Here is a 56,441-nt window from a genome sequence, read left to right as displayed (position 1 = left end):
ATACGCCGCGGGCCAGGCCCTCAGGGACCTGGCCCGCGGCTCCCGGACGTCAGCGGTGAGAGAGCTCGCTGTCATCGACGGCGGTGCCGGCGATACCGTTGACGTTGTTGACGCTGGTCGCGCTGCGACCGGCGACGTTGCTCAGCACGAGGCCGCCGAAGATGTTGCCCGCCTGCACCGCGCTGCGGTTGGAGCTGGAGTTGCTCGCGCGGGTGTCGGCCTGGGCAGGGGCGGAGAGCAGGACGAGACCGGCCGCGGCGGCGACGGCGCCGGTCACGCAGAGCTTCTTGATCATGTGGATGTCCTTCCGATGAGGGTTGCCGATCGGGACGGGGTGCGGTCAGTCGAAGACGTACATCACGACGAAGCTGTCGTCGGTGGCCGTGACGGCGGTGCCGTTCACGTTGTTCACCCCGACGCCGTTCACCACACGGTTGGCGGCGGACACGTCGCCGAAGAGGTTGCCCGACTGGACCGAGTCGCTGTTGCCGCTCCAGTTGTCCGACCAGGAGTCGGCGTGGGCCGGGGCGGCGAGGAGTGCGGCCCCGGCGGCCGCCGCCACCACGGCTCCGGCGGCACACAGCCTTCTGATCACTTCTGCTCCTTCGTGGCGGTGACGGGGCAGCGGGGCGCGCCGCTGCCCCCTTGAACCTTCTGTGACCTCAGGGGAACCAGGTCATGGGGGAGCATATAACCGAGGGTTGCCATCCGGTGGCTGTCCGTGAACAGAAGATGATTCCAGCATGGATTCTTGACAGGAGATGACAGGGATCGGGCCGTAGCGTGCCGCTCATGATCTACGAGTTGCGGCGGTACACCCTCTTCCCCGGGGCGCGCGAGACCCTCATCGAGCTGTTCGAGCGGGAGTTCGTCGAGACGCAGGAGGAGACGGGCATCCGGGTGGTGGGCACGTTCCGCGACCAGGACAGCCCCGACGTGTTCCCCTGGATCAGGGCGTTCCCGGACATGGAGTCGCGCCGGGCGTCGCTCACCGCGTTCTACACCGGCCCCGCCTGGCTGGCGCACCGCGACGCGGCCAACGCCACCATGGCCGACTCCGACGACGTCCTGCTGCTGCGGCCCGTACCCGGCTCCCCGGCCCCGACCGCCGGCGAGCGGCCCCCCGCCGGCTCGGGAGCGCCCCCTTCCTCCCTGTACGTGGCCACGGTCCACCACGTCGAACCCGGCGGGTCAGGACGGTTCGCCGAGCTGTTCGCCCGCGAGGCGGCGCCCGCCCTGGCCGCCGGGGGCGTCACGCCCGTCGCGTGGCTGGAGTCGGAGCACGCCGAGAACACCTTCCCTCGGCTCCCCGTGCGGGAGGACGCGAACGTGTTCGTATGGTTCGCCCGCTTCGAGCGGCCCGAGGACGAGCGCGAGGTGGCGCTGCCGATGCTGGACGCGCTCGCGACGGCCGCCCCCGACCGGTTCCGCCTCCGCCCCACCACCCGCTCCGCCCTCCGCTGACCGCCGACTGCAGGGGGAGGCCGCGGCCCCCGAGGCGCCCCGTGCGCTCTTTCTTGTGGCCGCCGGGCCGGTGGGTCAGTGGGCGCCGGTGGGTCAGTGGGCGCCGGTGAGGATCTCGGCGGCGGCCAGGCCGCAGACGGCGGCGGAACCGTACGTCGCGATGTGCACCGCGCCGACGTCGAAGCGCTGCGGCAGGCCCATCTCCACCACGACCGCGTCGGGCCTGGCGCTGACCAGGTGCCGCAGCGCCTCGCCCTGCCAGGGGTGGCGGTGCGCGTCGCGTACGACGACCACCAGGGGCCGGTGTCCCGCCTCGCCGAGCAGCCGCTCCAGCCGCGGGCCCGACGCCTCGCCGGCCGCCAGCCTGACGGTCTCGGTGCCTGGCAGCAGCCCGGCCAGCGGGCCCCCGACGCCCCACGGCGTGTTCCTGTCGATGGCCAGGTTCATCTCGGGGGCCAGCTCCACCACGTACGCGGGCGAGGCCAGCGGCAGCACCGGCGCGGACGAGCGGCGGGTCACCCGCACGGCGCGCCTGGCGGCGGCGAGCCCGAGCGCGGCGCCGCCGGCGGGCCCGAACGCGGCACCGTCGGCGGCGCTGCCCGAGGAGGCGACCCAGGCGGCCAGCTCGCGGACCCTTCGAGCGGCGTCGGCCAGGCGCTCCTCGGGCAGCAGTCCTCGGGCGACGGCCTCGGCGAGGGCGTCGCGGATCGCGGTGGCCGTCGCCTCGTCGGCCCGCTCGCCGCCCACGCAGATCGCGTCGGCCCCGGCGGCGATGGCGCGGGCGGAGGCCCCGCCCACGCCGTACGCGCCGGAGACGGCGGTCATCTCGATGCCGTCGGTGACGATGACCCCCTGGAAGCCGATCTCCTCCCTGAGCAGCCCGGTCAGCACCTTGGGGCTGAGCGTGGCGGGCAGCTCGGGGTCGTACGACGGCACCAGCAGGTGCCCGGTCATGACGGCCTTGACGCCCTCGGCGACGGCGGCGCGGAACGGGCGCAGGGCGTCGTCCACGCTCCCGGCGGCGACGACGGGCACGCCGTGGTGGGAGTCCACGGAGGTGTCGCCGTGGCCGGGGAAGTGCTTGGCGCAGGCGGCCACCCCGGCGGACTGCAGGCCGCGGACGAACGCCCTGGTGTGCCGCGCGACCAGGTCGGGGTCGGCGCCGAAGGCCCGCAGCCCGATGACCGGGTTGTCGGGGTTGGAGTTGACGTCGGCGGGGGGCGCGAAGTCGATGCCGATGCCGGCGGCGGCCAGCTCGCCGCCGAGGTGCCCGGCCAGCGCCTCGGTCAGCGCGACGTCGTCCACGACGCCGAGCGCGTACGCGCCGGGGCGGCTGCTGCCCGGACCCACCTCCAGCCGGGTGACCTCGCCGGTCTCCTCGTCGGTGCCGACGAGCACGGCCGGGTTCTCGGCGCGCAGGGCGGCGGTGAGCGCGGCCACCTGGGCGGGTCCGGCGATGTTCCTGGAGAACAGCACGACGCCGGCCAGCCCCTCGCCGAGCCGGCGGCGGAGCCAGTCGGGGGGCGTCGTCCCCTCGAAGCCCGGGAGGAGGACGGCGTCGGCCAGGCGGAGCAGGTCAGCGCTGTGCGGCATGATCCGCAATCTAATAGGAAAGTTTCCTATTTGCTAGAGCCATTTTCTCAGGTGGCCTCCCACCCCCCTCCGCGAGCCCGCTCCGGCGGGGCCTCGCCGGAGCGGAGGGGCGAATCCGCCACGAGGGCTCGAACCAAGTGCTTGCTCGCCGCCGGAACGCCGTATGAGCAGGGTCTGTCCGGTGAACAAGCGATTGTCTGAGGGCTCATAATGGTGGGCGTGACAACGCGAAAGAACTCCGGCACGGCCACGCCGGCCAAGCGCCAGCGCGCCTCATCGGGGCCGGCCTCCGAGCGCCGCGACCACCTCGTCAAGCTCGCCGCGGAGCTCTTCGCGCGCAAAGGCTTCCAGGCCACGACCGTACGTGAGATCGCCGACGAGGCGGGAATCCTCTCGGGAAGTCTCTACCACCACTTCGACTCGAAGGAGACCATCGTCGACGAGGTGCTCTCCACCTTCCTCGACGACCTCATCGCCCGCTACCGCGCCGCCCTCGACTCGGGCAAGGACGCCCGCGACGTGCTGACGGACATGGTCCGCATCGGCTTCGGCACGCTGGAGCCGCACCGCGCCGCGATCACCGTCATGCAGAACGACTGGAACTACCTGCGCCAGTTCGAGCGCTTCAACTACCTCGTCAAGGCCGAGGAGGAGGTCGAGCAGATCTGGGTCACCCAGATCAAGGCGGGCCAGGCGGCCGGGCTGTTCCGCCCCGACGTCGACCCGAAGCTCACCTACCGGATGATCCGCGACACGATCTGGGTCGCCGTCCGCTGGTTCCGGCCGAACGGCAGGCTCAACACCAACGCCCTCGCCGACCACTACATCACGGTGCTCTTCGACGGTCTGGCCACGGGCGAGCGCACCACCCAGCAGGCATGAGCCTCGGCAAGGCGGTACGCGAGGCGCTGCGCGAGGCGGCCGAGCCGGGCAAGGCCGCCGCGATGCAGGCGTACATGAAGTCGGAGATGCCCTTCCTCGGCGTGCAGGCCGGGCCGCGGCGGGCGGCGCTGCGGCAGGTGTTCGCCGACAACCGGCTGCCCGGCGCGCCGGAGTGGCGGCGGGCCGTGCTGACGCTGTGGCGCGAGGCGGAGTACCGCGAGGAGCGTTACGCCGCGGTCGAGCTGACCGGCCACCGCTACTACCGCGAGTTCCAGACGCTCTACACCGTCCCGATGTACGAGGAGATGATCGTCACGGGCGCGTGGTGGGACCTCGTGGACGAGCTCGCCACGCACCGCGTCGGCCACCTGCTGGCCGCCTACCCCGACTCGATGCGGCCGCTCATGCTGGAGTGGGCCCACGACCGCGACCTGTGGAAGCGGCGCACCGCGATCCTGTGCCAGAACCGGTTCAAGGAGCGCACCGACACCGCGCTCCTGTACGCCTGCATCGAACCGAGCCTGTCGGACAACGACTTCTTCGCCCGCAAGGCCATCGGCTGGGCGCTGCGCGAGTACGCGAAGACCAACCCGGCCGAGGTGGTCAGGTACGTACGGGCCAAGGGCATCTCCGGCCTGAGCAGGCGCGAGGCGCTGAAGAACCTCCCCATGGCGTGACCCCGGGCCGTCACCTCGTCCAGAGCGCGTCCTGCACGGCCTGCACCAGCGCCATCAGCTCGGGCGTCGCCTGCTCCCTCGACCAGGCCAGCGCGTACGTGATGCGCAGGTCCCCGGCGTCGAGCGGGACGAAGCGGACGTCCTCGCGCCTGATGGTGCGGGCGAGGAGCTGCGGGAGAGGCAGCACGCCCGCGCCCGCGGCGACCAGGTCGAGCGCGGCGGCGAAGTCGTCGTCGGCGAACGTCCTGGCGCGTCCCGGCAGCCCCTGCCACGGCCGGCCGGCGGGCGTGAGCAGCGCCTCGCCGCCGAGGTCCGCCGCCGCCACGCCGCCACGCTGATCCAGCCGGTGCCCCGGGGGGACGGCCAGGTGGTCCACGGTCACATGGAACCTGGCCGCCGTCACGAACGCCGCGGGCGCCGGCGTGGCGATGATCGCAGCGGAGACCTCGCCCGCGGCCAGCGCGCGTGCGGCGGCGGCGCGCCCGGCCGGCCGGAGCTCCACGCCGAGCGCGGGGGTGCGCCCGGCGAGCCGCCTGGCGATGCGCGCGGCGAGCGTGCCGACCAGCGGTGGATAAGCGAGGTGAATGGTCGGCCGGGCGAGCCTGGCGGCCTCGCCGGTGAAGGCGCGGGCCGCCTCCAGCACCTGCTCGGCCTGCGGCAGCAGCGCCTTGCCGGCGGCGGTGAGCCGCACCTCCCTGGCGTTCCGCTCGAAGAGCCGGACTCCCGTAGCGCGTTCGAGCCTGGTGATGGCCTGGCTGACCGCGGGCTGCGACAGGCCCAGGTCGGCCGCCGCCGCGGAGAAGCCCAGCCGCGCGGCCACGGCGGCGAAGCACTGGATCTCCCTGAGCATAAGCAGCACCAATAGATGATGCACGACGCGGACGGCGCGCTGCACGATGCGAGCGACCTGCGGTGATCCACCGATCTCCCAGGGCAGCACATCCGCCCGACGTGAGGAGTCACGATGTCGCCTACCCCGCCGCCCTTCCCCGCGTCCACCGTCCTCGGCTATCCGAGGATCGGGCCGCGCAGGGAGCTGAAGCGGGCGCTGGAGTCGTACTGGGAGGGCCGCTCGACGCGGGCCGAGCTGGAGCGCGTGGGCGCCGGGCTGCGCGAGGCCACCTGGCGCAGGCTGGCCGAGCTGAGTCTCGAGGGCCTGCCGTCGAACACGTTCTCCCTGTACGACCAGGTGCTCGACACGGCGGTGCTGCTCGGCGCCGTGCCCGAGCGCTACCTGGCGGCCGGCGACCCGTACTTCGCGATGGCCAGGGGCACCGAGGGGCTGGCCCCGCTGCGCATGACGAAGTGGTTCGACACGAACTACCACTACATCGTGCCGGAGATCGGCCCCGAGACGGTGTTCAAGCTGGACGCCTCCAAGCCGCTCGCCGAGGTGCGCGAGGCGCGGGCGCTGGGGTACGGGACGCGGCCCGTGGTGCTGGGCCCGGTGACGTTCCTGCTGCTCGCCGACCCGTCGGGGGCGGCGCTCGACCGGCTCGACGAGGTCCTCGCCTGCTACGAGGAGCTGCTCGCGGCCCTGGCCGCGGAGGGGGTCGCCTGGGTGCAGCTCGACGAGCCCGCGCTGGTCGCCGACAGGACGCCGCGCGAGCTGGCCACGGCGGGAGCGGCCTACGACCGGCTCGGCTCGGCGGCGGCGCGGCCCGGCCTGTTCGTGGCGACGTACTTCGGCGACCCGGGCGAGGCGCTGCCGGTGCTGGCCGCCACGCCGGTCGAGGCGATCGGGGTGGATCTGGTGCGCGGCGGCGCCGCCGCGCTGCCCGAGCTGCCCGGCAAGACCGTCGTGGCGGGCGTGGTCTCGGGCCGCGACGTGTGGCGGACGCCGCCGGGGCGGGCCCTCGCCGCCCTGGCGGGGGTGCGCGCGGACCGGGTCACGGTGAGCACGTCCTGTTCGCTGTTGCACGTGCCGTACGACGTGGAGGCCGAGCGCGACCTCGACCCGGGGCTGCGGGGCAGGCTGGCGTTCGCCGAGCAGAAGGTGGCCGAGGTGGTGGCCCTCTCATCGGCCCTGCCTTCGGTGCCTGCAGGGGAAGGGCCGCGGGGGGCCGCCGTGCCGTCGGCGCCGCTGACGGCTCCCGTGCCGCGCGAGGGGCGCTCCCCCTACCCGGTGCGGGCGGCGGCGCAGGCGGAGCACCTGCGGCTGCCGGTGCTGCCGACGACCACGATCGGGTCGTTCCCGCAGACGGGCGAGCTGCGGGCGGCGCGCGCCGCCGTCGCGGCGGGCGCCCTCGAACCCGACGCCTACGAGCGCCTGGTCGAAGCCGAGATCGAGCGGGTGATCCGGCTGCAGGAGCGGCTCGGGCTGGACGTGCTGGTGCACGGCGAGCCCGAGCGCAACGACATGGTGCAGTACTTCGCCGAGCACCTCGACGGCTTCGCCGTCACGCGGAACGGCTGGGTCCAGTCGTACGGGTCGCGCTGCACCCGCCCGCCGATCCTGCACGGCGACGTGTCCCGTCCCGGGCCGATCACGGTCAGGTGGGCCTCCTACGCCCAGTCGCTCACGTCCAGGCCGGTCAAGGGCATGCTGACTGGTCCTGTGACGATCGTGGCGTGGTCGTTCGTACGTGACGACCTGCCGCTGCGTGACGTGGTGCTGCAGGTGGCGGACGCGGTGCGCGAGGAGGTGCGCGACCTGGAGGCGGCGGGTGTGTCGATCATCCAGGTGGACGAGCCCGCGCTGCGCGAGCTGCTGCCGCTGCGCCGCGCCTCGCAGCCGGAGTACCTGGAGTGGTCGGTGTCGGCGTACCGGCGGGCGACGTCGGGGGCGGGCGACCGCACCCAGATCCACACGCACCTGTGCTACTCGGACGCCGGTGAGATCCTGGCGGCCATCGACGGTCTCGACGCGGACGTGACGACGATCGAGTCCGCCCGCTCGGGCGCCCGCATCCTGGGCGCGGTGGGCGGGTTCGGGCGCGGGCTCGGTCCCGGCGTGTACGACATCCACTCGCCCCGGGTGCCGGACGCGGGCGAGGTGGAGGACCTGCTGCGGGCGACGCTGCGGGCCCTGCCCGCCGAGCGGGTGTGGGTGAACCCCGACTGCGGGCTGAAGACCCGCGCGTACGAGGAGGTGGAGGCGTCGCTGGGGAACGTGGTCGAGGCGGCGCGCCGGCTGCGGGCGGAGCTCACCGACGCCGGCCGCTGACGCCGGCGGGCCGTCGCCGCAGGCCGTCGCCGCGGGCGGTCCCCCGCGACGGCGGCCTCGGCCCTTGGCAGGCGGGCAGGCCGCCGGGCGGCGGCTCCCTTCCCGGTGGTCAGGCGAAGGTGCGGGGCAGGGCGGCCAGGGCGGCGTCGGCGTACTGGCGCGGGCCGGTGCTCAGGCCGTAGGCGAGGTCCTCGATGAGGGCGCAGCGGGCGTGGAAGGCGACCCTGGTGCGGTCCTCCTCGCCGAGGGGGCCGTCGTAGTGGGACAGGACGAGGTCGAAGACGTCCGGGCCGAGGTCGCGGTAGATCCTGGCGAAGTCGTGCGCGGGGTCGGTGACGGCGGCGTCGCTCCAGTCGAGCACGCCGGTGATCTCGCCGGTGGCGGGGTCGACGAGGAGGTGCTCGCTGCCCAGGTCGTTGTGGCAGAAGGTGAGCACGGGCGGGTCGGCGGGCGCGCTCCCGGCGAGGAAGCGCTCGACCAGGGGCCGCTGCGCGGCAGGCACGTACGACTCGACGTCGCGGTAGTCGAGTTCGGCGTCGCGCAGGAGGGTCGCCGACGGGTACAGGTCGGGCGGCGCGAGCTCGCGCATCTCGTCCACGGGGGCGGCGTGCAGGACGCTGAGGAAGCGGCCCAGCGGCTCGGCCAGCCTGGACGGGTCGGGGACGGGGTTGCCGTGCAGCGGGACGCCGGGGAGCTTGCGGTAGACGAGCACCCCCGACTCCGCGTCGGCGAACAGCACCTCGGGAACCGGCAGGGTGGACAGTTCGCGGACGGCTGCGAGCAGCGCCGTCTCCCGCTGGACCGTCTGGGGGTCGGCCGCCTTGCGCAGCCGCACCATGATGTCGCCGTTGACCTCGTACGCCGCGTTGTCGAGCCCCTCGCCGGACAGGGTGACGGTTTCCACCCGGTACCCGGGGAGGTGACGGGCCAGCAACGCGCGGATGTCGCCTGTCACACGCGCAGCCTAAGCCCGACACCCCCGGCATGCGAGCCATTTCTTGCTATTTCAACCTTTTTACGGTTTGGGCTATTTGAGCGCTCCCGACGTCAGGCCCGACTGGATCTGCCGCTGGAAGACCGTGTACACGACCAGCATCGGCAGGATGGCCAGGGTCAGCGCGGCGAACAGCGCCGACCAGTCCTGGTCGTACCCGGCGGCGGTGGAGATGTCGGCGATGCCCTGCGTGAGCACCCATTTGTCGCGCTCCTGCAGCAGCACCAGCGGGAGCTGGTACTGGTTCCACTGGCCGAGCACGTTGAAGATGGTGATGCTGACGATCCCCGGCCTGGCCATCGGCAGCATGATCTGGAAGAACACCCTGGTGTGCGAGGCGCCGTCCACCATGGCGGCCTCCCCCACCGCCGTGGGCAGCGTGCGGAAGAAGGCCGACAGGAAGAACACCGTGAACGGCAGCGAGTACGCGATGTAGACCAGCACCAGCCCGGCGTGCGTGTTCAGCCCGATGAACGGGCCGACCAGCGGGACGTTTCCCATGTTCTGCACCACGAAGAACAGCGGCGTCAGCGCCAGGTACACGGGGAACGCCAGTCCCGACACGAACAGCAGGTAGATCGCCCGGTTGCCGCGGAACGGATACCTGGCGAGGACGTACGCCGCCATCGAGCCGACGAGCATCGTGCCGAACGTGCCGAACGCGACAACGATGGCGCTGTTCAGCATGTACTGCCCGATGTGCGCCTGCTCCCAGGCGCGGGCGAAGTTGTCCCAGTGCGGGGTGGCGGGCAGCGACCAGGCGTCGCCGAAGATCTCGTCCTCGCTCTTGACCGACGCCAGGAACGTCCACAGGATCGGCACCACCACGAGCACCGTCCACACCAGCAGCGCGACGTGGGTGAGCACGCCGAGCGGGCCGAGCCGCCGCCTGCGCTCCCGCCGGGCGAGCCTGCGCGAGTTCGCCGCCGTCCAGGTGGTCGTCGTTGTCATCAGTACTCGATTCGTTCGCGCCGCGAGAAACGCAGCGAGAGGATCGCGAAGCCGACGGTGAAGAAGAACATGACGACGCCCAGCGCCGAGGCGTAGCCGAAGCGGAAGTACTGGAACGCGTTGCGGTAGATCTCGGCCGCCATGACCGTGGTGGACCAGTCGGGGCCGCCGTGCTGGTCCGTCATCACCCACACGATCGCGAACACGTCGAGCGCGAGGATGCCGAGGTACACCCAGGCCACCTGGACGGTGTCCCACAGCAGCGGCAGCGTGACGCGGAAGAACAGGCTGACCCGTCCCGCGCCGTCGATCTGGGCCGCCTCGAACATCTCACGCGGGATGGAGGCCAGGCCCGCCGAGAACAGCACCACGTAGAAGCCGACCGCCTGCCACACCATGACGCCGAGCACCGACCAGAACGCCACGCCGGGGTCCGACAGGAAGCCGACGGGCCCGAGGCCGAGCGCCATGAGCGGGCCGTTCAGCATGCCGCTGCCGTCGGGCCTGAACACCTGCTGGAACAGCACCGCGACGACGGCGACCGCGAGCACCTGCGGGAAGAAGAACACCACGCGGTAGACCTTCGACCCGCGCACGCCCGTGACGCCCTGGCCGCCCTGCCCGCCGCCCACGTTGAGGAGGAAGGCGAAGAACAGGGCGATGACGATGGTGACGAGCGGCAGCAGCACGAGCAGCGCCGCGTTGTGGGTGACCGCCTTCCAGAAGACGCCGTCGCCGAGCAGCCTGCCGAAGTTGTCGAGCCCGACGAACGACGGCGTCGCGGTGACGCCGCGCCAGTCCGTCATCGCGATGTAGAACGCCTGCAGGTAAGGCGAGATGACGTAGACCAGGTAGAGGGTCACCGGCGCGGCCAGGAACGCGGTGATGAACAGCCCGCGCCGGTACCTGTGGAAGGCCGTCAACGCTTGAACTTCTTGATCGAGGAGTCGTTCTTGATCTCGTCGGCCTTCTTCTGCAGGCGCTCCAGGTACTTCTCGGGCGTCAGGCCGCCGGTCATGAGCTCGCCGGTGGCGGCCACGGCCTCGTCCTTGAGCTGCGCGTACCAGCTCTGCCAGCGGTAGTAGACCGTGTTGGACCCGGCGTCGGCGAACGCCTTGCTCGCGCTCGCCGCGCCCGGCGACAGCGCGCGGCCCTCGCCCGCGCCCTTGACGACCGAGACCGTGCGCACCAGCTCGCTGAAGTCGCCCGCCGCCTTCTTCGACAGCATCGCCCGCAGGTACTCCATGCCGCCCTGCGGGTTGCCGCCCTTGGACGGGACGATGAAGTTCTCGCCGGGCTGGGTGTGCAGGGTGCCGTACGGCAGCTTGTCGGACGACCCCATGTCGGGAATGGGGAACATGCCGTACTCGAAGTCGGCCGGGGTGGTCGTCTTCTGCTCGTTCTCCAGCCACGAGCCCGACGGCAGCATCGCGACCTTGTACTTGTTCTGCGCGGTCTGCGTCTGCACGTGGTCGAGCCCCGCGGTGCCCTCCATGAGGTACTTCGCGCCGACCTCGGCCCACGCCGCGGCCGCCGTCCTCATCGGCTCGCTGGTCCAGGCGCCGTCCTCCAGGTTGTCGATGTGGACGAGCACCTCGCCGCCGCCGATCTTGGCGGCCGTGGTGAGCAGCGGCTCGTACAGGTACTGGGGGAACTTGCCGGCGTACGTGAAGGGCGCCATCGTGCCGGACTTCTTGATGGCGTCGCACAGCTTGAGGAAGGCGTCCCACGTCTTCGGCACCTCCCAGCCGTTGTCGCGGAACGCCTTCTGCGAGTACCAGACGCCGTAGATGTAGTTGACGTAGCCGAGCACGCTGAACGCGCCGTCGTAGGTGCCGATGTCGATGACGGACTGGTCGATCGTGTCCCTGACCTTGACGGCGGGGTCGTCCCAGGAGGGCGCGTCGAGCAGCGGCGTGAGGTCCTGGAGCTGGCCGTCCTGGGCGAGCGCGCCGAAGTCCATGGCGTTGGCGCCCGAGTTGTCGATCACGTCGGGCGGGTTGCCCCCGGCGAACCTCGGCTGCAGGACCTTGGTGATCTCCTTGGTCGCGTTGTGCTTGATCTCGGCCTTGGGGTACTTCTGCTTGAACAGCGGTTCGTGGATCTTGGTGGCGTACTCGGTGCCGAAGCCGCCGTCGAAGATCCAGATCTCCAGCGGCCTGGTCTCGGCGACCCCGAACGGGTTGGCCGCGCTCGTCGCGGCCGGTGCGGCCGAGGCGGACGCCGAAGGCTTCGCGGCGGGGGTGGCGCAGGCGGCCAGCGCGCCCGCGACGGGGACCAGCGCGGCGCCCCTGAGGAGTTCGCGCCGGGTGATGCGGGGGGTGTTCGGCATGGAATGGGACTCCCTTGGCTAGTCGTCAGTACAGCTAGGTCTCCTCGTCCGGCGCGCCCTGTGTGCCCTGGTCGGTCACGTCGCTCAGGCTCTCTCCACCCGGTGGCTCTCCACCGCCCTGATCGTGCGCTCGAACGCCTCGTTCGTACGCTCGTAGGTGCGCTGGGCGACCGCGACGTACACGGCGTCCAGCACGAACAGCTGCGAGTGGACGGCCGCCAGGCCGCCGAGCCTGAACGTCGTCTCCCTGCTGGCGGTGGTCAGCACCAGGTCGGCCAGCTCGGCGAGCGGCGAGCGGGCGAAGGAGGTGACGGCGACGGTGAGCGCGCCGTGGCTGCCCGCCTCGGCCAGCGCCTCCATCACCTCCCGGGTGCGGCCCCTGTGGCTGATGCCGATCGCGACGTCGCCCTCGGCCACGAGGGCCGCCTCCGACAGCGCGACGTGCGCGTCGCCCGCGCTCCAGCCGGGGATGCCGATGCGGCGCAGCCGCCCCTCCAGCATCGTGGCGACGTTCCCGCTGGTGGAGACGCCGACGAGGAGCACGCGCCGCGCCGCGACGACGGCGTCGGCCACGCGGGCGACGACGTCCAGGTCGAGCTGGGCGGCGGTGTCCTGGATGAGCCGCGCGTCGGCGGCGGCCATCACCTCGATCGCGGTGTCGAGCGGGTCGTCGGGGCCGATCTCGTGGCCGACGCCCGCGCCCCAGCCGGCCTGCGCGGCCCTGCCCGTCTCGGTGGCCAGCGCGACCCGCAGCTCGGCGTAGCCGGAGAAGCCGAAGGCCCGGCAGAACCGGGTCACGGTGGCGGGTGAGCTCCCCGCGCGCTCGGCGAGGGCGATGATCGTGGAGCGGGCGGCCTCGGCGGGATCGCCGAGGATCACCTCGCCGACCCTGCGCAACGCCTCCGGCAGACCGGGTAGTTCCGTCTCTACGCGCCCGAGAGCACCTGAAGTCACGAATATTCCTTCCGAATACCCGGCGTTCCCGCGAAAATTATTCTTGCTTCTCGGTCGCGTCAAGACCCAAAATCTGAGCGTGTCTAAAACGTTGGTGATCGGCGTCGACGCCGGAGCCACCTCCACGAGGGTCGCCGTCCACACGCTCGACGGCACCCGGGTCGGCTACGCCCGCGCCGGGGCGGGCAACCCCAGCGCGCACGGGCCGGCCAAGGCCGTCGCGGCCATCGCCACCGCCCTCGACCGGGCGCTCGACCAGGCGGGCCAGGCGCTCGGCGGGCACGACGGCGCCGCCGTCGCCGCCTCGCTCGCCGGCGTCGCCGGGCAGTCGGACGCGCTCGTGCCGGAACTCGCGAAGGTCTGGGCCGAACGCGGCATCCCGGACGGGCCGCGCGTCATCAGGGACGTGCCCATCGCGTACGCGGCGGGCTCGCCGGAGCCGTCAGGCTCGCTGCTGCTGTCCGGCACCGGCGCGGTCGCCGCCCGCATCGTCGAGCACGAGCACGTCGACGCCATCGCCGACGGGCTGGGCTGGCTGCTCGGCGACGCGGGCTCCGGCTTCTGGATCGGCCGCGCCGCCGCCCAGGCCGTGATCGAGGCACTCGACCGCGCCGCCCCCGGCACCGGCGGCGCCTACGGGCTCGGAGCGCTCGGCGAACTGGTCGTGGAGCACTTCCTCGGGCAGGAGCGGCCCCCGACGCCGCGGGCGGCGGCCGACCGGATCGTCCGGCTCGCGCAGGCCGACCACATGCGGCTGGCCGCGCTGTCGGTGCTCGTCAGCGGTGCCGCGACGGCGGGCGACCCGACGGCCGCCGCCATCGTCGAGCAGGCCGCCGCGCACCTGACCGCCACCCTGGCCCGGATCCACCTGACGGGCCCCGTCGTGCTCGCGGGCAGCGTGCTCACCAGCGAGGGCCCCGTGCGGACGGCCGTCCTGGAGCGGCTGGCCGGCAGGGACACGGCCGTCGCGGGCGACGCCGCGGGCGCCGCCGCCTGGCTCGCCGCCCGCCCCCACCTCACCGCCTCCGCCGCGAGGAGCCTGCACGCCGCCTTCACCGCGCGCGCCTGAGCCCTGCTTCCCGGAGGCGGGGGCGGTGGCTCGCCGTCCGCCTGCGGCCAGATCCTTGACGGACGGTGAACGGCGCTTCACGATCGTTGTCAGATCGCGTAACACGCAGGTGCGCTCAGCCGACAGCCCATCACCATCACCCCGAGGTGAGCGATGGATCTACGCTACGTCCGGTACGCGCTGGCGATCGCCCGTGCGGGCAGTCTGCGCAGGGCGGCCGCCGCGCTGCGCATCGCCCAGCCCACGCTGTCCGAGCAGCTCAGGGCGCTGGAGAAGGAGGTCGGCGCGGAGCTGTTCACCCGTTCGTCGACCGGGGTGCAGCTCACGGCGGAGGGCGAGGCGTTCCTGGCACAGGCGACGGCGGCGGTGGACGCGTTCGAGCGCGCCGTCGCCGCCGCACGAGAGTCGGGCGGGACGACCGCCGCGCGGCTCGGCGTCGCCGACGGCCTGGCGGACGTCGCCGCCCGGCTGCTGGCCCCGCTGAGGGACGTCCGGCTGCGCCTGGCGCCCATGGGCACGGCCGAGCAGATCGTCTCGATCGCCGACGGCGCGCTGCAGGCCGGGCTGGGTTACGCCCCGGGTTCGCTGCCGAGGGGTGTGGCCAGGATGCTGCTCCGCCGCTGCCCGGTGCGGGCGCTCCTCCCCCGCGGGCACCACCTGGCGGAGCAGGAGGCGCTGTCGCTCGCCGATCTCGCCGCGGAGCCGCTCGTGATGCCGGAGTCGGACGCGGTGGCGGGGTCGCGGCGCTTCCTCGAAGGGTTCGTCCGGCACGGGCTGCACCCGCGGCTCGGGCCGTCGGCGGCCACGCACGACCTGGCGATCGCGATGGTGCGCTCCGGCGCGGGCTACGCTCTGTCCGTGCGCGAGGAGACCACGGTGCCCGCCGACCTCGCGTTCCTCCCGATCAAGGAGGAGGTGCCGCCCCTGGAGGTGGTCTTCCTCTGGAACCGGCAGGCCGACATCGCCGACCTCGTCGGCGGGGCGCGGCAGCTCGCCAGGTCCGGGTGGTCGAACGCTGGATAGCGCTATTATCCAATAATGCGCATTTCGGAGCTGAGCGCCGAGTCCGGCGTGGCCATTCCCACGATCAAGTACTACCTGCGTGAGGGACTGCTGCACCAGGGCGAGCAGACGGCCGCCACCCGCGCCGAGTACGACGACTCCCACCTGCGCAGGCTCCGCCTCATCAGGGCGCTGCTGGAGGTCGGCAGGCTGCCGGTGGCGTCCATCAAGAAGGTCATCGCCGCGGTCGAGGACGAGGACCTGCCGATCCACGAGATGCTCGGCATCGCGCACTACGCGCTCGGCCCCGCCGTCGAGCCGGAGCCCGGCGAGGACTGGCGGCAGGCCAGGGCCGAGGTGGACCGCCTGCTCGACGGGCTCGGCTGGGACGTCAGCGCGCACGCGCCCACCCGCGACGAGCTCGCGCAGACGCTGCTCAAGATGCGCCAGCTCGGCATGACCGTGGATCTGGCCCCGTACGTGGAGGCGGCGCGCACGCTCGTGGCGGAGGTGGAGATGGACACCGTCCCGTTCCATGGCCCGCGCGACGCCGCCGTCGAGGCCCTGGTCCTCGGCACCGTCCTGTACGGCAAGGCGCTCGACGTCCTGCGGCGCATGGCCCAGGAGTCGGAGTCGGCCCGCCGCCTCGCCTGACCCGCCCCCGCCTCACGTGAGCCGCCCCCGGCCGCCTCGCCTGACCCGCCGCGGCCGCCGGGGGCGGCGCGTCACAGGGCCCCGTTGGCCCGCAGCACGCGCAGCGCCCGCACGGTGGCCGCGCCCCGCCACTCCAGCGCGCCCGCAGGGGAGATCACCGCGTAGTCCACGGTCCAGCCGCCGTCGTCCGCCTGGAGCGCGGCGAGCCTCGCCAGGTCGGCCCGCACCGCCTCCGGGTCGAGCAGGTCGCGCACCGGGCGTCCCGGGGCGGGCGCGACGTCCAGCGGGCGCAGCCGCTCGTCCTCGGTGCCGCCCTCGACGCGCAGCTCGCCGTTCCTCGGCAGGTACGCGCCCATCCGCCGCATCAGCCCCGCCGCCCTGGGCTCGGTCTCGTGGACGGCGTCGAGGAAGTGCAGCGCGAACGACAACGCGTACGCGTGGGGCGCTCCGTCGAGCGCCTCGACGGCGTCGAGGCAGTACCGGGTGGCCCGCCGCAGCCAGGGGTGCGCGGCCACGGCCGGGTCGGAGGCGGCGACGCGGTGGGCGGCCGCGGCCGACACCGCGGTGATCTGCAGGGCGGAGACCCCCGGGTCGGCCCCTCGCCACCAGGGCGCGGTGCCGTCCGCGACGGTGAGCGGCAGCGCGAACGGCAGGCCGCCGTCGGGCAGCGTCACCGACTCCAGCCAGTCGCACAGGGCGGCCGCCTGCGGCGCGGTGGCCGGGGCGATCTCCTCGAACACCTCGAACGCGTGCAGGGCCGCGCCCGGCTGGCTCTCCGGCGAGCGCAGGTCGGGCTCCAGGCCCCAGCCGTACCCGCCGTCGGGGTTGCGGTAGGCGTCCAGCGCGGCGAGCACGCCCTCGCGGGCGGCCCCGGCGTCGGCCGGGCTCGCGGTCAGCAGGTGGAAGCGGCGGCGGTCGAGCAGGCGCGCGTGGGTGGCCATGAAGCCGGCCGCCGCGGTGAGGTTCACGGTCATGACGGCATCGTGCCCGCCGCCCCCGCCCACGGTCTTGCAGGTTCCGGACGCGTCGCGGGAATCACCCCGGCGAGGCCCGCCGGGCGGACGGGTTCCGGACGGTTCGTGGGATCACCCCGGCGAGGCCCGCCGGGCGGGTTCTGGACGGGTCGCGGAGATCCCGGGTAGGGGGCCGGGATGTTCGAAGGCTTCAGCGCCGAGAGGATCGACGTCGGGGAGACCGAGCTGTTCGTCAGGCACGGCGGCTCGGGCTCCCCCGTGCTGCTCCTCCACGGCCACCCCCGTACCCACGCCACCTGGCACCGGGTGGCTCCCCTGCTCGCCTCCTCCCACACCGTGATCTGTCCCGACCTGCGCGGCTACGGCCGCTCGGGCAAGCCGCCCACGACGCCCGACCACGCGCCGTACTCCAAGCGGGCCATGGCGCGCGACCTGGTGGCGCTCGCGCGGGCGCTCGGCCACGAGCGGTTCGCCGTCGCCGGGCACGACCGGGGCGCGTACGTCGCCCACCGCCTGGCGGCCGACCACCCGGACGCCGTGACGCGCCTGGCCGTGCTCGACGCCGTGCCCATCGGGGAGGCGCTCGCCCGCTGCGACGCGGGCTTCGCCGCGCGCTGGTGGCACTGGTTCTTCCTGGGGCAGACGGACAAGCCGGCCGAGCGGGTGATCAGCGCCGACCCGGACGCCTGGTACCGGGCGGGCCCCGAGGTGATGGGCCAGGAGGCGTACGAGGACTACCGCAGGGCGATCCACGACCCTCTGACCGTCCACGCGATGTGCGAGGACTACCGGGCCGGGCTGGGCGTGGACCGCGCCGCCGACGACGCCGACCGGGCGGCCGGGCGGCGGCCGGCGTGCCCCACCCTGTGCCTGTGGTCGGCGAAGGACGACCTGGAGGACCTGTACGGCGACCCGCTGGAGGTGTGGCGCGGCTGGGCGGCGGACGTGCGCGGCGGCCCGCTGGACTGCGGGCACCACATGGCCGAGGAGGCTCCCGGGGAGCTGGCGGAGGCGCTCCTCGGCTTCCTCGGCGACGACCGGCGGTGACCCACGAGCGACCCGCGCCTGCCCGCGTCAGTCGTTCACCGTGACGGGGCGTCTCAGCAGCCAGAGCGCCGCCCGCTGGAGCAGCGTCCTGTGCACCTCGTTGTCGTACGAGCGGGTGTCGTGCCCCAGCGCGTCGTAGAGCACGCGGCCCCTGCGCACCGGCCGGGCCCACACGAGCGGCTGGCCGCCCGCGGAGGCGAGGGGCCGCACGTCGGGCAGCACGTCCAGGTCGCTGTAGACCTCGTCCACGACGTCGAAGTCGCGCAGCCCCTCCACGACCGGGTGCGAGCCGTGCACGCGCACGCCGGTCCAGCCGAGCGGCGGGTGGTGCGACCTGGGCCAGGTCCAGCAGCCGCCGAGCACGCGCGGCCAGCCCTGCCAGTCGTCGAAGCAGATGGCCGCGGCGTGCATGCACAGCAGGCCGCCGCCGCGGTCGAGGTGGTCGAGCAGGGTGGTGCGGGCCTGCGCGGGCAGGGTGAAGCTCCACCGGTCGCGCAGGCCGGCGAAGCGTTCCTGCGGCATCCGCCAGCGCAGCGCGTTGACGGTGATGAGCTGGACCTCGGACGGCTCGCTCAGCGCGCCCTCGATGTCCTCGGTGATCTCCGAGTCGACGCCGACCCCCGCGAGGACCTCGGCGAGCGCCGCCGAGGTGGCGTCGAAGTCGTGGAAGGGCCCTCCTGACAGGATGAGATTTCGCGCCATCACCCAAGCTCATCACGGCGCCCGCGGGTTTTCCAGGCCGGCGCTCCCGCCCCCGGCGCGCCCCGCGCGTGACGGGGGCGGCATGATGCGTGACGTGGACTTCGAGGAGTACAGGCCCGTGCTGCTGGGGCTGGCGTACCGGCTGCTCGGGAGCATGTGGGACGCCGAGGACGTCGTGCAGGAGGCGTGGCTGCGCTGGGAGGGCGCCGACCGGTCGGACGTCAGGGACCCGAAGGCGTTCCTCATGACGGTCGTCTCGCGGCTGGCGCTCGACCAGCTCCGCTCGGCGAGGGTGAAGCGGGAGGCGTACACGGGGCCGTGGCTGCCCGAGCCGGTCGCCACGGCGCAGGCGGGCCCGCTCGACACGGCGGAGCTGCGCGACACCGTCTCGTACGCGACGCTGCACATGATGGAGCGGCTGTCGCCGCCGGAACGGGCGGTGTTCGTGCTGCGGGAGGCGTTCGAGCTGCCGTACGACCGGATCGCGGAGATCGTCGGCTCGTCGGTGGCGAACGCCAGGCAGCTGCACCACCGGGCGTCGGTGCGGATGGCGCAGGGCCGCGACAGGTTCAGGCCGTCGAGCGAGGACCACGCGAGGCTGCTGCTGCGGTTCATGGAGGCGGCGGGCGGCGGCGACCTGGCGGCCCTGGCCGAGCTGTTCCACGAGGACGTCGTCGCCTGGAACGACGGCGGCGGCCGGGTCAGGGCGGCGCTGCGGCCGATCCTGGGGCGGCGCAAGGTGGTGGCGTTCATCGGCGGCCTGCTGACCCGCTACCCGTACGGCGGGATGCGGCTCGTCGAGGTCAACGGCCATCCGGCGATCCTGGCGCGGATCGGCTCCGCCGACCAGCTCATCACGGTGGAGGTGCGCGACGGGGCGATCGGCGCGCTGTTCGGCGTGCTCAACCCGGACAAGCTCACGCGGGTGCCCGCGGGCTGACACGCCAGGTGTTCTCGGCCGCGGGGCGGCCGCCCGACCCTATAGTCGCCCCTATGGATCTCGGTATCTCGGGCAGGGTGGCGCTGGTCACGGGGGGCAGCTCGGGCATCGGTCTGGCCGCCGCGAGGAGCCTGGCGCAAGAGGGCTGCGACGTGTGCGTGTGCGCCCGCAGCCCGGAACGGCTCGCCGACGCGGTGGTGGAGCTGCAGGGGTACGGCCAGGTCGTGCACGCCGTGCTGGCGGACCTGGAGGACCCGGCGGCGGCGCGGCGCGTGGTGGAGGAGACCGGCGACGTGATCGGGCCGGTCGACATCCTGGTGGCCAACGCGGGCGGCCCGCCCGCGGGCCGCTTCGACGAGGTGGGCCTCGACGACTGGGACGTGGCGGTGCAGCGCAACCTGCTCGGCACGGTGCGTCTGATCCGTGAGGTGCTGCCGGGGATGCGCTCGCGCGGGTGGGGCCGGATCGTCACGATCACCAGCAGGTCGGCGCGCGAGGCGCTCGACGGCCTGGCGCTGTCCAACGCGACCCGCTCGGCCGTCGCGGGGATCGTCCGCACGGTGGCCAGGGAGGCGGCGGCCGACGGCGTGCTCGTGAACAACGTCATGCCGGGCCCGATCGACACCGAGCGGCTGCGCGAGCTGGCGGGCGGCGAGGAGGGCCTGGCGGAGCGGGCCGCGACGGTGCCGCTGGGGCGGGTAGGGCGGCCCGAGGAGGTGGGCGACGTGGTGGCGTTCCTGGCCAGCGAGCGGGCCTCGTTCGTGAACGGCGTGTCGATGCTGGTGGACGGCGGCGCGTGCCGCGTCATCGCCTGAGCAGGGTGGCCACGAGGGTTTCCGCCCACTCCCCGGTCTCGCCCGGCAGGTCCACGAAGGACGACATGGAGGCGCGGTGGAAGCAGGCCCCGAGCAGCATCGAGGCGGCCGCGACGGCGTCGAGGCCGGCGTCGATGCGGCCGGCCCGCTGCTCGTCCCGCAGCAGCTCGGCCAGGGCGAGCACCGGCAGGTGCGGGCCTGAGCGGCGCTCGGCGAGCATCGCCCTGAACCCGGCCATCAGCGACGGGTCGGCCATCATGCCGGAGGCGACGGGCGCGACGCTGGTGTAGAAGTCGACGGCGGTGACGGCGAAGGCGGTGAGGTCCGCGGCGACGTCGCCCTGCCCGGCGCGGTCGCGCAGCAGGGCCAGCGCGGGGGCGAGCGCGGGCATCCGTTCGAGCAGCACGGCGAGGAACAGCGTCTCCTTGCTGGAGAAGTGCTTGTAGAGCAGCGCCTCCGAGCAGCCGGCCCGCTGGGCGATGCGCTTGGTCGTCGCCCCCGCGATGCCGTGCTCGTGGATCGACTGCTCGGCGGCGTCGATGATCCGTTCGCGTGTGCCCATGGCGGCCATGGTATGAGTGAGCGCTTACTAACCTGGGCGAACATGACATGCTGCAAGGTAGGACCAACTGGGCGAGAGGCATGAGGAATGGACAAGCCGGTCATTGTGACGGTCGACGACGACCCGGGCGTGTCGCGGGCGGTGGCCCGCGATCTGAGGCGTCGGTACGGCCAGCAGTACCGGGTCGTCCGCGCCGAGACGGCCCGCGACGGCATCGAGGCGGTCAAGGAGATGCGGCTGCGCGGCGACGAGGTCGCGGCGATCCTCGCCGACTACCGCATGCCGCAGATGAACGGGGTGCAGTTCCTGGAGGCCGCCATGGACCTGTACCCGTACGCGCGCAGGGTGCTGCTGACCGCGTACGCCGACACCGACGCCGCCATCCAGGCGATCAACGTGGTGGACCTCGACCACTACCTGCTCAAGCCGTGGGACCCGCCGGAGGAGAAGTTCTACCCGGTGATCGACGGCCAGCTCGACGCCTGGCAGCGCACCGACAAGGTCGAGCGGGCCGAGCTGCGCGTCGTGGGCGACCGCTGGTCGGCGCCGTCGTACCAGGTGCGCGACTTCCTGTCGCGCAACCACGTCCCGTACCGGTGGATGCTGGCCGAGGACCCCGAGGGCGCGCAGCTCGTCAAGGCCGCCGGCGACGGCTGCCACCTGCCGCTCGTCGTCACCGCCGACGGCGAGACGCTGGAGTCGCCCGACCAGGCCACGCTGGCCGCGGCGGTCGGGCTGTCCACGACCCCTGCCACCGACTTCTACGACCTGATCGTGATCGGCGGCGGCCCCGCCGGGCTGGGCGCGGCCGTGTACGGCGCGTCGGAGGGCCTGAACACCGTGCTGGTCGAGGCGCACGCCTCGGGCGGCCAGGCGGGCCAGAGCTCCAGGATCGAGAACTACCTCGGCTTCCCCGACGGCGTCTCCGGGCAGCAGCTCGCCGAGCGGGCGCGCAGGCAGGCGCTGAAGTTCGGGGCCGAGCTGCTGACCGCGCGCGAGGTCACCCGCCTGGAGCCGCGCGGCCAGGCCCGCGTGATCGGCTTCAGCGACGGCGCCGAGATCGCCGCGCACGCCGTCATCCTGGCGACCGGCGTCAGCTACCGCCGCCTGACCGCGCCCGGCCTGGACGACTTCGTCGGCCGCGGCGTCTTCTACGGCGCCGCGCTCACCGAGGCCCCCGCCTGCCAGGACAGCGAGGTCTACGTCGTGGGCGCGGCCAACTCGGCCGGGCAGGCCGCCGTCTACCTGTCGGGATTCGCGAGCAAGGTCCATCTGTTGGTGAGAGGTGACGGTTTGGAGAAGTCCATGTCGCACTACCTCATCGAGCAGATCGCCGCGATCCCCTCCATCGAGGTGCACGTCCAGACGGAGGTCGTGGGCGGCGCCGGCGACGGCCACCTGGAGAGCCTGACGCTCTCCACCAAGGGCGAGGAGCGCGCGGTGGACGCGCAGTGGCTGTTCGTGTTCATCGGCGCGGAGCCGTTCACGGGCTGGCTGGGCGACACGGTCGAGCGGGACGCCAAGGGGTTCGTGCTGACCGGGCCCGACCTGGTGCAGGGCGGGCGGCGGCCGCGCAACTGGCCCCTGCGCCGCGAGCCGTACTTCCTGGAGACGAACCTCCCGGGCGTGTTCGCGGCGGGCGACGTGCGCGCCGAGTCGATCAAGAGGGTGGCCTCCGCCGTCGGGGAGGGCGCGATGGCCGTCGCGCTCGTGCACCGCTACCTGGAGAAGCAATGACCACCGACACCGGACCGGGCACCACCATCGACATCGACGAGCTGCGCAAACTGTTCCTGTTCGAGCGGCTCACCGACGCGCAGCTCGCCAAGCTCGCCGCGAGCGGCGAGGTCAGGACGTACGGGCAGGACGAGGACATCGTCCGCCAGGGCGACCCGGCCGACTGCTTCGCCGTGCTCATCGAGGGCGAGGTGCAGATGATCAGCGAGACGGTGAGCGCCGGGACCGTCGCCATGCCCCGCACCTCGCAGCCCGGCGTGTACGGCGGCGCCACCAGCGCCTACCTCGGCGACCGCGCCCCCGAGACCTACCAGCACACGCTGCGCGCCACCGCGCCGTCCCGCATGTTCATGCTGCCGGCCAGGAAGTTCGCCTACATCGTGGCCGAATGGTTCCCGATGGCCATGCACCTGCTCGACGGCCTGCTGTCGGGCGGCAGGATGCAGCGGGAGATCATCGACAGGCGCCAGCGCCTGGCCGCGCTCGGCACGATCACGGCCGGGCTCACCCACGAGCTCAACAACCCCGCCGCGGCCGCCGTACGGGCCGTGGACGAGCTGCGCTCCCTGATCAGGCGCTCGCGCGTGCAGCTCGCCCAGCTCGCCGAGGACGGCATCCCGCCGGACAAGCTGCGCGCCCTCATCGAGGCGCAGGAGGCCTGCACGTCCAACCTGGGCAGGAAGGAGCAGCGCTCGCCGCTGGAGATCTCCGACGCCGAGGACGAGCTGGGCGAGGCGCTGGAGGAGGTCGGCGTGGACGACGCCTGGGAGCTGGCCCCCGCCCTCGTCGGCGCCGGGTTCTCCACCGGCGACCTGGAGAAGATCCGCGGCAAGGTGGGCGAGGAGCACACGCCCGCCGCCCTGCACTGGCTGGCCGAGGCCGTCGAGATCTCACAGATGCTCAGCGAGGTGACCGAGGCGACCGAGCGGATCACCACGCTCATCCGCTCGGCCAAGCAGTACTCCCAGATGGACCGCGCGCCGTTCCAGATGTCGGACGTGCACGAGCTCCTCGACAGCACCGTCACCATCTTCCGCGGCAAGATCCCGCCGGGCGTCAGCATCGTCACCGACTACGACCGGACGCTGCCGCCCATCCCCTGCTACGCCGGCGAGCTCAACCAGGTGTGGACGAACCTCGTCCACAACGCCCTGGACGCCATGGGCGAGGAGGGCACGCTGACCATCCGCACCGCCCACGACGAGGACGAGGCCATCGTCGAGATCGGCGACACCGGCCCCGGCGTGCCCGACGCCATCAAGGAACGCATCTTCGAGCCGTTCTTCACCACGAAGAGCGTGGGCAAGGGCACCGGGCTCGGGCTGGACATCTCGTACCGGATCGTGGCCGGACGGCACGGCGGCGAGATCAAGGTGCGGTCGGTGCCCGGCGACACCTGGTTCGAGGTGCGGCTGCCGCTGCGCGAGGCTACAGCGGCTCCGACGCCAGGCGCATGAGCCTCGGGATCACCCGGTCGGGGGCGACCCGGTACCCGTCGTGCTCGAACTCGTTCGTCACCCACAGGCGCACCCCGCCGACCCGCTCGGCGGTCTCCAGCGACAGCCCGAGGTCCACGTACATGTCGTCGTGGTAGGCGACGGCGGCGACCGGCACCCGGTTCGCCGCCAGCCGCCCGGCGTCGTAGAGCGGCGGCCAGTCGTCCGCGGCGGCGAGCAGCTCCGCGGCGCCCTTGAACGGGCGCAGCGCCCGGATGTCGTCGAACATCCACGGGTAGATCATCTCTCCGGTGAACATGTCGGGCGCGTCGAACGCGGCCGGACGGGTCCGCTGCGCCGCCCACGCCGTCGGGCCGCCCTGCGCGTAGATCGCCTCGTGCAGGACGGCGTAGAGCGGCGAGCCGACGAAACCGGTCTCCGCCATGACCGTGTACAGGAACTCGTCGGTGAGCCTGCCGCCCGCCCACGCCTCCTCGACCAGCCAGTGCAGGCTCTCCATCCCGTCGCCCCTGCCCAGCCGCAGGCCCAGCGACTTGAACCGCTCGACCGTGAGCCGGTCGCCGTCGGGCAGCGTCACCTCGTGCCCGGCCAGGTGCTCCTGAATGCGCCGCACCTTGTCGCGGTCGGCCGGGTAGCGGCGGTAGTAGCGGGCCACCTTCGCGGCCACCCGCTCGTACGTGCGGCGGTAGACCTCGTCGGCGGTCGCCTCCAGCCCGGGCGTGCCGCCGGTGACGTAGCACGCCCTGAGCGCCTCCGGCGCGAGCGACAAATACGTGTAGGTGACGAACCCGCCGAAGCTCTGCCCCCACGTCTCCCACTGCCCGACCCCCAGCGACCGCCGGACGACCTCGCAGTCGCGCACGATGGAGTCGGCCCTGAAGTGCCGCAGGTAGGCGGCGAGCTCCGCGTCGGAACCCTCGGCCGTCTGCGCGGTCACCGGGGTGCTGCGCCCGGTGCCGCGCTGGTCGAGCAGCAGCACGCGATGGGTCTTCAGCACGTGCGCCCAGTGGGCGGGGCCGGTCAGGCGCGGCGACTTGCCGCCGGGGCCGCCCTGGAGGAAGAGCATCCACGGCAGGTCCTCGGCCTTCCTGGCGGGGTCGCGGATCTCCCTGGCGAACACGGTGATGGCGCGCCCGGCGGGGTCGGCGTGGTCGAGCGGGACCTCGAAGGCGTGGTCCACGACGGTGAGCCCCGGCATGGTGACGGCCTGAGGGGCGGCCTCGGCGGGAACCTGGGTGATGGCGGTGTCAGTCACGCCCAGCACCCTACGACCGCGCGCCCCTGCCCCAGCGCCCGAGGCGTCCGGCGGGGCGGGGCCGGACGGCCACTCGCCGTGGTTCGTCCGAATCACGGTGGTCGTGACAACCCGAACCCCGGGTGAGACCGTCGAACACGGAGACGGCTGCGACTGGGGGGTTGGACTTGGTCCCGGGTTACCGCGAAGTTCGCCAGCTCGGCGCGGGCCGCACCGGCCGCGTCTTCCTCGCCACCTACCAGGCCACCGGCGCGTACGTCGCCATCAAGTACCTGAGCGCGACCCTGCGCAGGGACGCCGAGTTCATGGACCGCTTCAGGACCGCCACCCACACCCTCGTCGAGATCGACGACCCGCGCGTCGTCAGGTGCTACGAGTACGTCGAGACGCGCTCCAGGGCCGCCGTCGTCATGGAACTCGTCGACGGCGTGCCGCTGCGCGCCCTCCTCGACGAGCACGGCCGCACCAGCCCCGAGGCGGCGCTCGCGCTGCTCAAGGACGCCCTGCTCGCCCTCGCCGCGGCCCACGGCAAGGGGGTCGCGCACCGCGACGTGACCCCGGGCAACCTCCTCGTCCAGGCCGACGGCGCCGCCAAGCTGGCCGACTTCGGCGTGGCCGTCCACCCCGAGGAGCCGGGGGCGCCCGCGGGCAGCCCCCCGTACATGGCGCCCGAGCTGTGGACGCGGGGGCTCGCCGGCCCGCCCGCCGACCTCTACGCGGCGGCGTGCGTGCTGTTCGAGTCCGTGCGGGGACGGCCGCCGTACCGGGCGGACGACCTGCCCGCGCTGCGTGACGGGCACCTGGCCGAACCGGTGCCGCTGGAGGTGGTCCCCGACGCGCTGCGCGACCTGCTGCGCCGCGGCCTGGCCAAGGACCCCGCCTCCCGGTACGCCTCCGCCGAGGAGTTCGCCGCCGAACTGGAGGAGGACGCCGCCGCCGGCTACGGCGAGGACTGGGAGAAACGCGGGCGCAGGCACCTCGCCGAGCAGGCCACCGCGCTCGCCCTGCGCTTCCCCCTGGCCGCCACCGGCCAGGACGGGCCCGGCGCGGGCAGGCGCGCGGCCAGGACCCGCGAGCGCGTGCTGGCCCTGCCCCGGCTGCCGCCCCACCTGTGGATCGCCGCGGCGACCGTCGTCGCGGCGGCCGTCGCGCTCGTCGCGTCGGGCGGCCGGCTGCCGCCCGGTCCGGGCACGATCCTGCTGCCGCAGCCAGAACCGTCCTCCCAGCGCGAACCGGGAACGGGCGACGAGGCCGGGGCCCGCCCGCCCGGCAGCCGGGACACCGCCTCCGCACGCCCGCCCGGCAGGCAGGACCCGGATCCGGCACGCCCACCCGGCACGCGGGACACGGCTCCCGCACGCCCGCCCGGGGCGTGGGACACGGCCCCTGCACGCCCGCCCGGCACTCAGGACACCGCGCCATCGCGGCCGGACGCCACCGAGGCGCCGACCCGGCGGCCCGGCGCGTCCCCCTCCGCGACCGGGCCCGCGCACCCCTCCCCCACCTCGCCCGTCCCGGGCACACCGCGGCCCTCCTCGACGCCGCCCGGAAGCGGCGGCGCCGTGCCGCCCCCGGCCGTGCGCTCGGCGGGCATCCTGCGGTGGAGCGGATCGGCGGGGACCGTGCGCGTCGTGGCCGACGGGCCGGGGCCGGTGCGGGTACGGGTGGCGTACACGCGGAGGGAGGGCGACGCCCCTGCCACGACGGTGCGGCGCGAGGAACTCACGCTGCACGGCGACACCGCGTACACGGCCGACGTCCGGTACGAGCCTGGCGACGTGCCGTGCGGGACGGTGGCGTACGCGGGGATCGTCGTCATGACCGAACCCGCCGCCGCCAACGGCCCCCAGGTGAGCGAGGCGCCGCTGACCACCCCCACCTGCCCCCCGCCCACGACCGCCGCCCCCGCCACGTCCCCGCAAGCGGCTCCGGCTTCGCCCCAGGCCACCCCGGCCGAGACCCCGTCCGCCTCAAGCGGCCCTGACGCCGGGACATCGTGGTGGGGGCAGCAGGATGCCGGCACATGGCGTAGGCACCCAAACCACCTAAACGTAGGTTTTTTCGGCTAAATCAGGCTTTCCCGCACGCCGCCTGACCTGCGGAGACATCTCGCCATCTGCCTTGACCATTCCTTGACGGAGGCTTGGCCTGCACTTTTGGCAAGGTAGCCTCGCTCATCACGGAAGACTACAGGCCACCGGTTTCATCACAGCTGTGCTGAAACCGGTCTTGCCCGGAAGGGTTCCCCCGCACCACCCATGACGCCAGAGCTTCAGAAGTACATCGACCTGCTGGAGAGCCAGCTCGGATACACCGAGAAGACCGGCGCGTACACCAAGTTCGGCGACTGGTACGGCAAGAACGTCGAGTTCGACGCCGACTACAGCGGCGCCCCCTGGTGCGACATGTACCTCTCCTGGGCGGCCCACAAGCTGGGGTACGAGGAGTGGATCGGGCAGTTCGCCTGGACCGTGGCGCACGCCAAGTGGTTCAAGGCGCAGGGCGCGTGGGGCCACACGCCCAAGCCCGGCGCCCTGGTCTTCTTCGACTGGAGCGGCTCCCGCGACATCGACAAGATCGACCACGTCGGCATCGTGACCCGGGTCGAAGGCGACACCATCTACACGATCGAGGGCAACATCGACGGCGGTGTCGCCAAGCGCAAGGAGCGCGACACCGGCAAGGTCGTCGGCTACGGCTACCCGGAACGGATCAAGGCCCGCCTCGACCGGGAGGCGGCGCAGAAGCGGGCCGACGAGCAGGCGGCCGTGCAAGCCAAGGCCGGCACCGGACACCCCGGCCGCGGCGACTCCCTCAGCTCCCTCATCCCGCACGTGGAGACCGGCCGGCCCGCGCTCTCCCCGCTGGCCCCCGGCCTCCCCCGCGCGGGCTCCCCGTCGACGGCCACGGGCACGCACGCCTCCCCCGGCTCCTCAGGAACCCAGGCGTCCGGGCCGGGGACGTCGGCGGGTCAGCCGGGCGGGACGGCCCGCCAGGGCGACGGCCACACCTGGTCGGGCCCCGGGACCGACCCGACCACATCCGGGAAGACATCAGGCACGGCATCGAGCACGACATCAGGAACGGCATCAGGAACAACCCCCGGCGGAACCTCCGGGGCGACACCCGGCGGGACCTCCGGGACGGCACCCGGAACCACCTCCGACGCGACGTCCGGAACCGGAACCGGAACCGGTTCGGAGGCGGCGTCCGGAGCGGGCACGGCCGCCAGGAAGGGCAAGCACGCCAAGCCGTCCACCGCCGACACCACGGCGGGCACCGCCGAGCCCCTGCTCTCCGACGCCTCCGCCTCCAGCCCGCTCCCTGCCGCCGGGTCCCCGACGCTGATCGGCTCCGCCCTGGTCGCCGCCGTCGCGGTGCTCGCCCTGACCAAGTCGAGGCAGCGCCGCCTCCGTACGGCCATGGCCGGTGTCGCAGCCGCGCCTGCCCCCAGCCGCCCGTCCACCACGGGCCGCCCCTCCACGCACCGCCGCCGCCGTCGCCCGGCCGTCACGGACCAGCCGCAACCCACCACCCGTCGCCTGGCCGTCGCGGACCAGCCGCAGCTCACCACCGGTCGCCGGACCCTCACGGACCAGCCGCAGCTCACCACCGGTCGCCGGACCCTCACGGACCAGCCGCAGCTCACCGCCGGTCGCCGGACCCTCACGGACCAGCCGCAGCTCGGCACCCGTCGCCCCGCCCTCGGGGACCAGCCGCAGCTCACCGCCCGAAACCCGCAGCTCACCGCCCTGCCCCACGGGAGCGCCGCCGATGCGGACGTGCTCCTTCACACCGCGCCTGGAGCCTCCCCCGCCCTGGCGGCCCCTCTCACCCTCGACGCGGCCGTCACCGGTGGAGCGGCTCCCACCCTCCTGCCGGCCGACGCCGCCGGGACGGACAGGCGTGCCGTCCGCGCCCTCGACCTCAGCCCTGCCGGGACGCACGGCACTCCCGCCACCCCCGGCTCACCAGGTCACCCAGAGGCAGGGGCCGGTTCCCCGGGCCGGGAAGGACTAGAGCCGTTCTCGCGCCCGGAGGGGCTGGAGCCCGTCGGGGGTCCAGCGGCGCTGGAGTCCTTCCCAGGTCCGGACGGGCTGGCGCACGTCGCGGATCCGGCGGGACTGGAGTACTTCCCCGGTTCGGACGGGCTGGGGCGCGTCGCGGATTCGCGGGGGCTGGAGCCGTTCCCCGAGCTTGCTCCGGCGCCCGGGTCGGCGCGGCCGCGGCGGACGCTCGCCACACGCCCGTTCGACCCGGCAGTGGAGCCGTACCTGCGGCCCGGCAGCCCCGGATCGTCCCATCCGTCCCACCTGGTCCCGGCCTCTGCGGTGGAGGTGAGCGGGACGTCCGACGTCGCCGGGCCCACGGCGGTGGAGGTGAGCGGGACGTCCGACGTCACCGGGCCCACGGCGGTCGAGGTGACCGGGCCGTTCGGGGCGATCGTCATTCCCGAGGCGGAGAGCCCGTTCGACGCCTTCGCGCCCGTCCCGCGCCCCTACCGGGGGCGGCGGCGCAGGCACGAGCAGCCCGCGGACGGTCGCGCGGGAGCGCTCACGCCCGATCCGCGCCCGCGCGGGCGGCGTCACCGTTCCTCCGGGTCGCACGGTCCGGAGACGTTCCGGCAGGACGCCCCGCTGCGCGGCCGCAGGCACCGCGCGCCTGACGCCGCAGGGCGGCCGTTCGCCACCTCCACCGGACACCACCGCGCCTGACTCCCGCCACCACCCCGCCCGATCTCCGGGACCGCGACGCCGCTCACGGCCGCCGCCACCCCGCCCCATCTCCCCGCCCCGGCATCGCTCACGCCTGCCACCGGCCCGCCCCGGTCTCCCCGGCCCCGACGCCGCTGACGCCCGCCCCCCGCCCCGGTCTCCCGGGCCGCGGCGCGAACGACGCCCGTCGGTGGCCTGGCGAGTTCCCGGGTGGGCTCAGGGGCCGGGGCGGAGGGCGCCGCCGATCTCCTCGGGTGTGAGGCGGCGGTCGCCGACGTAGTACAGCACCGCCCCCGCGGGAAGCTCGCTCTCCCACGCCGGGTTCACGAGCAGCGCGTCGCCCGACCGGGCGGCGAGGAGGGTCGCGCCGAAGCGGCGCCCCAGCGTGGCGTGGCAGTGGCCGGCCTCCACCGGGCCCAAGGCGTCCGGCAGCCGCACCGAGTACGTCTCCGCGCCCCCGTGGGTCATCAGCTCCGTGTACACCTCGGTCAGCCCGGGATCCTTCAGCTCCTCGGTGATGAGGTGCGTCCCGTGCCACTGGACGCAGCGCAGCGAGTCGCGGACGTACCGCAGGTGCCTGGCCCTTCCGAGGTCGCGCAGCGCGACGACGAGGTGGGCGCCCCGCGCCACGTGGTCGGCGGTGAGCGCGACGGCGAGGGCCTCGTTGTCGTCGCGCGCGTCCACGAGCACGCTGGACGCCCGGTGCACCCCGGCCCTGCGCTGCACGGCCTCGTCGGTGAGGTCGCCGCGCACGAACGCGAGCACCTGCTCGCCGTACGCGGGCATGGGGTGGGTGGCGACGTCGTCCCAGGCGCACAGGACGATCCGGCTGGTGCCGTCGGCGAGTAGTTCCTCCACCATCTGCTCGGTACGTCCAGGGGTGTAGCCGAGAAGCACGATGTGGCCGGAAGAGTCCACGGTGACGGCACCTCGCATCCTTCGTCCTCTGGCGCGCTCCATGGCGCCGGCGAGCCTGGTGAACACCGTGGTGAGTGTGGCGATGCCGCCGACGATGACGTACGCGCCGACGGCGTGCCCGGCCGCCGACTCCGGGTACAGGTCGCCGTAGCCGACGGTGGCGGCGGTGACGACGAAGTACCACCAGTAGTTGGCGGGCTGGACGACGGCGCTGCCGCCGGGTTCGGCGAGCGCCATCAGCGGCCAGCTCGTGGCGAACACCAGGGTGAAGACGATCACGGGCGTCCACCAGGTGCCGAGGGCCGCGATGCGGGCGAGCAGGCGGGCTAAGAAGATCGGCACGCTGCCTCCTGCGGTCACCGCCGATGCCCGACACGATAACCAGACAAACCCCATAAATACACCCCACCGCCTGGCGTCCCACAAGGGGCCGGTCAACGTCAGGCGGGCGTCAGGTCCCCGGTCCTGTGGGCAGGGGGATCGTGAGGACCTTCGTCACGGCGGGCCGATGTCCGCGCCGGACAGCGGCCCGGGGTCCGGGAGCGGCGCCGCGGGCGACGGGGGAAGCACCAGACCGGGGGCGTTCGCGGGTAGATCGGCGGGCGGATGCGACCAGTCCGCTACGGCGTCGAACCGAACAGTGCCGCCGCAGAACTTCGCCCCGCCGAAACCGACCACGCCCGCGGAGAACTCCGCCTTGCCGAAACCGACCGTCCCCCCGGAGAAGCGCGCCCTGTCGAACCCGACCATGCCGCCGCAGAACCGCGCGCTGTAGAAGTAGACGCCTCCGCCGGAGAACTCGGCTCCCCCGAACAACACCGAGCCGCCGGAGAACTCCGCCTGATCGAACCGGATCAGGCCGCCGAGGAACTTCGCGCCGCTGAACCGTACGACGCCGGAGGGGAGGACCGCACCGGCGAAGTTGACGGTGTGATCGATGGTGACGCCCGTGAAGTCCAGGTCGGCGCCGTGCCACGGGATGGAGGCATCGGCCTTGAGATGGGCGGCGATCAGACGCCAGATGGTCAAACGGACCTCGCGCATGCCCCGCCAGGAGGTGTGGGCGGCCGGATCGGCGACGGCATCGGGTTCAGGGGCCGACGGCATCCGCAGACAGGCGCACAGCACGTCGACGCACATCTGCCGGCCTCCCTCCCAATCGTCGGCAAGCGCGGCCAACGCGTGTACGGAGGCCAGGCGGACCGCGGGCGAGTCGTCGCCGAGCCTGCCGGCGGCGGTGGCGAAGCGCTCGTTGAACAGCTTGGCCTGCTCACGGCTTTCCCCTGCCTCACTGATCCGTTGCTTGCGATAGGCCACGACCAGGGCGACCACACCGCCGACGCCGGCCACCACCGCCAGGGCGATCTTGACGATCTCCAGCACCTCGGTCGTGGTGGGCCGGACGGATGCCAGGTTCACCGCGCCGAGCTGGGACAGCGCCAGAGCGATCAGGCCCACCGCCGCCGACGCCGCCAGGACGAGGGCGACGGCCAAGGCCAGACTGACGGGCATCAACCGCACCGGGCGCCCGGCCCGCCGACGACGCCAGCGAGTTGTACGGCGAGCACGAGAGGCGCTGGGAAGTGACGGCAGTCGCATACGGTCCAGGATGCTCCTCCTGCTCGCCCTGAGAGAGGGCCGTTTCACGCCGGGCACGGCCGCCTGTCGCCGTCGGGATCGTCAGCATCGGCGTGACGGCGTTCATGGGGACGTCAGGAGCGACCGGAACCCTGTCACGTCCGGTAGGCGCGTTCGAGCGCCGACAGCCTCGCCTCCCTGGACCTCCTGCTCAGCGCCGCCTCCGGCACGAACATGTCGGAGCCGTGGAACGCCCCCGGGTACAGGTGGAACTCCGTGGACACCCCGGCCTGCGCGAGCCGCAGCGCGTAGTCCACGCACTCGTCCCTGAAGACCTCCAGCTCGCCCACGTCCACGAAGGCGGGCGGCAGCCCGGTGAGGTCGCAGGCCCTGGCGGGCGCGGCGTACGGGGAGACGTCGTCGCCGCCCGCCGCGTCGCCGAGCAGCGCGCGCCAGCCGAAGAGGTTGGCGGACCTGTCCCAGACGATCGCCTCGGCGAAGGCGTGGCTGGACGGCGTGGTGTTGCGGTCGTCCAGCATCGGGCAGACGAGGAGCTGGAGCACCAGGGCGGGGCCGCCCCTGTCGCGGGCGAGCAGCGCGGTGGCCGCGGCCAGCCCGCCTCCCGCGCTCATGCCGCCGAGGGCCAGCCGCGCCGGGTCGATGCCCAGCTCGGCGGCGTTCTTGGCGGTCCAGGCCAGGCCGGCGTAGCAGTCCTCGACGGGGGCCGGGTGCGGGTGCTCGGGCGCCAGCCGGTAGTCCACCGAGACCACCACGGCCCCGAGGCGCTCGGCGTACTCGACCATGAGCGCGTCGTCGGCCTCCGGCGCGCCGAAGATCATGCCTCCGCCGTGGATCCAGTACAGGCCGGGCGCGCCGGGCGCGGCGTCCGCCGGGTGGTAGACGCGTACGCGCACGTCCGGCTGCCCCTCGGGGCCGGGGACGAGGCGGTTCTCGACGGCCACCCGGGAGCCGGGCGGCGCTGCCTCCGCCATCAGCGCGTTGATCTGGGCGCGCTGCGCGGCCAGTTCCTCGTACGTCAGCGAGGCCAGGTCGACGGCGGGCAGTGGCATGCGTTCGAGCGCGGCACGCAACTCCGGGTCGAGGTTGGGGTGGTGGCCCGGATGGCCGGCCGGGAGACCGGCGGGCTGGTCGAGAGGCTGGTCCGGCATGCGGGTTCCTTTCCACGGTGTGCTGCGGCTACCCCCGATCCTCTGAGCCAGGCGCCCGTACGGCAAGATCCGGCGCGGCCCGCCGGTCACGACGGCACTCCGGGCGGGGCCGCCCGTCCGGCTGGGTAGGGGCCCCGGCCTCGGGGCATGGTGAGGGTCATGTGCCACTCCACTGACAGCAGGCCGCCCGCCCCGCCGGTACGGGGCCCGGTGGCCGCGCACGAGCAGACGGTGCTGACGTCCGCCGACGGCAACCGGTTCCTCGCCTACCGCGCGGAGCCCGCCGAGCCGAACGGCCGGGCGGTCGTGATCCTGCCCGACGTCCGCGGCCTGCACCCGTTCTACCGCGATCTCGCGGTCCGGTTCGCCGAGGCCGGCTTCCACGCGCTGGCCATCGACTACTTCGGCCGCACGGCCGGACTCGGCGACCGGGGCGACGACTTCGAGTACCAGCGACACCTGAAGCAGGTCACCAACGACCAGGTCAGGCTGGACGCGCGGGCCGCGACCGAGGCGCTGGCGGGGCGGGGCCCGGTGTTCACCGTGGGCTTCTGCTTCGGCGGGGCCCAGTCGTGGCGGCAGGCCATGGAGGGCAACGGCCTGGCGGGCGGCGTCGGCTTCTACGGGGCGCTGCGCGTCATCGGCGAGCCGGAGTCCGGGCCTGGCGCGCCGCTGCTCCTGCTGCGCGGCGGGGCGGACAGGGTCTCGACGCCGCACGACTTCGACGCGTTCACGGCCGCGCTGGACCGGGTCGGCACCGAGCACGAGACCGTGGTCTACGACGGGGCGCCGCACTCGTTCTTCGACCGCTCGTACGCGGAGTGGGAGGACGCCTGCCAGGACGCCTGGCGCCGCATCCTGTCCTTCACCGAACGCCACGCCCAGCCCCGCTGACCACCGAGGCGGCCGCGCGCGACCGCGCGCGACCGCGCCGGCACGCGGGGCCGCGCCAGCATGCGGGGCCGCGCACCACGGCGGCCCTGGTGCCATGGCCGGCCCCTCCCGCCCCGGCCCTGACCTCCCGAGCGCTCCTAGAACCCTTATTCTAAGGAACCTTGGAATATGAGAGGAGAAGCGCATGTCCTACCCCCAGCCCCGCTATCTCGGCGACACCGGCGAGGCGTCCGGCACGTTCCGCCCGGCCTCCACCCCGCCCGAGCTGACGATGCCGAGCGGCACCCGGGTCCACTACCTCGGCACCGGCGGCTCCACCGGCGGCGCGTACGGCCTGTACCGGTGGGAGATGGGCCCCCGCACGGGCGGCGCGTCGCCGCACTTCCACCGCTCGTTCACCGAGTCGTTCTACGTGCTGTCCGGCACGGTGCGTCTCTACGACGGCAAGCGGTGGGTGGACGGCGTGCCGGGCGACTTCCTGCACGTCCCCGAGGGCGGCATCCACGCCTTCGGCAACGAGTCGTCCGAGCCCGCCTCGATGCTCATCCTGTTCACGCCGGGAGCCCCCCGGGAGGAGTACTTCGAGACGCTGGCGGAGGTCCGGGCGGCGGGGCGGGAGCTCTCGCCGGAGGAGTGGACCGAGCTGTACCGCCGGCACGACCAGTTCATGGTGTGATGCCCAGGTTCGCGGAGGAGCCGGTCTACGAGCAGCTCGCCCGGATCGGCAAGGCTCTGGCCAGCCCGGTGCGGCTGCGCCTGCTCGACGTCCTCGACCAGGGCGAGCGCACGGTCGAGGAGCTGGCCGAGGCGTCGGGGGTGCCGTTGAAGAACACCTCGGCCCAGCTCCAGCAGCTGCGCGCCGCCCACCTGGTGACGTCCAGGAAGGACGGCACCAGGGTCCGCTACCGGCTGGCCGATGAGCAGGTGTCGCGGTTCCTGGGGCTGCTGCAGGGGTTCGCCCACGAGCGGCTGGCGGACCTGCGGGCGGCGGTGCGCGACCGGCTGGGCGCGGCGGAGGGCGTCACGGCCGCCGAGCTGGCCGCCCGCCTGGCCGATCCCGGCACGGTGGTGGTGGACGTCCGCTCGGCCTCCGCGTACGCCGAGGGCCACATCCCGGGCGCGGTGTCGGTTCCGCTGGCCGAGCTGGAGGACCGCCTGGCGGAGCTGCCGCGCGACGCCGAGATCGTGGCGTACTGCGGGGGGCCGTACTGCGCGGTCTCGCCCCGGGCGGTGCGGCTGCTGGCCGGGCACGGGTTCCACGCCCGTTCGCTGGAAGGGGGGCTGACGGGCTGGCGGCGGTCGGGGCACCGGCTTGACGGTTGAGTTGAACTCAACTAACAATGGTGGCCGTGGATTCCCTGTCCGCGCGCGCCGAGGCGACGCGCCACAAGCTGCTCGAGGCCGCCGCCGCCGAGCTGATCGAGACGGGGGACGTCGAGGTCGCCGCCGTCGCGAGGCGGGCCGGTGTGAGCGTCGGGCTGCCGTACCGCTACTTCGAGACCCGCAGCGGGCTGATGAGCGCGCTGCTCGGCGACTTCTACGACCGCCTGGTGGCCGACACCGTGCTGACCGGGTTCGAGGGCGAGACGTGGCTCGACCGCTGGCGGGCGCAGGTCGTCACCTGGGTCGAGCGCGTCTACCGCGACCCGCTCGCGCCGGTGGTGCTCGGCCGCATGGTCGGCGACGCGCAGGTGGCCGCGATGGAGGCCCGCTGCTTCAGCCAGGTCGTCGAGCTGGGGGTCAAGCACGTGGCCGCCGGCCAGGCCGAGGGCGCGCTCGCGCCCGGCCGCGACCCCGAACTGCTGGCGTCGGGCGTCGTCGGCGGCATGCGCGCCATCTTCACCGTCGTGCTGGAGCGCGACCCGCGCCCCGCCCTGGACGAGGTGGTGCGCGAGGTGTGGGCCTTCACCGTGGCCGCCCTCGGCGCCGCGCCGCAGGCGGAGCGGGAGCCCCGGCCGTGACGCCCATGACGGCCCTGCACCGCGACGGCTTCCTCGTGCTGCCCGGCCTGCTGCCCGACCCGGCCAGGCGCGACGTCCGCGACCGGCTCGCGCCGCTGCTCACGACCTTCCCGTCGCACCCGGTCAGGCACGCCTTCGGCGTGCTCAACCACACCCGCGTCCTGGACGACCTCATCGAGCACCCCGCCGTGCTCGCCCTGCTTGACCGCCTCCTCCTGCCCAACTTCCTGCTCTCCCAGGTCGAGGTGGTCGAGACGCGGGGCGGCGCGCCCGCGCGGAAGCCGTACCCGGACGACCGGCACTACCCGCTGCGCCGCCCGCGTCCCGCGCTGTCCGTCGCCGCCCTGTGGACGGTCTCCCCCGGAGCCCCGCTCACCGTCTGGCCGGGCAGCCACCGCTGGCCGGAGGGCCGCACGCCCGACGCGCCGGGGGTGCCGCTGAACCCGCCGCCCGGCTCGTGCGCCGTCCTGCTCGGCACCCTCTGGCACGGCAGGGCCGCCACGCCGGAGCACGGCCCGGCCGGCCTCACCGTCACCGCCCACTACTGCGAGCCGTGGCTGCGCACGCGGGAGGCGTTCACGCTCTCACCCGGGCGTGACGTGGCCCGCATGGTGTCGCCGCGCCTGCGCCGCATGCTGGGCTACAGCGTCCACCCGCCGGACATGGGCCTGGTGGACGGCATGCACCCGCACGTCCTGTTCGCCTGATCCCGGCCGCCCGGTGGAACGCTCCAGCCCTGCGTGCCCGCCCCGGCGGGCCGCCGGTCAGGAGCCCACCGGGGCGACCGGGCGGGCTTCCTCGGCGGCGGGGGCGGGGGCGTCGTCGTCCTCGTGGCCCTCCACCGACAGGTTCGGCAGCACCCGGTCGAGCCAGCGGGGGCACCACCAGTTCCACCGGCCGAGCAGCACCATGGTCGCGGGCACCAGGAAGCCCCTGATGAGGGTGGCGTCCACGGCGATGGCCACCGCGAGCCCCACGCCGAACGTCTTGACGAGCGGGTCCGGGTAGGCGATGAACGCCACGAACACCGCCACCATGATCAACGCGGCCGAGGTGATGACACGGCCGGTCGAGCCCAGCCCCTCCGCCACCGCGCGGGCGTTGTCGCCGTGCCGCTGGAACGCCTGCCGCACCGCCGTCAGCAGGAACACCTCGTAGTCCATCGACAGCCCGAACAGCACCGCGAACAGCATCAGCGGCACGTAGCTCTCGATCGGCACCGAGAAGAAGATCGTCTGCAGGTACGAGGAGTTGACGGGCGGATCCATGCCGACCAGGCGGCTGCCGAGCCCGATGGAGAAGACCAGGGCGAGCGCGCCGAAGGCGGCGCCGAGCGAGACGAGGTTCATCAGCGCGGCCTTGATCGCGACGATGGGCGCCCTGAACGCGAACAGCAGGAGCATGGCGCTCAGCAGCACGACCACGCCGATGACCAGCGGGGTGCGCTCCGACATGCGGCTCGCGGCGTCGGCGAGCGCGGCGACCTCGCCGCCGACGTGCACCCGCACCCCCGGCACGTCGATCTTCCTGATCGCGCGTACCACGTCGAGGGCGCGTGAGTCGCTGGGCGCGTACTCGCTGATCGTCTGGATGAGGACGGCGGTGTGCGAGCCGTTCAGCTTGGCGGCGGCGACGTGCGCGACGCCGTCCACCGCCTCGACCGCGTCGCCGAGCCGCCGTACGGGCTCGGCCTTGGCGTCCTTCACCGGCGCCGGCAGCTCGGCCACCACGAGCATCGGACCGTTGGAGCCGGGGCCGAAGCCGCTCGCCATCAGCTCGTACGCGCGCCGCGACGGCGAGTCCTGCGCCGCGTACCCCTCGTCGAGCGGGCCGAGTTTGAGCGCGAGCGCGGGCGCGGCGAGGGCGCCGAGCACCACGACGCTGCCGATCAGCACCCGCCAGGGACGCCTGGCCACCCACGCGCCGAGCGCGCCCCAGCCGGAGCCGGCGGCGCCGCGCCGGCCGAGCAGCGGCACCCTGAGCGCGTTGATCCGGTGGCCGAGCAGCCCGAGCAGGGCGGGGACGAGGGTGACCGAGGTGAGCACGGCGGTGACGACGGAGATGCCGGTGATCCAGCCGAGGGTCCGCAGCAGGGGGAAGCCGCCCAGCATGAGGGCGCTCAGGGCGATGATCACGGTGCCGCCGGCGAACACCACGGCGCCGCCGGAGCTCGCGACCGTGCGCCGCACCGACTCGTGCACCGGCACGCCGTCGGCCAGGAGCTTGCGGTGGCGCGACAGGAGGAACAGCGCGTAGTCGATGCCGACGCCGAGGCCGATCATCGTGGCCATGATGCCCGCCTGCTTGGGCACGTCCAGGACGTGGCCGAGCAGGCCGATCACGCCGAGGCCGGTCGCGACGCTGACCAGGGCCGTGAAGATCGGCACCAGGGCGGCGGTGAGCGTGCCGAACGCGAACACCAGCACCAGCAGCGCGCACACCACGCCGATGATCTCGCTGGGCCCGGTCTTGATCTCCTTGTCGGCGGGGGTGGAGCTGTCGGCGGCCACGACCTCCAGGCCGGCCGCGCGGGCCGGATCGGCCGCCTTCGACAGCGTCTGCGTGGTCTCGGCGAGCTTCGCGGGGTCCTGGCCCTGCATGCGGACCGTGATGAGCCCGATCTGCAGGTTCGAGGAGATGCCGCCGCGCCGGTACGGGGTGTCCACCCCGACCACGTGCGGCATGGTCCTGAGCCGGTCGATCGCGTCCTCGACGGCCTTCTTGCGCCGTTCCTCGACGAGCAGGCCCTCGGGGGAGTACACGAGGAGCTGCACGGTGCCGCCGGTGTCGTAGCCGGCGCCGAAGCCGCTCTTCATCAGGTCGTGGGCGCGCTGCGCGTCGGTGCCGGGGATCGACACGTCGTTGCTGACGGGGCTGCCGAGGACGAGGCTGCCGCCCATGAGTCCCACGGCCGCGAGCACCCATAACGCCAGGACGAGCCGCCCGCGCCGCGCGCACCAGCCGCCTAGCCGCCCGAGAAACCGCGTCATCGTCCCTGCTCCCACTCGACGGCCGTCCTGTACAGTCGTACAGGACTACGATAAAACGGAATAATCCGGAAGGCTGTAGCGAGCACGGAAATGAGACGATGACCACAGCCGACGACACCCGCAGCCGGATCCTCGCCGCCGCCAGGGAGCTCTTCGCCGAGCGCGGCTACGCCGCCACCTCGCTGTCCGACATCGCCGCCGCCGTCGGCCTCACCAAGACGGCCGTCGCCTACCACTTCCACCCGAAGGACCGCCTGGCCTCGGAGCTGCTGGCCCCCGCGGGCGAGGACATGATCACGTTACTCGGGGCCGACGCGGGCGACCGCGAGGAGCTCGTCACCGCCCTGGTGTCCTTCGCCGCACGGCACCGCGCCGTGATCCGGCTGCTCCTCGAAGACCTCGCCGGCAGCGACGACGCCCCTCCCGGCTCCCCGGGCGAGGCGATCAGGACGTTCCGGAACGAGATCTTCAACCGCCTCGCCGGCCCCGACCCCGACGGCCCGGCCAGAGTCAGGAGCTGGGCCCTGCTCGGCGCCCTGCAGTGGGGCGTCGCCCAGACCATGAACCTCCCCGAGGAGGAGGTCGAAACGGCCCTCCTGGAGGCCGCCCGCGCCATCCTGCCGCCGGCCGGCTAGCCCGCCGCTCCCGAGATCCGCCGGCCGCCGTGCGAGGCTCGCGGCCGGTCAGTCCGCCGAGGGCGGCGTCCGGCCCGGGTCGCCGGGGTCGTCAGGCTCCGGTTCCGACTGCGTCGCGACGCCCACCGTCACCACCACCGTCGTCCCCGGACCTGCGCACGTCCCGGCCCGCACGCTCTGCGCGAGGATCACGTCCACGCGGGAGGCGTCCTCCACCGGCCGGCTGCGCACCCGTACGGTGAAGCCCGCCGCGACCAGCTCCGAACGGCCCTCCGCCAGGGAGCGGCCCGTCACCGGCGGCACGGGAGCGCCGTCGCGCGCCACGACCAGCCCGACCGGCGTCCCGCCCGCGACCCGGGTGCCCGCCCCCGGCTCCGACGACAGCACCCGCCCGTCCTGCCCGGCCGAGCACGACCGCGTCACCGGTCCGGCCGTCAGGCCCGCGGCCGTCAGCGCCGCCTCCGCCTCGTCGCGCGACATCCCGGCGACCGCGGGCACCTCCAGCCCGGCCGAGACCGTCAGCGCCACCGCCGTCCCCTTCGCCGCGGCCGCGCCCGCGGCGGGAGCGCTGTCCAGCACCCGGCCGACCGGCTGCGGCGAGTCCACCTCGGTCACCCCGCCGGACGCCAGACCGGCCCGCTTGATCGCCCGTGCGGCGGCGGCGCGGTCCAGGCCCTCCAGCGGCGGGACCGCCACCGTCACCGGGGCCGCCGGGGTGGCGGTGCCGCCGGGGGCGGGGCGCGTCGCCGGAGGCTTCAGCCCGCTGGCCGGCCTGGTGCCGCCCTGCGTCTCCCCCGCCTTCCGCGTGTCCCCCGTCTTCCTGGGCGGCGCCGACGTCTCCGGCGTCCTGCGCGTACGGGTGCCGCCGTCGGCCGGGGTGACCGTCACCGTGGACCGCGGCGGCGCGGCCACCGCCTGCGACGCCGCGCCGACCCTCCCGAGCGTGGGGGCGATCACGGTGAGCAGGACGACCGCGGTGACCAGCAGCGCCGCCGACACGGCCAGCGCCGCCCGCAGCCACCCGCCGTCCTGGAGCGCTCCAGCCACCCACCCCCGGCCACCGCCGGAGGCCCCCCGCCCGCCGGCCCCAACGGGGAAGGAGTGAGCGCCGGAACCGTCCTGAGCACCGCCCTCCCGGGCGGGATCCGCGGAGACCTGGCCCTCCGGGACGCCGCCGCCTGAGGCACGCCCGTCCTGAGCGCCGCCGTCCGTGGTCCCGGGGTCAGGGGCGGGGCTGGCGAGGTGGTAGGCGTGCGGCGCGCCCGTGGCCTCTGGCTCGGCCAGCGCCATACCCGGCGCGACCGGCCCGGCGGGAACGACCGGCACGTCGTCGTCCCAGGACGACCGCGGCCCGACCGATGCGGACGGGCGTCCCCGCAGCACGGCAGGAACCCCGTCACCGGCGTCGCCCAGCAGGGCGAGCAGCAGCTCGCTGCTGGTCGGCCGGTTCCTGGCGTCCTTGTCCAGGCAGGCCGCCACCAGCTCGCGCAGCCACCCGTCGAGCCGTCCCAGCTCGGGTGGCGCGGTGAGGATGCGGTGCAGCACGGGCGCGACGGAGTCCTGCCCGAACGGCGCGCTCCCGTTCGCCGCGAAACACATCGTGGCACCCCACGAGAAGACGTCGGCGGCCCCAGTGACGGCCAGCGCCGTGATCTGCTCGGGCGCCATGTACGCCGGCGTCCCCACACCCCGCCCGCTGACCGTGGCCGCCGCGTCGAGCGCCCTGGCCAGCCCGAAGTCGATGACGCGCGGCCCGTCGACGCCCAGCAGGACGTTCTGCGGCTTGAAGTCCCTGTGCACGATGCCGGCCCGGTGGATCGCGGCGAGCGCGGTGGCGGTGCTGACGGCCAGCCGTTCCAGCGCGGCGCCGCGCCGCGGCCCGGTCAGCACGACCTCGCGGTGCAGCGACGGCCCGTCGACGTACTCGCTGACGATGTACGGGCGCCCCTCGTCGAACCCCGCCTCGATCACCTGGGCCGTGCAGAACCGCGCGACGTGCTTGGCCAGCTCCACCTCCCGCAGGAACGCCGCCCGTTCGTCGCCCAGCGTCCCGTGCAGCAGCTTGACCGCGTACGCCTCGCCGTCCCTCCACCCGAGGTACACCAGGCCCTGACCGCCCGCGCCGAGGCGCCCGGACAGCGCGTACTCCCCGAGCCGCCGCGGGTCCCCCGTCATGAGCGGCTGCGCCGTTGGCACGGGGCGCCTCCCCTCGCCGCCACCCCTTCCTGCCTTCCACTGAAGGCAACGGGCGGCGCCCCGTCAACGCGTGCGGCGCAATCGCCACCTGACCGTGACACAGCCGGTCAGGGCGTGCGCGAGACCTTCCCCGAGTAGGCGGGCCGGTCGTCGCCGTCGCGGCTCACGGTGAGGGTGAGCTGGTTGTCGCTCTTCGTCCGCGCCAGCCGCAGCGTCCCGGGGTGGCACTGGTCGCCCTTGACGGCGGCGAGTGTGAAGGTGAGGGCGTCGCCGGCCGGGTGGAGCCGGGCGGAGCAGTGCAGGTCGGACCCCCAGCGCATGGTGGACGTCCCTCCGCCCGAGATCCGCAGTTCGAGGGGGAAGACCCGGCCGGCGGAGGGGTGCTCGGCGGCGCCGGTCCAGACGCCTTCGAGGGAGGGGGCGGGCGTGTCGCGCGGCCAGAGGGCGGCCCCGGCGGCGGCCAGCGCGACGACCACGGCGGCCAGCCCGGCCTGCCAGGGCCGCACCCGCCTCCGCCGCCCGCCCGTGGTCGGCCCGGGTGTCATGGTCCGCCCGGCGTCCGCGTTCGGCCCAGCGGTCGGCCCAGCGGTCGGCCCAGCGGTCGGCCCAGCGGTCGGCCCAGCGGTCGGCCCAGCGATCGGCAGGGCGTCCGCCTGCCGGTGCCGCGTGACGTTCTCCGGCCCGGCGGCGTCCGGCCCGGCGGCGGCTTCCGGCCTGGTGACGGGGATGCCGTCCGGCCTGGTGACGGCGATGGCGGCCCTCGCGCCGGACGTCAGCACGTCGCCCCCGGCCTCCTGCCCCAGCAGGCGCCCCAGCACCTCCTCGGCGCCCGGCCGGTCGCCCGGCTCGGGGGCCAGGCAGGCGTCGACGATCTCACGCAGCGTCCCGGACAGCACCCCCAGGTCGGGCTTGCCGTACAGGATCCTCGCCAGGGTCTCCTGGTACGTCTCGGCCGCGTACGCCTGCCTGCCGTTCGCCGTGTACGCCACGGTGAGCGCCCACGCCCACAGGTCGGCCGCGGGCCCGGCGGGCTCGCCCTTGATCCGTTCGGGCGCGAGGTAGGCGGGGGTGCCGACCGGGATCATCCCGGAGGTCGCCGCGGTGTCCACGAGCCTGGACACCCCGAAGTCGATCACCCGGGGGCCGTCGAGGCCGAGCAGCACGTTCGCCGGCTTGAAGTCGCGGTGCACCACCCCGGCCCGGTGGATGGCGCCGAGCGCGGTGGCGGTGCCGATGGCCAGCCGGTCGAGCGAGCCGCCGAGGCGGGGCCCCCTCGCGGCGACGTGCTCACGCAGCGACGGCCCTTCCACGTACTCGCTGACCAGGTACGGACGGTCGCCCTCCAGGTCGGCGTCCAGCAGCTGGGCGGTGCAGAACGGCGCGACCCTGCGCACCGCCTCGACCTCGCCGAGGAACCTGCGCCGCGCCTCGGAGGAGCCGGACAGCCCCGCGTGCAGCAGCTTCACCGCGACCTGCGCGCCATTGGGCGAGCAGCCGAGGAACACGACGCCCTGGCCGCCCTGGCCGAGCCTGCGCAGCAGCCGGTACGGGCCGAGCTGTCGAGGATCGGCGGTTCGCAGATCGGACATGACGCGCCATTATCGCAGGATCACCCGCGACCGGATCTACGAGGCCGACTCCGAGGCAGACTCCGAGGCCGCCTTCGAGGCCGACTCCGACGCCGACTCCGACGCCGCCTTCGTGCAGCCGCTCCGCCCCGCCCGGCCCGCGCGCCGCTGACGGCCGGCCCGGCAGCCCGGCTCCGCGACACCGCTGCCCCCGCGCAGGCGATAGCCTCATGTCGTGCTGGAAAAGATCGCGGCCACCCGCTACGTGACCCCGCTGCGGGAGGGCGGGTCGCTGCCCGGCGTCGTCGAGGCCGACGACCTCGGCACGTACGTCGTGAAGTTCCGCGAGGCCGGCCAGGGCCGCCGGGTGCTCGTCGCCGAGATCATCGCCGCCGAGCTGGGCCGCGCGCTCGGCCTGCGCACGCCGGAGCTCAAGCTCATCGACCTCGACCCGCAGCTCGGCGCCCGCGAGCCCGACGAGGAGGTGCAGGACCTCCTCAAGGCGAGCAGCGGCCTCAACCTCGCCGTCGACTTCCTGCCTGGCGCGCTCGGCTTCGAACCGCTCGCCTGGGTGCCCGACCCGCTGTTCGCGGCCAGGGTGGTGTGGTTCGACGGCCTGATCCACAACATCGACCGCACCTGGCGCAACCCCAACCTGCTCGTCTGGCACCGCGACATCTGGCTCATCGACCACGGCGCCGCGCTCTGGTTCCACCACAACTGGAAGACCGCCGACCCGCAGCGGCCGTTCGACGCCGGCGACCACGTGCTCGCGCCGTACGCGGGCGACCTCGCCGCGGCGGGCGACGAGCTCGCCGGGCGGGTCACCCGCGAGCTGCTGGAGACGGTCACGGCGCAGGTGCCCGACGAGTGGCTCGACGGCGAGCCCGGGTTCGCCGCGGCGGCGGACGTGCGGGAGGCGTACGTCGACCATCTGCTGCGGCGGGCGCACGGGCCGCGCGCCTGGCTGACGAGGGCGGAGCAGGCTCCGCGGCCGGCGGCGGGCCCCGGCTCGGTCGGCGAGTTCTGGCGTGGAGGCGGCAGGTGACCAGGGACGTCTACGAGTACGCGGTGATCCGCGTCGTGCCGAAGGTGGAGCGCGGCGAGCTGATCAACGCGGGTGTGCTGCTCTACTGCCAGCCGCGCGGCTACCTGTGCGCCAGGGTCGAGCTCGACCCGGCCCGCCTGCGCGCCCTCGACCCCACGGCCGACGTGGACGAGGTGCGCAGGGCCCTCGGCGCGTACGAGCTGGCCTGCGGCGACGAGCCGGGCCCGCTGGCGGCCGAGCCGCTCGGCGGCAGGTTCCGCTGGCTCACCGCGCCGCGCAGCACCATCGTGCAGACGGGCCCGGTGCACGCCGGGCTGACCGCCGACCCCGGCACGGAGCTGGCCAGGCTCTTCGACAAGCTCGTCCGCCTGTAGCCGGCCAGGGGCGTTCAGAAGAGCACGGACATGAAGGTGTCGACCTCGCGGAAGCCGACCTTCCTGTAGACCGCGCGGGCCGGCTGGTTGAAGTCGTTGACGTACAGCGAGACCACCGGCGCGAAGCAGGCCAGCGCGGCCTCCACGACCGCCGCCATGCCGCCTGCCGCGTAGCCGCGGCCGCGCAGCTCGGGCGCCACCCAGACGCCCTGGATCTGGCACGCCTGCGGCGTGACCGCGCCGATCTCCGCCTTGAAGACCACCCGGCCGTCCTCGATGCGGGCGTACGACCTGCCGATGCGGATCAGCTCGGCAACCCTGGCCCGGTAGAGCGCGCCCCCGTCGCCGAGGTTGGGCGAGACGCCCACCTCCTCGGTGAACATGGCGACGCAGGCGGGCAGCAGGATGTCGAACTCCTCGGGCCGCACCCTGCGCACCAGCGGGTCGGCCGGGACGGCCGGCTGCTGCGAGGTGGCCATGACCGGCTGCGCCCACCGGATCGCGCGGGCACTGCCCCAGTACGGCTCCAGCCGCTCCCACAGCAGCGAGACCGCGTCGACCGGGCCCACGATGGACGAGCAGCGGCGCCCCTGCTTGCGCGCCCGGTCGGCGAACGCGTGCACGGCCTCCGGGCCGGCGTTGACCGGCACCATGTTGGCGCCGGCGTAGCAGAGCGAGGCGAGCCCGCCGCGCGGCCCGAATCCCCACATCTGCCCCCCGAGCCGGGCCGGGTTGAGTCCGACGGCCCGTACGCGGGAAGACACGAAGACGTTCGCGACCGGGTCGGAGTCCAGCAGGGCGAGGACCTCGTCCCGGTCGCTGTCGTCGAGCACGCGCGACGCCGATGTACGCAGCATCACATGGTCAGACTACGCGAAGGGGCACCGATTAGCTCATCCTGCGAGAACCTCCGTGAGCCTTTCCGCGCCCGTCCTTTTCACGCCTGCCCTTTTCACGCCCGCCCTCTCCGTGCCCGCCCTTTGCGTGCCCGCCCTTTGCGTGCCCGCCCGGCGCACGGCCTTGGGGGCGGCGGCCTTGCGTGCCGCCGCCGCCCTGGGAGCCGCCTGCGCGGCGCACGTCATGTCCCTGGCCGGCAGCGTGCCGTCGGCCAGGTACGCGGCGAGCCTGGCGTCGACGCACCGGTTGCCCGCCAGGGAGACGCCGTGGTTGCCGCCCTCCTCGACCACCATGCGCGCCTTCGGGAAGAGCCTGCGCATGGTGAGCGCGCCCTCGTACGGCGTGGCGGCGTCGCGGCGCGACTGGATCATGAGCGTCGGCGGCAGCGACGGCGCGCCCTGCACCTTGACCGGGGTGCCGCCCGGCGTCGGCCAGAACAGGCACGGCGCGTTGAACCAGGCGTTCGGCCAGGTCATGAACGGCGCCCGGTGGTGCAGCCTGGTCATGTCGGCCCGCCACTTCGGCCACGAGCGCGGCCAGGCCGCGTCGCGGCACTGCACGCCCAGGTAGACGGCGTAGCCGTTCTCGTCCTCGAGATCGGTCTTGCCGTGCTTGTTGAACGCGTCCACGAGCGGCTTGGCGTCGCCCCGCCGCCGGTACGCCGACCAGGCGGCGGCCAGCTCGGGCCAGAGCCTGTCGCTGTAGCCGGCCATGGTGAACGTGTCGTCGAGCTCGCTCGGGCCCACCACGCCGCCCGCCGGACGGGAACGCAGCCGGTCGCGCATCGCGTAGTAGGCCTCCGACGTCTGCCCCGGCGTCGCGCCGAGGTGGTAGACGGCGTTGTTCTTGGCCGTCCAGGCGAGGAAGTCGTGGTGCCTGCGCTCGAACGCGCGGTCCTGGGCCAGGTTGGCGCGGTACCACACGGCCGTGGGATCGACCGTGCTGTCCATGACCATGCGGTCGACCCGGTCCGGGAAGAGCGTGGCGTACACGGCCCCCAGGTAGGTGCCGTACGAGTAGCCCAGGTAGCTGATCTTCTCCTCGCCGAGCGCCTCACGGACGACGTCCAAGTCTCTGGCGGAGTTCTCCGTCGTCAGGTACGGCAGGAACCAGCCCCACTGCTGACCGCAGCGGGTCGCGTAGTGCTTGGCCCTGTCCAGCAGCGTGCGCTCCTCGGCCGCGTCCTGCGGCACCGCGTCGGGCCGCGGCGCCCGGTAGTAGGCGTCGGGGTCGACGCAGTGGAGCGACGGCTGGCTGCCGCCCACGCCGCGCGGGTCGAGCCCGACCACGTCGTACCGCTCCCCCAGGCCGTTCGGCAGCCCCGCCGACACCAGCGCGGCGAGCTTGCGCCCCGACGCGCCCGGTCCGCCCGGGTTCACCACCAGCGTGCCGAGGTGTTCGGGGCCGCTGGCGACCTTGGCCTTCACCCGGTTGATCGCCACGCTGATCGAGCGGCCCCCCGGGTTGCGGTAGTCGAGCGGAACGCGCACGCTCGCGCACTCCACGTCGGCCAGCTGGAGCTGGCCCCCCTCCTTCGGGCAGGGCCCCCACGCCACCTTCTGCCGGCCGGCCTCGGCCGTCACGCTCATGCTCGCGTCGGCCGCCCGGGCGTCCACCGGCGCCAGCCCTCCGGCGAGCACCGCGATCCCGGCCACGACGCCGGCTATCCGCTTCACCAAGCCTCTCCCCCTTGCTCATAGGCTGTGGCGATGCTCCCGGAGCGAGGACGCCGTCACGTTCCGTATGAGCGAATGCTTGCCACCCTGTCATCAACAGATTGCACACCGTAACGACACCCTGCTCACACGGCAAGGCCCGGCCCCCGCGCAGGGGACCGGGCCTGGGTCGCGCAGGCGCGCTCGGGTGGTCAGCCGACGGTGACCTCGGGGCCGTCGCCCTCGGGGTCGACGCCCATCTCCTCGGCCATCCGCAGGGCCTCCTCGATCAGGGTCTCGACGATCTGCGACTCCGGCACGGTCTTGATGACCTCGCCCTTGACGAAGATCTGCCCCTTGCCGTTGCCGGACGCCACGCCGAGGTCGGCCTCGCGGGCCTCGCCGGGGCCGTTCACCACGCAGCCCATGACCGCCACGCGCAGCGGCACCTTCAGCCCCTCCAGGCCGGCCTGGACGCGCTCGGCCAGCGTGTACACGTCGACCTGCGCCCGCCCGCACGACGGGCAGGAGACGATCTCCAGGCCGCGCTCGCGCAGGCCCAGGGACTCCAGGATCTGCGTGCCGACCTTGACCTCCTCGACGGGAGGCGCGGACAGCGACACCCGGATGGTGTCGCCGATGCCCTCGGCCAGCAGCGCGCCGAACGCGACCGCCGACTTGATCGTGCCCTGGAACGCCGGCCCCGCCTCGGTGACACCCAGGTGGAGCGGGTAGTCGCACTGCTCGGCCAGCAGCCGGTACGCGTTGATCATCACGACCGGGTCGTTGTGCTTGACCGAGATCTTGATGTCGCGGAACCCGTGCTCCTCGAACAGCGAGCACTCCCACAGCGCCGACTCGACCAGCGCCTCGGGCGTGGCCTTGCCGTACTTCTGCAGCAGCCGCGGGTCGAGCGAGCCGGCGTTGACGCCGATGCGGATCGGGACGCCGTGGTCGGACGCCGCCTTGGCGATCTCGCCGACCTTGTCGTCGAACTTCTTGATGTTGCCCGGGTTGACCCTGACCGCCGCGCAGCCCGCCTCGATGGCGGCGAAGACGTACTTGGGCTGGAAGTGGATGTCGGCGATGACCGGGATCTGCGACTTCCTGGCGATGATCGGGAGCGCGTCGGCGTCGTCCTGCGACGGCACGGCCACGCGCACGATCTGGCACCCGGACGCGGTCAGCTCGGCGATCTGCTGGAGCGTGGCGTTCACGTCGGCGGTGACCGTGGTGGTCATCGACTGGACGGAGACCGGGGCGTCGCCGCCCACCGGCACGCTGCCGACCATGATCTGGCGGGAACGTCGGCGTTCGGCGAGCGGCCTGGGGCGAACCGTCGGGATGCCAAGTGCTACAGAGGACATTTCAACCCTTAGGTGTGACGACGCTAACCAGTTTAGGTAGCTATCGGGACTGACCGGCTGTGAGTTCGGCCGCACGGGCTCGGGCCCATGTGTCGGCCGCGAGGACCTCCTCGACGCTGGAGGCCGGGGTGACGTCGTGCTCCTCGACCACCTTGGCGACGGTATCGACGATCGACAGGAAGGGCAGCTCGCCGCGCAGGAACGCGTCGAGGCACGCCTCGTTGGCGGCGTTGTAGACGGCCGGCGCGGTGCCGCCCGCGGCGCCGACGTGCCTGGCGAGCGCGACCGCCGGGAACGCCTCGTCGTCGAGCGGCTCGAACGTCCAGGTGTGGGCGGTGGTCCAGTCGATCGCGGGGGCCGCGCCGGGGACGCGGGCCGGGTGGCCGAGCGCGAGCGCGATCGGCAGCCGCATGTCGGGCGGGCTGGCCTGGGCGATGGTGGAGCCGTCGACGTACTCGACCATCGAGTGGACGACCGACTGCGGGTGCACCACGACCTCGATCCTGTCGAAGCCGATGTCGAACAGCAGGTGCGCCTCGATGACCTCCAGCCCCTTGTTGACCAGGGTGGCGGAGTTGACCGTGATGACCGGCCCCATCGACCAGGTGGGGTGCGCGAGCGCCATCCGGGGCGTGACGTCCGCCATCTCCTCGCGCTTCATCCCCCTGAACGGGCCGCCGCTCGCGGTGATGACGAGCTGCTTGACCCGCGCCGGGTCGTGGCCGTCCGGCCCGGCCGCCCACAGGCACTGCTGCACGGCCGAGTGCTCGGAGTCGACCGGGAGGATCTGGCCGGGCGCGGCCAGCCGCTTCACCAGCGGCCCGCCGATGATCAGCGACTCCTTGTTGGCGAGGGCCAGCGACCGGCCCGCCTCCAGGGCGACCAGCGTGGAGGTGAGGCCCAGCGCCCCGGTGATGGCGTTGAGCACGACGTCGCAGCCCCACGCCGCCACCTCGGCGACCCCCTCGGGCCCGCCGAGGACCTTCGGCGCCGCGCCGAGCGCGGCGAGCGCCTCCTTCAGCGCGGGCACGGCGGAGGCGTCGGCGACCGCCACGGCCTCCACGCCGAACTCCGCCGCCTGCCTCGCCAGCAGGTCGATGCGGCCTCCCCCGGCCGCGAGCGCGGTGACGGCGAAGGCGTCGCGGTTGGCGGCGATGACGTCGAGTGCCTGCGTGCCGACCGAGCCGGTGGACCCCAGCACGACGACGGAGCGGTGGATCTCATGCACCCGTCCATTCTCCCCGCTGCGGGAGCGCGATCTGACACGCCCCGCGATACCGCCGAGGGTCCCAGGAGATTCACCGAAAGTAGTCACGAGAACACGGCTCGTGGTGCACACTCGGGGGCCATGACGTTGAGCACCCCCCTGCTTGCGGCCGTGCCGCTCGTCGCGGGCCTTCTGGGGCCCGCCCTCGTCGGCGCGGCCCCCGCGCCGGGGCACGCCGGCCCCGCCGCGTCCGCCGGCCCGGCCCGGCGGTCCGACGTCGTCGAACACGTGGCCGCGCGCAGCTCCGAGGAGGAGCGGCGCGTGCTCGCCTACTGGACTCCCGAGCGCATGGCGGCCGCGCTGCCCATCGGCCTGCTCGCCACCCTGACGAAGGGCGGCCTGCTCGACCGCGTGACCGGCGGCAGAGACACCGTCCTGCCCAGCCTCGGCAGCGGCCACGGGCCTGTCGGCCTCGGCGACGGCGGGCCGAGCGCCTCCGGCGGCGAGCGCGCGCCTTCCGTCCCTGGCGGCGGGCCTGGGCCTGCCGGTCTCGGGGGTGGTGCCTCGCTTCCCGGCCCCGCGGGCCATGGCGGTGCCCGCTACGCCCCGGGCCGCTACACCCCGGGCCGCTCCTCCCCGAGCCGCGGCGACGCGCGGCCGGCCGCCGAGCCGGGCGCGCCGCGCGGGTCCGCCCACGCGGCGCCCTCCGCCAGGACGCCCGGCTCCCCCTGGATGACCGGCGGCGCCGTCGCCAGGACCACCGGCCGGGTGTTCCTCACCGTGGCCGGCGCCGACTTCGTCTGCTCGGCCAGCACGGTCAGGAGCGCCAACAAGGACCTCGTCGTCACCGCCGGTCACTGCGTCAAGGACGGCGCGGGAGCATGGGCCGAGAACTGGACGTTCGTCCCCGGGTACGGGCTCGACGGCGACCGCCCGTACGGCCAGTACGCCGCCAGGCGCATGTTCGTGGCAGGCCCGTGGTCCCGCTCGGCCGACGACAACCACGACGTCGCCATGGTCGTGCTGTCCACCTGGAGCGGCAGGCACGTCACCGACGTGGTCGGCGCCCAGGACATCGGGTTCAACGCCGGGCGCGGCGGCCAGGCGTTCGGCTTCGGCTACCCCGCCGACCCGCCGTACGACGGGGAGCACCTGGTCTACTGCGCGGGGCGGCTGCGCGACGACCCGTACAAGCAGACCCGCGACCAGGGGCTGGGCTGCGACATGACGGCGGGCTCCAGCGGCGGGCCGTGGCTGACCGGCTTCGACCCCGCCACCGGCCAGGGCACGATCACGTCGCTGAGCAGCTTCAAGTACAGCGACGACCACCGCACGATGTACGGCCCCTATCTCGGCGACACCGCCAAGGCCCTCTACCAGGCGGCACAGGACGCCTGACCTCCGTCGCCCGCGCGGAGGCGGGAAGGCAGGAGGCGGGCGCCGTCCCGTTCGGGGGCCGGCGCCCGCCTCCTGCCACCTCGGTGGCTCAACGTGCGGCGCGCGTCAGAGCGTCAGCCCGGTCAGCACCATGACCTTCTCGTACGTGAAGTCCTCCATCGCCGAGCGCAGGCCCTCGCGGCCGATGCCGGAGTCCTTGACGCCGCCGTACGGCATCTGGTCGGCGCGGTAGGACGGCACGTCGCCGATGATCACGCCGCCGACCTCCAGCTCCCGGTTGGCGCGGAAGGCGGCGTCGAGCGAGCGGGTGAACACGCCCGCCTGCAGGCCGTACTTCGAGTCGTTGACCATGGCGTACGCCTCGTCGATCGACGCGGCGGTCTGCAGGATCATGACCGGGCCGAAGACCTCCTCGCAGGCCACCTTGGCGTCGTGCGGGACGTCGGCCAGCACCGTCGGGGCGACGGTGGCGCCCTCGCGGGTGCCGCCCGCGAGCACGCGGGCGCCTCCGGCCACGGCCTCGTTGATCCACTGCTCGACGCGCTCGGCGGCGGCCTCCGACACGAGCGGGCCCACCTGGGTCTTCTCGTCGGCCGGGTCGCCGGTGACGAGCGCGGACACGGCGGGCAGCAGGCGTTCGACGAACGCGTCGTAGACCGGCTCCTCGACGATGACCCGCTGGACGGCGATGCAGCTCTGGCCCGCCTGGTAGTTGGAGAACAGGGCGACGCGCTGCGCGGCCCAGTCGAGGTCGGCGTCGGCCAGCACGACGGCGGCGGCGTTGCCGCCCAGCTCCAGCGTGACGTGCTTGCGCGGCACCTCGTCGGCGATGGCGTACCCCACGGGCGCGGAGCCGGTGAACGACACGATCGGCAGGCGCGGGTCGTGCACGAGCGCGGAGGCGCGCTCGTTCTCGACCGGCAGCACCGAGAACATGCCGGCGGGCAGGTCGGTCTCCGCCAGGATCTCGCCGAGCGCCAGCGCCGACAGCGGCGTGGCGGGCGCAGGCTTGATCACGACGGGCGCGCCGACCGCGATGGCGGGCGCGACCTTGTGGGCGACGAGGTTCAGCGGGAAGTTGAACGGGGTGATCGCGAGCACGGGGCCCTTCGGCACGCGCGAGACGTAGGCCAGGCGACCGGCGGCGGCGGGCTCGGTGTCGAGCCGCTGCACCTCGCCGGACCAGCGCCGGGTCTCCTCGGCGGCGAAGCGGAAGGTCGCCACGGCACGGCCGACCTCGCCGCGGGCCCAGAGGATCGGCTTGCCGTTCTCCGCGCTGATGAGCTGGGCCAGCTCCTCGGCCCGCTCCGACAGGCGGCGCGCGACGTGGGCCAGCGCCTCCGCGCGTACGTGCACGGGCAGCGCGGCCGCCTGCTTGGCCACCCCGTGGGCGGCGGCGACGGCCTCCTCGACCTGAGCGTCGGTCGGCACCGAATACCGGCCGACCTCCCGACCGTCGTGGGGATTGGTCACGGGGAGTTCGGAGTCGCCGGTCGCGGGGCGTCCGGCGAGCCAGAAGGTACGCACGTCCATGCCTAGACGTTATGCGACGTCAGCCACCGGGGATTTACACCAGGGTGCACAACACTCCCACGAGGGCTCACCGATAAGTACAAGCCCCGATGTATACCCATGATGTAACAGAAGTAGACCTAATTCTGGATGTTTACCGTGCGGACTGGTTTGAGCGATCTCCGCTCTGGCTAAGTCATCCGATGCGGGTCTCCAGCGCGGCGGGCCCCCGAGCAGAAAGGCGTGGGCCCCGTGACCGAACGGCGTGAGGTCACAAGGACGCGATGGTCCTTGGCAGCAAGGGAGGTCTCATGACCTCGGTGCCGCTGGGGTTGCAGGGCGCATACCTCCTCGGCGAGCGCGCGAGCCACGACGAGATGCGGTCACGCCTGCTCGACGTGGCCGTGAACCTGCTCCAGAGTGACGGCCCCGACAGCCTCACGATGCGCAGGATCGCGTCCGAGGCCGGATGCACGACCACCGTCATCTACACGATGTTCGGCAGCAGGGAGGGCCTGGCCGAGGCGCTGTACCTGGAGGGGTTCGAGCGGATCCGCCGCTTCCTCGAAGCGGTGCCGCAGCGCAGGGACCCCCTCGAGTACCTCACCGCGCTCGGCCCCGCCTACCGCCAGGCGTGCGTGGCCGAGCCCGGCTACTACAGCCTCATGTTCGAACGCGCCATCCCCGGCTTCGAACCGAGCGAACGCGCCAGGACGCTCGCCCGCGCCGCGCTCAACATCCTCGACCGGGCCATCGCCGACTGCATCTCCTCCGGGCAGCTCATCCCGACCCAGCCGCGCCAGATCGCCGACGCCCTGTGGGCGGCCGCGCAGGGCGCCATCAGCCTGGAACGCGCCGGCCACCTGCGGGACGGGCACACGTACGAGGCGGTCACGACCGCCGTCGTCTGCTGCTACCTCACCGACAGAAGGTAGCGCCGCCCCCGACGCCGCACCCCGGCGGGCCGGGCGTCAGGCGCGGGCGGCCTGGAGGGCGAGCCAGAGTTCGGCCCGCACCCCCGGGTCGTCCAGGTCGCGGCCGAGCAGCTCGGTGACCCGCTTCATCCGGTACCTGAGCGTGTGACGGTGGATGCCGAGCCGCTGCGCCGCCGCGTCCCAGTGTCCGTTGCAGCTCAGGTACGCGTGCAGCGACTCCACCAGGTCGGCCCGGGAGCCGTACGCGGTGAGCGGCGCGAGCAGCGCGGACGAGAACGCCCGCGCGGCGGCCGGGTCGAGCAGCGCCAGCAGCCCCTGCCCGGCCAGGTCGGCGAACCTCACGACCCCGGGGCGGCGGCTCTCCCGCGCGCGGCGCGCCTGGTCGAGCGCGGTACGCAGCCCGTCGTACCCGCAGGGCGCGCTCATCCCGACCGTCCCTGGCACCTGCGCCGCCACCCGCTCCGCCACCGGCTGCGCCACGAGCGCCACCACCACCCGCCCGGCCGCTCCCTCACGCCCCTCGCCCGCCGCCTCCCGCTCCTGACCATGCCGTACGGCTCCTGCGAGACGCGCCTCGGCCCGCTCAGGACGGGGAACCGACTCGACACCACGCACCCCGGACCGCGCAGCCCCGGAAACCGGCTCCACGCCTTTCGGGCCGGACCGCACACCTCCGGAGACCGTCTCCCCGCCGCCAGGACCGGACCGCCCAGACCCCGAGACCGGCTCGCCGCTCGGGCCGGACCGCCCAGACCCCGAGACCGGCTCGCCGCTCGGGCCGGACCGCCCAGACCCCGAGACCGGCTGCACCCCGCCAGGACCGGACCACGCAGGGCCAGGGGTCGGCTCCATGCCGCTCGGGCGGGGCCGCCCAGGGCCAGGGGCCGATTCGGCAACGCCCGGACCGGGCAGCCCAGGGCCGGTCCGGGCAGGGTCGGTCCGGGCAGGGCCGGTCGCCCGCTCCACGCCACCCCGGCCGCGTACAGGGCCTGAGGCCGGCTCCACCGCGCCGGGGGCGGGCGGTGCGGTCTCCTGGACCGGTGGGCGCAGGCGGGCGGCGAAGGCGAGGGGTTCGAGGACGTCGAGCGCGTCCGCGTCGGCCGCCAGGACGACCAGCGGCTCGTGCGGCACCCGCGTGCCGAGCGCCGCGAGCACCGCCCCGGCCCGGGCCTCCTCCCCCGCCAGCAGCAGCTCCAGCGCGGCCGAACGCACCTGGCGCTCCGCCTCCGACTGAGCGCTGCCACGTTCCAGCGCCAGGGTGAGCAGCGAACCGGCGGCGTTGATCACCGTGTGCGCCACCGGCGAGAACGGCCGGGAAGCCCCCACCGCGAAGAACCCCCGCGGCCTGGCCCCGCCGCCCAGCGGCTGCACCACGATGTGCTGCCCGGGAGCCGACAGCGCCAGACTGGCCGGCAACCGATCCCGCCCCGGGCCCGTACCGGCAGAACCCCCGACAGAGGCCGCCCTCCCGGCAGAGGACTGCGTCCCGGCAGAGGCAGGTTTCCCGGCCAAACCCGGCTTCCCAGCGGAGGCCACCTTCCCGACGGAGCCAGGCTTCCCAGCGGAGGCCACCTTCCCGACGGAGCCAGGCTGCCCGACAGAGCCAGGCTTCCCGGTGGGCCCTCCGCCGACAGCGGCAGCGGCAGCGGCCCTCACGCCGTGCAGCCCACCGCCTGCCCGCGCGCCGCCGCCCTCCTGGACACCGCCGCCCTCCCGGGCGCCTTGACCTTCCCGCGCGCCGCCACTCTCCCACAGGCCTTCACCCTCCTGGCGGCCTTCACCTGCGCCCGCGCCGTCGCTCTCCCGCGGGCCTTCACCTTCCCGCGGGCCTTCACCTTCCGGGGGGCCTTCACCTTCCGGGGGGCCTTCGCCTTCCTGCGGGCCGAAGCGCTCCTGTCGGGCCCCCTCTCCTGACAGGCGGGCGCCGTCCGAGGAACAGGCGTCGTCAAGGAGGCGGTCGTCGGGGGCGCGCCACCCCTGCGCGCTGACGACCGCGCGCCCGGAGGGCTCCGCCGGGATGACGCCCGCGCCCGGGACGCCCTGGGACGGCCCGGTGTCACCTGGGGCCCCAGCGCCCCGAGCCGCAGGGCCGCCTCCGGAATCAGGGCCGTCCGCGGCTGCTGGGTTCTCGGGGGGTGCTGGGTTGTGGGGGGGTGCTGGGTTGTGGGGGGGTGCTGGGTTGTGGGGGGGTGCTGGC

General features: G+C 73.8%; 51 protein-coding genes. 26 read left to right on the top strand and 25 right to left on the bottom strand.

Going from position 1 to position 56,441, the window contains the following annotated elements; all coding sequences use genetic code 11:
* Positions 1-49: 49 nt before the first annotated feature.
* On the bottom strand, positions 50-295 hold the full coding sequence (locus tag BMX74_RS14630; protein WP_055503646.1) for a hypothetical protein: 246 nt from the start codon (positions 293-295) through the stop codon (positions 50-52).
* 45 nt (positions 296-340) lie between these two features.
* On the bottom strand, positions 341-595 hold the full coding sequence (locus BMX74_RS14625) for a hypothetical protein (RefSeq protein ID WP_055503647.1): 255 nt from the start codon (positions 593-595) through the stop codon (positions 341-343).
* A gap of 197 nt (positions 596-792) precedes the next feature.
* Between BMX74_RS14625 and BMX74_RS14620 the strand changes: the two genes are divergently transcribed.
* Entirely contained in the window at positions 793-1,464 is a 672-nt protein-coding gene (locus tag BMX74_RS14620) for an NIPSNAP family protein (RefSeq protein ID WP_091101194.1), read from the top strand.
* 93 nt (positions 1,465-1,557) lie between these two features.
* Here the strand turns inward: BMX74_RS14620 and BMX74_RS14615 are convergent, their stop codons facing one another.
* A complete protein-coding gene (locus BMX74_RS14615; protein ID WP_055504112.1) occupies positions 1,558-3,057 on the bottom strand; it encodes a glycoside hydrolase family 3 protein in 1,500 nt (499 codons plus the stop codon).
* Between the two features lie 219 nt (positions 3,058-3,276).
* On the opposite strand from BMX74_RS14615, the gene BMX74_RS14610 reads away from it, so the two are divergent.
* On the top strand, positions 3,277-3,939 hold the full coding sequence (locus BMX74_RS14610; protein WP_082535066.1) for a TetR/AcrR family transcriptional regulator: 663 nt from the start codon (positions 3,277-3,279) through the stop codon (positions 3,937-3,939).
* On the top strand, positions 3,936-4,616 hold the full coding sequence (locus BMX74_RS14605) for a DNA alkylation repair protein (RefSeq protein WP_055503650.1): 681 nt from the start codon (positions 3,936-3,938) through the stop codon (positions 4,614-4,616). The genes BMX74_RS14610 and BMX74_RS14605 overlap by 4 nt, the downstream gene beginning before the upstream one ends.
* Before the next feature lie 10 nt (positions 4,617-4,626).
* Here the strand turns inward: BMX74_RS14605 and BMX74_RS14600 are convergent, their stop codons facing one another.
* Entirely contained in the window at positions 4,627-5,466 is an 840-nt protein-coding gene (locus BMX74_RS14600) for a LysR family transcriptional regulator (protein ID WP_091100849.1), read from the bottom strand.
* A 114-nt stretch (positions 5,467-5,580) separates the two neighbouring features.
* Between BMX74_RS14600 and metE the strand changes: the two genes are divergently transcribed.
* Positions 5,581-7,782 (top strand): 5-methyltetrahydropteroyltriglutamate--homocysteine S-methyltransferase, encoded by a 2,202-nt coding sequence (gene metE / locus BMX74_RS14595; protein ID WP_091100847.1) that lies wholly within the window; start codon positions 5,581-5,583, stop codon positions 7,780-7,782.
* Between the two features lie 109 nt (positions 7,783-7,891).
* On the opposite strand, the gene BMX74_RS14590 is transcribed toward metE, so the two are convergent.
* The 5 genes from BMX74_RS14590 to BMX74_RS14570 all read right to left on the bottom strand — a co-directional run bounded on the left by BMX74_RS14590 (position 7,892) and on the right by BMX74_RS14570 (position 13,013).
* The gene (locus BMX74_RS14590; protein WP_143078662.1) at positions 7,892-8,737 is read right to left on the bottom strand and encodes a phosphotransferase family protein; all 846 of its coding nucleotides are present in this window, start codon (positions 8,735-8,737) and stop codon (positions 7,892-7,894) included.
* Between the two features lie 72 nt (positions 8,738-8,809).
* Positions 8,810-9,727, bottom strand: a complete 918-nt coding sequence (locus BMX74_RS14585; RefSeq protein ID WP_055503653.1) for a carbohydrate ABC transporter permease — start codon at positions 9,725-9,727, stop codon at positions 8,810-8,812.
* The gene (locus tag BMX74_RS14580; RefSeq protein ID WP_055503654.1) at positions 9,727-10,650 is read right to left on the bottom strand and encodes a carbohydrate ABC transporter permease; all 924 of its coding nucleotides are present in this window, start codon (positions 10,648-10,650) and stop codon (positions 9,727-9,729) included. The genes BMX74_RS14585 and BMX74_RS14580 overlap by 1 nt, the downstream gene beginning before the upstream one ends.
* Complete coding sequence (ngcE, locus tag BMX74_RS14575; protein ID WP_055503655.1) at positions 10,647-12,059, bottom strand: N-acetylglucosamine/diacetylchitobiose ABC transporter substrate-binding protein; 1,413 nt, start codon at positions 12,057-12,059, stop codon at positions 10,647-10,649. Before ngcE ends, BMX74_RS14580 begins: the two co-directional genes overlap by 4 nt.
* 84 nt (positions 12,060-12,143) lie before the next feature.
* Positions 12,144-13,013, bottom strand: a complete 870-nt coding sequence (locus BMX74_RS14570; RefSeq protein WP_082534927.1) for a MurR/RpiR family transcriptional regulator — start codon at positions 13,011-13,013, stop codon at positions 12,144-12,146.
* Between the two features lie 79 nt (positions 13,014-13,092).
* Between BMX74_RS14570 and BMX74_RS14565 the strand changes: the two genes are divergently transcribed.
* The 3 genes from BMX74_RS14565 (at position 13,093) to BMX74_RS14555 (ending at position 15,738) form a co-directional block, all read left to right on the top strand.
* Positions 13,093-14,082 (top strand): N-acetylglucosamine kinase, encoded by a 990-nt coding sequence (locus tag BMX74_RS14565; protein ID WP_063792027.1) that lies wholly within the window; start codon positions 13,093-13,095, stop codon positions 14,080-14,082.
* A 153-nt stretch (positions 14,083-14,235) separates the two neighbouring features.
* On the top strand, positions 14,236-15,105 hold the full coding sequence (locus tag BMX74_RS14560) for a LysR family transcriptional regulator (RefSeq protein WP_091100842.1): 870 nt from the start codon (positions 14,236-14,238) through the stop codon (positions 15,103-15,105).
* 15 nt (positions 15,106-15,120) lie between these two features.
* Positions 15,121-15,738, top strand: coding sequence for a MerR family transcriptional regulator (locus tag BMX74_RS14555; RefSeq protein ID WP_055503658.1), 618 nt, complete (start codon positions 15,121-15,123; stop codon positions 15,736-15,738).
* A 71-nt stretch (positions 15,739-15,809) separates the two neighbouring features.
* Here the strand turns inward: BMX74_RS14555 and BMX74_RS14550 are convergent, their stop codons facing one another.
* Complete coding sequence (locus tag BMX74_RS14550) at positions 15,810-16,712, bottom strand: hypothetical protein (protein ID WP_091100840.1); 903 nt, start codon at positions 16,710-16,712, stop codon at positions 15,810-15,812.
* 177 nt (positions 16,713-16,889) lie between these two features.
* Between BMX74_RS14550 and BMX74_RS14545 the strand changes: the two genes are divergently transcribed.
* Complete coding sequence (locus BMX74_RS14545) at positions 16,890-17,759, top strand: alpha/beta fold hydrolase (protein ID WP_055503660.1); 870 nt, start codon at positions 16,890-16,892, stop codon at positions 17,757-17,759.
* Positions 17,760-17,786: 27 nt separating this feature from the next.
* Here the strand turns inward: BMX74_RS14545 and BMX74_RS14540 are convergent, their stop codons facing one another.
* On the bottom strand, positions 17,787-18,461 hold the full coding sequence (locus BMX74_RS14540; protein WP_055503661.1) for a ThuA domain-containing protein: 675 nt from the start codon (positions 18,459-18,461) through the stop codon (positions 17,787-17,789).
* A gap of 82 nt (positions 18,462-18,543) precedes the next feature.
* Between BMX74_RS14540 and BMX74_RS14535 the strand changes: the two genes are divergently transcribed.
* A complete protein-coding gene (locus BMX74_RS14535; protein WP_218153958.1) occupies positions 18,544-19,401 on the top strand; it encodes an RNA polymerase sigma-70 factor in 858 nt (285 codons plus the stop codon).
* Positions 19,402-19,454: 53 nt separating this feature from the next.
* On the top strand, positions 19,455-20,216 hold the full coding sequence (locus BMX74_RS14530) for an SDR family oxidoreductase (protein ID WP_063792028.1): 762 nt from the start codon (positions 19,455-19,457) through the stop codon (positions 20,214-20,216).
* On the opposite strand, the gene BMX74_RS14525 is transcribed toward BMX74_RS14530, so the two are convergent.
* Positions 20,206-20,778 (bottom strand): TetR/AcrR family transcriptional regulator, encoded by a 573-nt coding sequence (locus BMX74_RS14525; protein ID WP_176573351.1) that lies wholly within the window; start codon positions 20,776-20,778, stop codon positions 20,206-20,208. The two genes, BMX74_RS14530 and BMX74_RS14525, sit on opposite strands and share 11 nt — an antisense overlap.
* Positions 20,779-20,865: 87 nt before the next feature.
* Here BMX74_RS14525 and BMX74_RS14520 point away from each other — a divergent pair, with 87 nt between their 5' ends.
* Both BMX74_RS14520 and BMX74_RS14515 read left to right on the top strand, forming a co-directional pair.
* Positions 20,866-22,515 (top strand): NAD(P)/FAD-dependent oxidoreductase, encoded by a 1,650-nt coding sequence (locus BMX74_RS14520; RefSeq protein ID WP_091100835.1) that lies wholly within the window; start codon positions 20,866-20,868, stop codon positions 22,513-22,515.
* On the top strand, positions 22,512-23,972 hold the full coding sequence (locus BMX74_RS14515; RefSeq protein WP_055503666.1) for an ATP-binding protein: 1,461 nt from the start codon (positions 22,512-22,514) through the stop codon (positions 23,970-23,972). Before BMX74_RS14520 ends, BMX74_RS14515 begins: the two co-directional genes overlap by 4 nt.
* Here BMX74_RS14515 and BMX74_RS14510 read toward each other — a convergent pair.
* Entirely contained in the window at positions 23,944-25,227 is a 1,284-nt protein-coding gene (locus tag BMX74_RS14510; protein WP_256256953.1) for an alpha/beta fold hydrolase, read from the bottom strand. The genes BMX74_RS14515 and BMX74_RS14510 overlap by 29 nt on opposite strands.
* A 161-nt stretch (positions 25,228-25,388) precedes the next feature.
* On the opposite strand from BMX74_RS14510, the gene BMX74_RS14505 reads away from it, so the two are divergent.
* On the top strand, positions 25,389-27,296 hold the full coding sequence (locus tag BMX74_RS14505; RefSeq protein WP_177227346.1) for a serine/threonine-protein kinase: 1,908 nt from the start codon (positions 25,389-25,391) through the stop codon (positions 27,294-27,296).
* 189 nt (positions 27,297-27,485) lie between these two features.
* Positions 27,486-29,942, top strand: coding sequence for a CHAP domain-containing protein (locus tag BMX74_RS46280; protein ID WP_091100829.1), 2,457 nt, complete (start codon positions 27,486-27,488; stop codon positions 29,940-29,942).
* A gap of 216 nt (positions 29,943-30,158) precedes the next feature.
* Here BMX74_RS46280 and BMX74_RS14495 read toward each other — a convergent pair whose 3' ends face one another.
* From BMX74_RS14495 to BMX74_RS14485, 3 genes are all read right to left on the bottom strand, one after another.
* Positions 30,159-31,202: an ion channel gene (locus tag BMX74_RS14495; protein ID WP_091100826.1), complete on the bottom strand. Its 1,044-nt coding sequence runs from the start codon at positions 31,200-31,202 to the stop codon at positions 30,159-30,161.
* 153 nt (positions 31,203-31,355) lie between these two features.
* The gene (locus tag BMX74_RS14490; protein ID WP_177227345.1) at positions 31,356-32,354 is read right to left on the bottom strand and encodes a hypothetical protein; all 999 of its coding nucleotides are present in this window, start codon (positions 32,352-32,354) and stop codon (positions 31,356-31,358) included.
* 239 nt (positions 32,355-32,593) lie between these two features.
* The gene (locus tag BMX74_RS14485; protein WP_055503671.1) at positions 32,594-33,607 is read right to left on the bottom strand and encodes an alpha/beta hydrolase; all 1,014 of its coding nucleotides are present in this window, start codon (positions 33,605-33,607) and stop codon (positions 32,594-32,596) included.
* A 159-nt stretch (positions 33,608-33,766) separates the two neighbouring features.
* Here BMX74_RS14485 and BMX74_RS14480 point away from each other — a divergent pair, with 159 nt between their 5' ends.
* From BMX74_RS14480 to BMX74_RS14460, 5 genes are all read left to right on the top strand, one after another.
* Complete coding sequence (locus BMX74_RS14480) at positions 33,767-34,501, top strand: dienelactone hydrolase family protein (RefSeq protein ID WP_055503672.1); 735 nt, start codon at positions 33,767-33,769, stop codon at positions 34,499-34,501.
* A gap of 184 nt (positions 34,502-34,685) precedes the next feature.
* Positions 34,686-35,177 carry a cupin domain-containing protein gene (locus BMX74_RS14475; RefSeq protein WP_055503673.1) on the top strand — a complete coding sequence of 164 codons (492 nt, stop codon included), beginning with the start codon at positions 34,686-34,688 and terminating at the stop codon, positions 35,175-35,177.
* Positions 35,177-35,824 carry an ArsR/SmtB family transcription factor gene (locus BMX74_RS14470; protein ID WP_055504116.1) on the top strand — a complete coding sequence of 216 codons (648 nt, stop codon included), beginning with the start codon at positions 35,177-35,179 and terminating at the stop codon, positions 35,822-35,824. Before BMX74_RS14475 ends, BMX74_RS14470 begins: the two co-directional genes overlap by 1 nt.
* A 26-nt stretch (positions 35,825-35,850) precedes the next feature.
* Complete coding sequence (locus BMX74_RS14465; protein WP_063792132.1) at positions 35,851-36,462, top strand: TetR/AcrR family transcriptional regulator; 612 nt, start codon at positions 35,851-35,853, stop codon at positions 36,460-36,462.
* A complete protein-coding gene (locus BMX74_RS14460) occupies positions 36,459-37,169 on the top strand; it encodes a phytanoyl-CoA dioxygenase family protein (RefSeq protein ID WP_091100824.1) in 711 nt (236 codons plus the stop codon). The genes BMX74_RS14465 and BMX74_RS14460 overlap by 4 nt, the downstream gene beginning before the upstream one ends.
* Before the next feature lie 57 nt (positions 37,170-37,226).
* Here the strand turns inward: BMX74_RS14460 and BMX74_RS14455 are convergent, their stop codons facing one another.
* The gene (locus BMX74_RS14455) at positions 37,227-39,452 is read right to left on the bottom strand and encodes an MMPL family transporter (RefSeq protein WP_091100822.1); all 2,226 of its coding nucleotides are present in this window, start codon (positions 39,450-39,452) and stop codon (positions 37,227-37,229) included.
* Between the two features lie 98 nt (positions 39,453-39,550).
* Between BMX74_RS14455 and BMX74_RS14450 the strand changes: the two genes are divergently transcribed.
* Positions 39,551-40,087 (top strand): TetR/AcrR family transcriptional regulator, encoded by a 537-nt coding sequence (locus BMX74_RS14450; protein ID WP_055503677.1) that lies wholly within the window; start codon positions 39,551-39,553, stop codon positions 40,085-40,087.
* Between the two features lie 48 nt (positions 40,088-40,135).
* On the opposite strand, the gene BMX74_RS14445 is transcribed toward BMX74_RS14450, so the two are convergent.
* Positions 40,136-42,283 (bottom strand): serine/threonine-protein kinase, encoded by a 2,148-nt coding sequence (locus BMX74_RS14445; protein WP_143078660.1) that lies wholly within the window; start codon positions 42,281-42,283, stop codon positions 40,136-40,138.
* Between the two features lie 107 nt (positions 42,284-42,390).
* Positions 42,391-43,872, bottom strand: coding sequence for a protein kinase domain-containing protein (locus tag BMX74_RS44945; RefSeq protein WP_091100818.1), 1,482 nt, complete (start codon positions 43,870-43,872; stop codon positions 42,391-42,393).
* On the opposite strand from BMX74_RS44945, the gene BMX74_RS44065 reads away from it, so the two are divergent.
* From BMX74_RS44065 to BMX74_RS14430, 3 genes are all read left to right on the top strand, one after another.
* Positions 43,871-44,023, top strand: a complete 153-nt coding sequence (locus BMX74_RS44065) for a hypothetical protein (RefSeq protein WP_177227343.1) — start codon at positions 43,871-43,873, stop codon at positions 44,021-44,023. The genes BMX74_RS44945 and BMX74_RS44065 overlap by 2 nt on opposite strands.
* A 63-nt stretch (positions 44,024-44,086) precedes the next feature.
* A complete protein-coding gene (locus tag BMX74_RS14435; RefSeq protein ID WP_055503680.1) occupies positions 44,087-44,899 on the top strand; it encodes a HipA family kinase in 813 nt (270 codons plus the stop codon).
* Positions 44,896-45,273, top strand: a complete 378-nt coding sequence (locus tag BMX74_RS14430; protein WP_055503681.1) for a DUF3037 domain-containing protein — start codon at positions 44,896-44,898, stop codon at positions 45,271-45,273. Before BMX74_RS14435 ends, BMX74_RS14430 begins: the two co-directional genes overlap by 4 nt.
* A gap of 14 nt (positions 45,274-45,287) precedes the next feature.
* Here the strand turns inward: BMX74_RS14430 and BMX74_RS14425 are convergent, their stop codons facing one another.
* The 4 genes from BMX74_RS14425 to dxr all read right to left on the bottom strand — a co-directional run bounded on the left by BMX74_RS14425 (position 45,288) and on the right by dxr (position 50,420).
* Positions 45,288-46,130, bottom strand: a complete 843-nt coding sequence (locus tag BMX74_RS14425; protein WP_091101182.1) for a GNAT family N-acetyltransferase — start codon at positions 46,128-46,130, stop codon at positions 45,288-45,290.
* A gap of 36 nt (positions 46,131-46,166) precedes the next feature.
* Entirely contained in the window at positions 46,167-47,846 is a 1,680-nt protein-coding gene (locus tag BMX74_RS14420) for an alpha/beta hydrolase (protein WP_091100815.1), read from the bottom strand.
* Between the two features lie 191 nt (positions 47,847-48,037).
* On the bottom strand, positions 48,038-49,192 hold the full coding sequence (gene ispG / locus BMX74_RS14415) for a flavodoxin-dependent (E)-4-hydroxy-3-methylbut-2-enyl-diphosphate synthase (protein WP_055503683.1): 1,155 nt from the start codon (positions 49,190-49,192) through the stop codon (positions 48,038-48,040).
* 40 nt (positions 49,193-49,232) lie between these two features.
* The gene (gene dxr, locus BMX74_RS14410; protein WP_420538130.1) at positions 49,233-50,420 is read right to left on the bottom strand and encodes a 1-deoxy-D-xylulose-5-phosphate reductoisomerase; all 1,188 of its coding nucleotides are present in this window, start codon (positions 50,418-50,420) and stop codon (positions 49,233-49,235) included.
* Positions 50,421-50,540: 120 nt separating this feature from the next.
* Between dxr and BMX74_RS45575 the strand changes: the two genes are divergently transcribed.
* Positions 50,541-51,797: a trypsin-like serine peptidase gene (locus BMX74_RS45575; RefSeq protein ID WP_256256952.1), complete on the top strand. Its 1,257-nt coding sequence runs from the start codon at positions 50,541-50,543 to the stop codon at positions 51,795-51,797.
* A 105-nt stretch (positions 51,798-51,902) separates the two neighbouring features.
* On the opposite strand, the gene BMX74_RS14400 is transcribed toward BMX74_RS45575, so the two are convergent.
* The gene (locus BMX74_RS14400; protein ID WP_055503684.1) at positions 51,903-53,330 is read right to left on the bottom strand and encodes an aldehyde dehydrogenase family protein; all 1,428 of its coding nucleotides are present in this window, start codon (positions 53,328-53,330) and stop codon (positions 51,903-51,905) included.
* 290 nt (positions 53,331-53,620) lie between these two features.
* Here BMX74_RS14400 and BMX74_RS14395 point away from each other — a divergent pair, with 290 nt between their 5' ends.
* Complete coding sequence (locus BMX74_RS14395) at positions 53,621-54,244, top strand: TetR/AcrR family transcriptional regulator (protein WP_055503685.1); 624 nt, start codon at positions 53,621-53,623, stop codon at positions 54,242-54,244.
* A 36-nt stretch (positions 54,245-54,280) separates the two neighbouring features.
* Here BMX74_RS14395 and BMX74_RS45570 read toward each other — a convergent pair whose 3' ends face one another.
* Entirely contained in the window at positions 54,281-55,660 is a 1,380-nt protein-coding gene (locus tag BMX74_RS45570; protein ID WP_256256951.1) for a helix-turn-helix domain-containing protein, read from the bottom strand.
* A gap of 243 nt (positions 55,661-55,903) precedes the next feature.
* Here BMX74_RS45570 and BMX74_RS14385 point away from each other — a divergent pair, with 243 nt between their 5' ends.
* Complete coding sequence (locus BMX74_RS14385; RefSeq protein WP_091100813.1) at positions 55,904-56,158, top strand: hypothetical protein; 255 nt, start codon at positions 55,904-55,906, stop codon at positions 56,156-56,158.
* Positions 56,159-56,441: the final 283 nt, after the last annotated feature.

The sequence above is a fragment of the Nonomuraea pusilla genome, from assembly GCF_900109355.1.
GTDB classification, from domain to species: domain Bacteria; phylum Actinomycetota; class Actinomycetes; order Streptosporangiales; family Streptosporangiaceae; genus Nonomuraea; species Nonomuraea pusilla.
The sequence above is the reverse complement of the archived record's forward strand: the minus strand, read 5'-3'. Positions and strand labels throughout refer to the sequence as shown.

Excerpts from the sequence above, each read along its gene's own strand:
- ispG (WP_055503683.1), bottom strand. The coding sequence starts at position 49,192 with ATGTCCTCTGTAGCACTTGGCATCCCGACGGTTCGCCCCAGGCCGCTC.
- BMX74_RS14605 (WP_055503650.1), top strand. The coding sequence starts at position 3,936 with ATGAGCCTCGGCAAGGCGGTACGCGAGGCGCTGCGCGAGGCGGCCGAG.
- BMX74_RS14540 (WP_055503661.1), bottom strand. The coding sequence starts at position 18,461 with ATGGCGCGAAATCTCATCCTGTCAGGAGGGCCCTTCCACGACTTCGAC.
- BMX74_RS14525 (WP_176573351.1), bottom strand. The coding sequence starts at position 20,778 with ATGGGCACACGCGAACGGATCATCGACGCCGCCGAGCAGTCGATCCAC.
- BMX74_RS14480 (WP_055503672.1), top strand. The coding sequence starts at position 33,767 with ATGTGCCACTCCACTGACAGCAGGCCGCCCGCCCCGCCGGTACGGGGC.
- BMX74_RS44065 (WP_177227343.1), top strand. The coding sequence starts at position 43,871 with ATGACGCGCCATTATCGCAGGATCACCCGCGACCGGATCTACGAGGCC.
- BMX74_RS14630 (WP_055503646.1), bottom strand. The coding sequence starts at position 295 with ATGATCAAGAAGCTCTGCGTGACCGGCGCCGTCGCCGCCGCGGCCGGT.
- BMX74_RS14470 (WP_055504116.1), top strand. The coding sequence starts at position 35,177 with ATGCCCAGGTTCGCGGAGGAGCCGGTCTACGAGCAGCTCGCCCGGATC.
- ngcE (WP_055503655.1), bottom strand. The coding sequence starts at position 12,059 with ATGCCGAACACCCCCCGCATCACCCGGCGCGAACTCCTCAGGGGCGCC.
- BMX74_RS46280 (WP_091100829.1), top strand. The coding sequence starts at position 27,486 with ATGACGCCAGAGCTTCAGAAGTACATCGACCTGCTGGAGAGCCAGCTC.
- BMX74_RS44945 (WP_091100818.1), bottom strand. The coding sequence starts at position 43,872 with ATGTCCGATCTGCGAACCGCCGATCCTCGACAGCTCGGCCCGTACCGG.
- BMX74_RS14515 (WP_055503666.1), top strand. The coding sequence starts at position 22,512 with ATGACCACCGACACCGGACCGGGCACCACCATCGACATCGACGAGCTG.
- BMX74_RS14550 (WP_091100840.1), bottom strand. The coding sequence starts at position 16,712 with ATGACCGTGAACCTCACCGCGGCGGCCGGCTTCATGGCCACCCACGCG.
- BMX74_RS45575 (WP_256256952.1), top strand. The coding sequence starts at position 50,541 with ATGACGTTGAGCACCCCCCTGCTTGCGGCCGTGCCGCTCGTCGCGGGC.
- metE (WP_091100847.1), top strand. The coding sequence starts at position 5,581 with ATGTCGCCTACCCCGCCGCCCTTCCCCGCGTCCACCGTCCTCGGCTAT.
- BMX74_RS14485 (WP_055503671.1), bottom strand. The coding sequence starts at position 33,607 with ATGCCGGACCAGCCTCTCGACCAGCCCGCCGGTCTCCCGGCCGGCCAT.
- BMX74_RS14615 (WP_055504112.1), bottom strand. The coding sequence starts at position 3,057 with ATGCCGCACAGCGCTGACCTGCTCCGCCTGGCCGACGCCGTCCTCCTC.
- BMX74_RS14545 (WP_055503660.1), top strand. The coding sequence starts at position 16,890 with ATGTTCGAAGGCTTCAGCGCCGAGAGGATCGACGTCGGGGAGACCGAG.
- BMX74_RS14600 (WP_091100849.1), bottom strand. The coding sequence starts at position 5,466 with ATGCTCAGGGAGATCCAGTGCTTCGCCGCCGTGGCCGCGCGGCTGGGC.
- BMX74_RS14585 (WP_055503653.1), bottom strand. The coding sequence starts at position 9,727 with ATGACAACGACGACCACCTGGACGGCGGCGAACTCGCGCAGGCTCGCC.
- BMX74_RS14400 (WP_055503684.1), bottom strand. The coding sequence starts at position 53,330 with ATGGACGTGCGTACCTTCTGGCTCGCCGGACGCCCCGCGACCGGCGAC.
- BMX74_RS14560 (WP_091100842.1), top strand. The coding sequence starts at position 14,236 with ATGGATCTACGCTACGTCCGGTACGCGCTGGCGATCGCCCGTGCGGGC.
- BMX74_RS14455 (WP_091100822.1), bottom strand. The coding sequence starts at position 39,452 with ATGACGCGGTTTCTCGGGCGGCTAGGCGGCTGGTGCGCGCGGCGCGGG.
- BMX74_RS14620 (WP_091101194.1), top strand. The coding sequence starts at position 793 with ATGATCTACGAGTTGCGGCGGTACACCCTCTTCCCCGGGGCGCGCGAG.
- BMX74_RS14530 (WP_063792028.1), top strand. The coding sequence starts at position 19,455 with ATGGATCTCGGTATCTCGGGCAGGGTGGCGCTGGTCACGGGGGGCAGC.
- BMX74_RS14395 (WP_055503685.1), top strand. The coding sequence starts at position 53,621 with ATGACCTCGGTGCCGCTGGGGTTGCAGGGCGCATACCTCCTCGGCGAG.
- BMX74_RS14555 (WP_055503658.1), top strand. The coding sequence starts at position 15,121 with ATGCGCATTTCGGAGCTGAGCGCCGAGTCCGGCGTGGCCATTCCCACG.
- BMX74_RS14425 (WP_091101182.1), bottom strand. The coding sequence starts at position 46,130 with ATGCTGCGTACATCGGCGTCGCGCGTGCTCGACGACAGCGACCGGGAC.
- BMX74_RS14450 (WP_055503677.1), top strand. The coding sequence starts at position 39,551 with ATGACCACAGCCGACGACACCCGCAGCCGGATCCTCGCCGCCGCCAGG.
- BMX74_RS14475 (WP_055503673.1), top strand. The coding sequence starts at position 34,686 with ATGTCCTACCCCCAGCCCCGCTATCTCGGCGACACCGGCGAGGCGTCC.
- BMX74_RS14535 (WP_218153958.1), top strand. The coding sequence starts at position 18,544 with ATGATGCGTGACGTGGACTTCGAGGAGTACAGGCCCGTGCTGCTGGGG.
- BMX74_RS14520 (WP_091100835.1), top strand. The coding sequence starts at position 20,866 with ATGGACAAGCCGGTCATTGTGACGGTCGACGACGACCCGGGCGTGTCG.